At 37.2% G+C, this 57,671-nt stretch carries 55 protein-coding genes, 2 tRNA genes, 1 other RNA gene and 1 pseudogene (2 of these 59 cut by a window edge); 45 read left to right on the top strand and 14 right to left on the bottom strand.

Translation table 11 applies throughout. The features are described from left to right. From ppk1 to CA2559_RS11750, 3 genes are all read left to right on the top strand, one after another. A protein-coding gene (gene ppk1, locus CA2559_RS11760) for a polyphosphate kinase 1 (protein WP_013188122.1) crosses the window boundary here: on the top strand, nucleotides 1-208 show its 3' end. It extends 1,895 nt beyond the left edge of the window; the window shows 208 of its 2,103 coding nt (coding positions 1,896-2,103); its start codon lies off the left edge, out of view; its stop codon occupies nucleotides 206-208. Beyond that, complete coding sequence (locus tag CA2559_RS11755; protein WP_041241015.1) at nucleotides 208-1,107, top strand: Ppx/GppA phosphatase family protein; 900 nt, start codon at nucleotides 208-210, stop codon at nucleotides 1,105-1,107. Before ppk1 ends, CA2559_RS11755 begins: the two co-directional genes overlap by 1 nt. Nucleotides 1,108-1,275: 168 nt before the next feature. Then, nucleotides 1,276-1,842: a porin family protein gene (locus tag CA2559_RS11750; RefSeq protein ID WP_013188120.1), complete on the top strand. Its 567-nt coding sequence runs from the start codon at nucleotides 1,276-1,278 to the stop codon at nucleotides 1,840-1,842. Nucleotides 1,843-1,902: 60 nt separating this feature from the next. On the opposite strand, the gene miaE is transcribed toward CA2559_RS11750, so the two are convergent. Beyond that, entirely contained in the window at nucleotides 1,903-2,484 is a 582-nt protein-coding gene (gene miaE / locus CA2559_RS11745; protein ID WP_013188119.1) for a tRNA-(ms[2]io[6]A)-hydroxylase, read from the bottom strand. Nucleotide 2,485: 1 nt separating this feature from the next. Further along, a complete protein-coding gene (locus CA2559_RS11740; protein WP_013188118.1) occupies nucleotides 2,486-4,288 on the bottom strand; it encodes a DNA polymerase III subunit gamma/tau in 1,803 nt (600 codons plus the stop codon). Between the two features lie 83 nt (nucleotides 4,289-4,371). Between CA2559_RS11740 and CA2559_RS13610 the strand changes: the two genes are divergently transcribed. Together CA2559_RS13610 and rnpB are read left to right on the top strand one after the other, a co-directional pair. After that, nucleotides 4,372-5,205 carry a M23 family metallopeptidase gene (locus CA2559_RS13610; protein ID WP_013188117.1) on the top strand — a complete coding sequence of 278 codons (834 nt, stop codon included), beginning with the start codon at nucleotides 4,372-4,374 and terminating at the stop codon, nucleotides 5,203-5,205. A gap of 16 nt (nucleotides 5,206-5,221) precedes the next feature. After that, an RNA gene (rnpB, locus tag CA2559_RS13630) (RNase P RNA component class A) lies at nucleotides 5,222-5,531 on the top strand. 8 nt (nucleotides 5,532-5,539) lie between these two features. Here rnpB and CA2559_RS11730 read toward each other — a convergent pair. Continuing rightward, nucleotides 5,540-6,190: pseudogene (locus tag CA2559_RS11730) on the bottom strand (TrmH family RNA methyltransferase); the annotation flags it as partial. Between the two features lie 92 nt (nucleotides 6,191-6,282). Further along, nucleotides 6,283-6,864 (bottom strand): fasciclin domain-containing protein, encoded by a 582-nt coding sequence (locus CA2559_RS11725; protein WP_013188115.1) that lies wholly within the window; start codon nucleotides 6,862-6,864, stop codon nucleotides 6,283-6,285. 181 nt (nucleotides 6,865-7,045) lie between these two features. Here CA2559_RS11725 and CA2559_RS11720 point away from each other — a divergent pair, with 181 nt between their 5' ends. Further along, nucleotides 7,046-7,759 (top strand): hypothetical protein, encoded by a 714-nt coding sequence (locus CA2559_RS11720; protein ID WP_013188114.1) that lies wholly within the window; start codon nucleotides 7,046-7,048, stop codon nucleotides 7,757-7,759. Here the strand turns inward: CA2559_RS11720 and CA2559_RS11715 are convergent. The 4 genes from CA2559_RS11715 to CA2559_RS11700 form a co-directional block, all read right to left on the bottom strand. Beyond that, nucleotides 7,756-8,280 (bottom strand): hypothetical protein, encoded by a 525-nt coding sequence (locus CA2559_RS11715; protein WP_013188113.1) that lies wholly within the window; start codon nucleotides 8,278-8,280, stop codon nucleotides 7,756-7,758. The genes CA2559_RS11720 and CA2559_RS11715 overlap by 4 nt on opposite strands. Then, entirely contained in the window at nucleotides 8,277-9,518 is a 1,242-nt protein-coding gene (locus CA2559_RS11710; RefSeq protein WP_013188112.1) for a DUF6638 family protein, read from the bottom strand. Before CA2559_RS11710 ends, CA2559_RS11715 begins: the two co-directional genes overlap by 4 nt. 80 nt (nucleotides 9,519-9,598) lie before the next feature. Continuing rightward, nucleotides 9,599-10,348: a C40 family peptidase gene (locus tag CA2559_RS11705; RefSeq protein ID WP_013188111.1), complete on the bottom strand. Its 750-nt coding sequence runs from the start codon at nucleotides 10,346-10,348 to the stop codon at nucleotides 9,599-9,601. A 9-nt stretch (nucleotides 10,349-10,357) separates the two neighbouring features. Further along, the gene (locus CA2559_RS11700) at nucleotides 10,358-11,536 is read right to left on the bottom strand and encodes an acetyl-CoA C-acyltransferase (RefSeq protein WP_013188110.1); all 1,179 of its coding nucleotides are present in this window, start codon (nucleotides 11,534-11,536) and stop codon (nucleotides 10,358-10,360) included. 109 nt (nucleotides 11,537-11,645) lie between these two features. Here CA2559_RS11700 and CA2559_RS11695 point away from each other — a divergent pair, with 109 nt between their 5' ends. The 10 genes from CA2559_RS11695 to CA2559_RS11650 all read left to right on the top strand — a co-directional run bounded on the left by CA2559_RS11695 (nucleotide 11,646) and on the right by CA2559_RS11650 (nucleotide 20,290). Beyond that, the gene (locus CA2559_RS11695) at nucleotides 11,646-13,691 is read left to right on the top strand and encodes an HD family phosphohydrolase (RefSeq protein ID WP_013188109.1); all 2,046 of its coding nucleotides are present in this window, start codon (nucleotides 11,646-11,648) and stop codon (nucleotides 13,689-13,691) included. A 126-nt stretch (nucleotides 13,692-13,817) separates the two neighbouring features. After that, a tRNA-Ser gene (locus CA2559_RS11690) sits at nucleotides 13,818-13,901 on the top strand. A gap of 36 nt (nucleotides 13,902-13,937) precedes the next feature. Beyond that, nucleotides 13,938-14,012, top strand: a tRNA-Pro gene (locus tag CA2559_RS11685). 194 nt (nucleotides 14,013-14,206) lie between these two features. Beyond that, complete coding sequence (locus CA2559_RS11680; RefSeq protein WP_013188108.1) at nucleotides 14,207-15,457, top strand: site-specific integrase; 1,251 nt, start codon at nucleotides 14,207-14,209, stop codon at nucleotides 15,455-15,457. Between the two features lie 134 nt (nucleotides 15,458-15,591). Next, nucleotides 15,592-15,795, top strand: a complete 204-nt coding sequence (locus CA2559_RS13960; protein WP_238524712.1) for a hypothetical protein — start codon at nucleotides 15,592-15,594, stop codon at nucleotides 15,793-15,795. 76 nt (nucleotides 15,796-15,871) lie between these two features. Continuing rightward, nucleotides 15,872-16,498 (top strand): Crp/Fnr family transcriptional regulator, encoded by a 627-nt coding sequence (locus CA2559_RS11670; protein WP_013188106.1) that lies wholly within the window; start codon nucleotides 15,872-15,874, stop codon nucleotides 16,496-16,498. A 58-nt stretch (nucleotides 16,499-16,556) separates the two neighbouring features. Next, the gene (locus CA2559_RS11665; protein ID WP_013188105.1) at nucleotides 16,557-17,357 is read left to right on the top strand and encodes a sulfite exporter TauE/SafE family protein; all 801 of its coding nucleotides are present in this window, start codon (nucleotides 16,557-16,559) and stop codon (nucleotides 17,355-17,357) included. Between the two features lie 9 nt (nucleotides 17,358-17,366). Then, the gene (locus tag CA2559_RS11660; protein ID WP_013188104.1) at nucleotides 17,367-18,242 is read left to right on the top strand and encodes a sterol desaturase family protein; all 876 of its coding nucleotides are present in this window, start codon (nucleotides 17,367-17,369) and stop codon (nucleotides 18,240-18,242) included. 65 nt (nucleotides 18,243-18,307) lie between these two features. Beyond that, on the top strand, nucleotides 18,308-18,685 hold the full coding sequence (locus tag CA2559_RS11655) for a rhodanese-like domain-containing protein (protein ID WP_013188103.1): 378 nt from the start codon (nucleotides 18,308-18,310) through the stop codon (nucleotides 18,683-18,685). 276 nt (nucleotides 18,686-18,961) lie between these two features. Then, the gene (locus tag CA2559_RS11650) at nucleotides 18,962-20,290 is read left to right on the top strand and encodes an MBL fold metallo-hydrolase (RefSeq protein ID WP_013188102.1); all 1,329 of its coding nucleotides are present in this window, start codon (nucleotides 18,962-18,964) and stop codon (nucleotides 20,288-20,290) included. Nucleotides 20,291-20,351: 61 nt separating this feature from the next. On the opposite strand, the gene CA2559_RS11645 is transcribed toward CA2559_RS11650, so the two are convergent. From CA2559_RS11645 to CA2559_RS13895, 6 genes are all read right to left on the bottom strand, one after another. Then, the gene (locus tag CA2559_RS11645; protein ID WP_013188101.1) at nucleotides 20,352-20,987 is read right to left on the bottom strand and encodes a TlpA family protein disulfide reductase; all 636 of its coding nucleotides are present in this window, start codon (nucleotides 20,985-20,987) and stop codon (nucleotides 20,352-20,354) included. 11 nt (nucleotides 20,988-20,998) lie between these two features. Further along, nucleotides 20,999-22,657: a bifunctional metallophosphatase/5'-nucleotidase gene (locus CA2559_RS11640; RefSeq protein ID WP_013188100.1), complete on the bottom strand. Its 1,659-nt coding sequence runs from the start codon at nucleotides 22,655-22,657 to the stop codon at nucleotides 20,999-21,001. Between the two features lie 2 nt (nucleotides 22,658-22,659). Continuing rightward, entirely contained in the window at nucleotides 22,660-23,085 is a 426-nt protein-coding gene (locus CA2559_RS11635) for a sulfur reduction protein DsrE (RefSeq protein WP_013188099.1), read from the bottom strand. Between the two features lie 6 nt (nucleotides 23,086-23,091). After that, nucleotides 23,092-23,490, bottom strand: a complete 399-nt coding sequence (locus CA2559_RS11630) for a DoxX family protein (RefSeq protein ID WP_013188098.1) — start codon at nucleotides 23,488-23,490, stop codon at nucleotides 23,092-23,094. Nucleotides 23,491-23,615: 125 nt separating this feature from the next. After that, complete coding sequence (locus CA2559_RS11625) at nucleotides 23,616-23,933, bottom strand: hypothetical protein (RefSeq protein ID WP_013188097.1); 318 nt, start codon at nucleotides 23,931-23,933, stop codon at nucleotides 23,616-23,618. A gap of 169 nt (nucleotides 23,934-24,102) precedes the next feature. Next, a complete protein-coding gene (locus CA2559_RS13895; protein ID WP_013188096.1) occupies nucleotides 24,103-24,258 on the bottom strand; it encodes a hypothetical protein in 156 nt (51 codons plus the stop codon). 106 nt (nucleotides 24,259-24,364) lie between these two features. On the opposite strand from CA2559_RS13895, the gene CA2559_RS11620 reads away from it, so the two are divergent. The 29 genes from CA2559_RS11620 to CA2559_RS11490 all read left to right on the top strand — a co-directional run. Beyond that, nucleotides 24,365-24,922, top strand: a complete 558-nt coding sequence (locus CA2559_RS11620; protein WP_013188095.1) for a YeeE/YedE family protein — start codon at nucleotides 24,365-24,367, stop codon at nucleotides 24,920-24,922. A 2-nt stretch (nucleotides 24,923-24,924) separates the two neighbouring features. Then, on the top strand, nucleotides 24,925-25,338 hold the full coding sequence (locus CA2559_RS11615; protein WP_013188094.1) for a DUF6691 family protein: 414 nt from the start codon (nucleotides 24,925-24,927) through the stop codon (nucleotides 25,336-25,338). 113 nt (nucleotides 25,339-25,451) lie between these two features. Beyond that, nucleotides 25,452-26,303, top strand: a complete 852-nt coding sequence (locus CA2559_RS11610; protein ID WP_013188093.1) for an RteC domain-containing protein — start codon at nucleotides 25,452-25,454, stop codon at nucleotides 26,301-26,303. A gap of 575 nt (nucleotides 26,304-26,878) precedes the next feature. Further along, nucleotides 26,879-27,298: an HYC_CC_PP family protein gene (locus CA2559_RS11605; RefSeq protein WP_041241013.1), complete on the top strand. Its 420-nt coding sequence runs from the start codon at nucleotides 26,879-26,881 to the stop codon at nucleotides 27,296-27,298. Between the two features lie 108 nt (nucleotides 27,299-27,406). Continuing rightward, on the top strand, nucleotides 27,407-31,159 hold the full coding sequence (locus tag CA2559_RS11600) for an efflux RND transporter permease subunit (protein WP_013188091.1): 3,753 nt from the start codon (nucleotides 27,407-27,409) through the stop codon (nucleotides 31,157-31,159). Beyond that, nucleotides 31,156-32,373: a TolC family protein gene (locus CA2559_RS11595; protein WP_013188090.1), complete on the top strand. Its 1,218-nt coding sequence runs from the start codon at nucleotides 31,156-31,158 to the stop codon at nucleotides 32,371-32,373. Before CA2559_RS11600 ends, CA2559_RS11595 begins: the two co-directional genes overlap by 4 nt. A gap of 2 nt (nucleotides 32,374-32,375) precedes the next feature. Then, nucleotides 32,376-32,942: a helix-turn-helix domain-containing protein gene (locus tag CA2559_RS11590; protein ID WP_013188089.1), complete on the top strand. Its 567-nt coding sequence runs from the start codon at nucleotides 32,376-32,378 to the stop codon at nucleotides 32,940-32,942. A 70-nt stretch (nucleotides 32,943-33,012) separates the two neighbouring features. Continuing rightward, nucleotides 33,013-35,442: a multicopper oxidase domain-containing protein gene (locus tag CA2559_RS11585; protein ID WP_013188088.1), complete on the top strand. Its 2,430-nt coding sequence runs from the start codon at nucleotides 33,013-33,015 to the stop codon at nucleotides 35,440-35,442. Between the two features lie 30 nt (nucleotides 35,443-35,472). Beyond that, nucleotides 35,473-36,063, top strand: coding sequence for a DUF3347 domain-containing protein (locus tag CA2559_RS11580; protein WP_013188087.1), 591 nt, complete (start codon nucleotides 35,473-35,475; stop codon nucleotides 36,061-36,063). Continuing rightward, nucleotides 36,064-36,519 (top strand): heme-binding domain-containing protein, encoded by a 456-nt coding sequence (locus CA2559_RS11575; protein WP_013188086.1) that lies wholly within the window; start codon nucleotides 36,064-36,066, stop codon nucleotides 36,517-36,519. 80 nt (nucleotides 36,520-36,599) lie between these two features. Then, nucleotides 36,600-37,826, top strand: a complete 1,227-nt coding sequence (locus CA2559_RS11570) for a permease (RefSeq protein WP_013188085.1) — start codon at nucleotides 36,600-36,602, stop codon at nucleotides 37,824-37,826. A gap of 2 nt (nucleotides 37,827-37,828) precedes the next feature. Then, nucleotides 37,829-40,330 carry a heavy metal translocating P-type ATPase gene (locus CA2559_RS11565; RefSeq protein ID WP_041241224.1) on the top strand — a complete coding sequence of 834 codons (2,502 nt, stop codon included), beginning with the start codon at nucleotides 37,829-37,831 and terminating at the stop codon, nucleotides 40,328-40,330. Nucleotides 40,331-40,349: 19 nt separating this feature from the next. Next, a complete protein-coding gene (locus CA2559_RS11560) occupies nucleotides 40,350-40,934 on the top strand; it encodes a DUF2911 domain-containing protein (RefSeq protein WP_013188083.1) in 585 nt (194 codons plus the stop codon). 1 nt (nucleotide 40,935) lies between these two features. Continuing rightward, the gene (locus CA2559_RS11555; RefSeq protein WP_013188082.1) at nucleotides 40,936-41,643 is read left to right on the top strand and encodes a PepSY domain-containing protein; all 708 of its coding nucleotides are present in this window, start codon (nucleotides 40,936-40,938) and stop codon (nucleotides 41,641-41,643) included. A gap of 24 nt (nucleotides 41,644-41,667) precedes the next feature. Next, nucleotides 41,668-42,159, top strand: a complete 492-nt coding sequence (locus CA2559_RS11550) for a DUF305 domain-containing protein (RefSeq protein WP_013188081.1) — start codon at nucleotides 41,668-41,670, stop codon at nucleotides 42,157-42,159. A gap of 4 nt (nucleotides 42,160-42,163) precedes the next feature. Beyond that, the gene (locus CA2559_RS11545; RefSeq protein WP_013188080.1) at nucleotides 42,164-43,900 is read left to right on the top strand and encodes an efflux RND transporter periplasmic adaptor subunit; all 1,737 of its coding nucleotides are present in this window, start codon (nucleotides 42,164-42,166) and stop codon (nucleotides 43,898-43,900) included. Nucleotides 43,901-43,949: 49 nt separating this feature from the next. Next, nucleotides 43,950-44,261, top strand: a complete 312-nt coding sequence (locus tag CA2559_RS14010) for a DUF6660 family protein (protein WP_083798877.1) — start codon at nucleotides 43,950-43,952, stop codon at nucleotides 44,259-44,261. A gap of 125 nt (nucleotides 44,262-44,386) precedes the next feature. Then, nucleotides 44,387-48,832, top strand: coding sequence for a CusA/CzcA family heavy metal efflux RND transporter (locus tag CA2559_RS11540; RefSeq protein ID WP_013188078.1), 4,446 nt, complete (start codon nucleotides 44,387-44,389; stop codon nucleotides 48,830-48,832). Between the two features lie 5 nt (nucleotides 48,833-48,837). Next, nucleotides 48,838-50,061: an efflux RND transporter periplasmic adaptor subunit gene (locus CA2559_RS11535; RefSeq protein WP_041241012.1), complete on the top strand. Its 1,224-nt coding sequence runs from the start codon at nucleotides 48,838-48,840 to the stop codon at nucleotides 50,059-50,061. Nucleotides 50,062-50,066: 5 nt separating this feature from the next. Then, nucleotides 50,067-50,708, top strand: a complete 642-nt coding sequence (locus CA2559_RS11530) for a cation diffusion facilitator family transporter (protein ID WP_013188076.1) — start codon at nucleotides 50,067-50,069, stop codon at nucleotides 50,706-50,708. Then, on the top strand, nucleotides 50,701-51,114 hold the full coding sequence (locus tag CA2559_RS11525) for a Fur family transcriptional regulator (protein ID WP_013188075.1): 414 nt from the start codon (nucleotides 50,701-50,703) through the stop codon (nucleotides 51,112-51,114). Before CA2559_RS11530 ends, CA2559_RS11525 begins: the two co-directional genes overlap by 8 nt. Nucleotides 51,115-51,173: 59 nt before the next feature. After that, nucleotides 51,174-51,761: a mercuric transport protein MerTP gene (gene merTP / locus CA2559_RS11520; RefSeq protein ID WP_013188074.1), complete on the top strand. Its 588-nt coding sequence runs from the start codon at nucleotides 51,174-51,176 to the stop codon at nucleotides 51,759-51,761. Nucleotides 51,762-51,766: 5 nt separating this feature from the next. Then, entirely contained in the window at nucleotides 51,767-51,973 is a 207-nt protein-coding gene (locus tag CA2559_RS13955) for a GDCCVxC domain-containing (seleno)protein (RefSeq protein ID WP_083798876.1), read from the top strand. Nucleotides 51,974-51,984: 11 nt separating this feature from the next. Further along, on the top strand, nucleotides 51,985-53,949 hold the full coding sequence (locus CA2559_RS11515; RefSeq protein WP_013188073.1) for a heavy metal translocating P-type ATPase: 1,965 nt from the start codon (nucleotides 51,985-51,987) through the stop codon (nucleotides 53,947-53,949). A gap of 115 nt (nucleotides 53,950-54,064) precedes the next feature. After that, the gene (locus tag CA2559_RS11510; RefSeq protein WP_013188072.1) at nucleotides 54,065-54,922 is read left to right on the top strand and encodes an RteC domain-containing protein; all 858 of its coding nucleotides are present in this window, start codon (nucleotides 54,065-54,067) and stop codon (nucleotides 54,920-54,922) included. A 216-nt stretch (nucleotides 54,923-55,138) separates the two neighbouring features. Further along, nucleotides 55,139-55,417: a helix-turn-helix domain-containing protein gene (locus tag CA2559_RS11505; RefSeq protein ID WP_013188071.1), complete on the top strand. Its 279-nt coding sequence runs from the start codon at nucleotides 55,139-55,141 to the stop codon at nucleotides 55,415-55,417. 44 nt (nucleotides 55,418-55,461) lie between these two features. Next, nucleotides 55,462-56,181 carry a hypothetical protein gene (locus CA2559_RS11500; protein WP_013188070.1) on the top strand — a complete coding sequence of 240 codons (720 nt, stop codon included), beginning with the start codon at nucleotides 55,462-55,464 and terminating at the stop codon, nucleotides 56,179-56,181. A 73-nt stretch (nucleotides 56,182-56,254) separates the two neighbouring features. Further along, nucleotides 56,255-56,959: an ATPase gene (locus CA2559_RS11495; protein WP_148232813.1), complete on the top strand. Its 705-nt coding sequence runs from the start codon at nucleotides 56,255-56,257 to the stop codon at nucleotides 56,957-56,959. A gap of 265 nt (nucleotides 56,960-57,224) precedes the next feature. Beyond that, a protein-coding gene (locus tag CA2559_RS11490) for an ApeA N-terminal domain 1-containing protein (RefSeq protein ID WP_013188068.1) crosses the window boundary here: on the top strand, nucleotides 57,225-57,671 show its start. It continues 789 nt past the right edge of the window; only the first 447 of its 1,236 coding nucleotides appear in the window; it begins with the start codon at nucleotides 57,225-57,227; the stop codon falls past the right edge of the window.

Raw genomic sequence — 57,671 nt, 5'->3', positions numbered from 1 at the left:
AGTCGAGATTTCTTGTCCTATTTATGACGAAGATATTAAACAAGAGCTGTTAGATACTTTCGATATATGTTGGAGTGACAATGTAAAAGCACGCGTGTTTTCAGCAAAAGAAGACAACGCCTATAAAAAAGCAATAGGTCCTAAAATTAGAAGTCAGTTCAAGACTTACGAGTATTATCTTAATAAAAATAAAAGCTTAAATATATAGTGTTAAATATAAGAACATATGCTGCCATAGATATTGGCTCGAATGCGGTAAGATTGTTAGTGATGACAATAATAGAGCAACCAGATAAAGAACCAATTTTTAAAAAAAGGAGTCTGGTAAGAGTACCAATTAGGTTAGGTGCAGATGTGTTTTTAGGTGGCGAAATATCTAAGGAGAATATAGATAGAATGATTGATACTATGACGGCCTTTAAGCTGCTCATGACTTCTCATAAAATCGAAACTTATAGAGCTTGTGCCACGTCTGCAATGAGAGAAGCCAAAAATGGTGAAGAAGTTGCAAATACTATTCTTAAAAAAACCGGGATTAATATTGAAATTATAGATGGTAATGATGAAGCTGCAATTATTGCAGCAACAGATTTACATAACCTTATACAGTCTGATAAAAATTACCTGTATGTAGATGTTGGTGGTGGTAGTACAGAGTTTACTTTTTACGCAAGTGGGAAAACAATTGCTTCAAAATCATTTAAACTAGGAACAGTAAGACTGCTAGATGATACAGTGGTAAACTCGATGTGGGAAGATGTTGAAAAATGGATTAAAACAACCACTAAGCCTTATACAAAGATTGAGTTAATAGGTTCTGGAGGTAACATTAACCACGTGTACAAGTATAGTGGTAAAACTATTGGCAAGCCATTATCTTACTTTTACTTGAGTTCTTACTATCAAATGCTTAACTCATTAACCTATGAGGAGCGCATTACACAACTTAACATGAATACAGATAGAGCAGATGTGGTAATACCAGCTATGCGTATTTATTTAAGTGCTATGAAATGGAGTAGAAGCAGCAAAATTTTTGTCCCTAAAATAGGATTGGCAGATGGTATTGTGAAATCTCTTTATAATGATCGCTTAAAACAATCATAAGTAGAATAGATCTCAATTGTTAATGTTATCTTAAAATGAATATATTTATGCTTATCTTTAGCCTATAAATAGACATTAAGAAGAAAAATGGGATTGTTATAAAGTTTATTAAATAATACCATTAAATTAGTCATAACTTAGATAATCAATATTTTAACTTGTTTTCTTATGAAAAGATTTTTCCTTTTAACGGCAATGTTTACGTTGCTTTCTGTATTCTCTATCCACGCACAACGTGTTACAGGCGTACTTTCTGGATTTAAAGCTGGAATAAACGTGTCTAGTTTAAATAGTGATGCTACAGAAATAGATGAGATAGATGCTAGAGTTGGATTTCAAGCAGCATTTTTTGTTGAAATTCCTTTTAGTAGATCTTTCTCATTTCAACCAGAGCTGCAATACTCTGCACAAGGTGGCAAACTAGAGGAGTTTAGAGTTAACTACATACATTTACCGTTAATGCTTAAATATAATGTTACAGATTATCTAAACATTCATTTAGGTCCACAGGTTGGTTTAAAAATTTGGGAATGGGAACAAGACCAAAACGATAACTTTAATAACTTAAATTATGCTGTATCGGGTGGTTTAGGAGCTAACCTTTCTGATAACTTTTTTATTGAAGCACGCTATGTATATGGTCTATCTAACATTACAGAAGATGTAAATGAACTTAATGTAGATCAAGATATAAAGAATAGCTACGTACAGGTATCTTTAGGGTACAGGTTATAAGAGACTATTTTTAAATATTAAAAAACGTCTGGCAATCTGTTGTCAGACGTTTTTTTTTTGTTATCCGTGTATAGTTTCAGACTTGCTGAGGTTTTTCATAATCTCTGCTTCATAATCAAGTAAAGATTGCCACTTCTCATTTACTTCATTTGTTTCGCCATACTGTCTTGCAAAACTTAGAAACATTGTATAATGATTGGCTTCACTAACCATAAGTTTTCTGTAAAACTCTCTTAGCGTTTCATCTTTTAAAGTTTCAGAAAGTAATCTAAAACGCTCACAACTTCTTGCTTCAATTAAAGCAGCATATAAAAGCCTGTGTACTAATTGTGTGGTACGACTTCCGCCTTTAGGAAAAAACTTTAATAACTGTAAAACATAATCGTCTCTTCTGTCTCTGCCAAGTGTATATCCTCTTTCAATTAGTTTATCATGAACCATTTTAAAATGGCTAATTTCTTCTTTTACTAGAGCAGTCATTTCCTGTACTAAATCTGTGTATTCAGGAAAGCTTACAATTAAGCTAATGGCGGTCGAGGCTGCTTTTTGTTCGCAAAAAGCGTGATCTGTTAAAATGTCTTCAATATTCTTTTCAACAATATTAACCCATCTAGGATCTGTAGGAAGTTTTAAACCAAGCATATTATATATCTAAATCAAAAGTTTGTCTAAGCTCATCAATTAATGGATTTTTCTCTCTAAGCTTGTTGTATTTTTCCATTGGTGTAAACGCATACTTTTTGGCAGCTTCTTCATTTACATCAATAAAAAGTTGAATGTCATAATTCTGAAGTTCCTTTTTTAAGAACGTCATAAGATGGTAGGAGTGTCTTTCAACTTCTGTTTTCATGGTAACGTTGGGAAGTTGAATATATAAATTTGTTCCTTCTACTCTTGGGATATCTGTAGCTAGGATAGATGCCATTATTTTTCCGCCTTTGGTCTTAATCTTATCTATATATGCTTTCCAAACGTCGTGCAGCTGTTCTTCTGTAAAATCTTCCTTAGGCATATCCTTACCAATGGCATCTGCTTCTTGTTTCTTTTCTAAGATTTCTTTTTTGCGCTTTAAGCCTTTCATAGAAAGCGCCGAAGTTTTTTTACGCGCTACGCCAAGGTCTATGTTTGGAGCGCTATTGACTTTATTACCAGTAGTTACATCTTCTTTTACTAAAGTATTAGTAGAAGTGTCTTTAGTTGTAGGTTGCAAGCGTTCTGAAACCTCTGAAGCTTGTGAGGCTATAGGATGCTCTTCTTGTTGTATGATAGTTTTTTGCTCTTCAGCAATTTTCACCTTACTGTTTCCTAAGGTTTGTTTTGGAGGCGTTTCTCTGTTAGCAAAATGACTTGCAGGTATTATGAAACTATTGCGGTTTTTTTTTTCTCCATCAAAAGTGATAGAGGCAAGCTGCATTAAACAAAGTTCGACAAGTAAACGTTGGTTCCTACTTGTTTTATATTTTAGATCGCAAGAATTGGCGAGCTCAATACCTTCAATTAAAAAGGCTTTAGAAGCTTCTTGAGACTGCTTAACATAGCGTTGTTTGGTTTGGTCGCCAACTTCTAATAATTGTATGGTTTCTTGATTTTTGCACACTAACAAATCTCTAAAATGTGAGGCCATTCCTGCAATAAAATGATGACCATCAAAACCTTTACTTAGTATGGTATTAAACTGAACTAATGCTTCAGGAATATTATTATTTAAAATATGATCTGTCATTTCAAAATACGTATCGTAATCTAATACGTTTAAATTTTCTGTAACAGCTTGTCTTGTAAGATTGTTACCACTAAAACTTACAACTCTATCATAAATAGAAAGTGCATCTCGCATTGCACCATCTGCCTTTTGTGCAATAATATGTAATGCATCATCTTCTGCATTCACACCTTCTTTCTCTGCAATATTTGCAAGGTATTGCTTAGCATCTGTAACAGTAATACGTTTAAAATCAAAAATCTGACAACGTGAAAGAATAGTAGGTATAATCTTATGTTTCTCTGTGGTTGCTAAAATAAAGATTGCGTGTTTAGGTGGCTCTTCTAATGTTTTTAAGAACGCATTAAAAGCAGCTTGAGATAACATATGTACCTCATCTATAATATAAACTTTATAATGACCAACTTGTGGTGGTATACGCACTTGGTCTATAAGGTTTCTTATGTCATCTACAGAGTTATTAGATGCAGCATCTAACTCAAAAATATTAAAGGCAAAATCTTCATCTTCTGCTACATCTGTACCATCTTGATTAATCTTCTTTGCCAAAATCCTTGCGCAAGTAGTTTTACCTACACCTCGAGGTCCTGTAAACAATAAAGCTTGTGCTAAATGATTGTTTTCAATAGCATTTACTAGCGTATTTGTAATCGCTTGTTGGCCTACAACATCTGCAAAGGTTGTGGGTCTATATTTTCTAGCCGATACAATAAAATGCTCCATAAAATTAAGCTTATAAGCAAATATAAAAATAGAAACCCTAAGTTTGTGTTTCCAAATCGCAATTATTTATAAGGTTATTCACAATGAGAACTACACTACTTTTAGCTTTTATCTGTTTTTCTCTTTTTGCTCAAGCACAAGAGACCTCTACATCATTACTATTTAAGAAAGTACCTATACCTGGTTATGCTTTTGATATTCTTGTAAAAAACACCAAACCTTATGTAATGTCTTATAAAGTTAAATTTGATGTCTATGGCTATAAGACAGATAATAGATATGAGTTTACAGATACTATTGGGCCAGGTGTTGAAAAGAAAATTATGCACTTGGAAGCTAAACGTAGAATTAAGAATAGAGATTTTACATATTCTTGGGTAGAGAGTATTGGTAATTTTAATACAAAACACGATTTAAACTTAAAGTATTACTTGCCCTATGAAGAAGGCAAAGCTTTTAAAGTTATACAAGCTTATGATGAAGGTAACACCCATAAAACTATTGAAGCTATAGATTTTGCAATGCCTACAGGTACTAAGGTTACAGTAGCAAGACGTGGTTTAGTGGTATATATTAAGCAAGATAGTACAAATGGTTGTCCAGATGAAAGCTGCGCTAGTGATGCTAATTTTGTACAGGTATTACATTATGATGGTACTTTTGCTAAATACCAACACCTGCAAGCCGAGAGTGTACTTGTAAAAGTTGGACAGTATGTTAATATAGGAGACGTTTTGGCGCTAAGTGGTGCAACAGGACAGGTATCTGAACCTCAATTACATTTTGAGGTGCAGCGTTTACATCCTAATTTAGACAGGTATGTTACTGTGCCTGTAAAGTTTACTATAAACGATGAAAATAAGTCTAAGATTTTAGAGGTTGGAGATACCTTTACACGTCCTAAGAACATACAATAATATATATTTGCAAGCTAAAGCAGATCGCCTTATCGCTGTATGAATTTTCATAGAGAGGAAAGTCCGGACACCATAGCACATTGTAGCGGCTAACAGCCGTCCGTTTTTAAGACGAGGACAAGTGCAACAGAAAGAATGTACAGGTTAAGCTGTAGTGAAACCAGGTAAACTCTACAAGGTGCAATGTCATGTAAATCAACGTTTGAGGGTTGTGCGCCCAATGTTGAAGGGTAGGCAGCTAGAGATTATTGGCAACAATAATTCAAGATAAATGATAAGGGCTTCTTTTAGGAGTACAGAATCCGGCTTATAGATCTGCTTTTTTTATATCTTCCTTTTCGTAATACCTCTCAATAATTTTATCTGAACTTTTAATGGTATTCTTTGTCCAAAGTAGTTGTGTGTCAAAAAACTCCTCATCTGTTAGTTTCCAATCAACTTCAGACTGTTTTAACTCGTTAGTGATATGCTGAAGTATAATAGCTGCTGAGACTGAAATATTTAAACTTTCTGTAAAACCAACCATAGGTATTTTTATATAGCTATCTGCCTGATTTAATACCTCTTCACTTAGACCATCTTTTTCGGTTCCAAAGAAGATAGCAGACGGTTTAGTAACATCAAAATCTCTTAAATTATGAGACTCTATATGAGGAGATGTTGCTACAATTTGATAGCCCTTTTCTTTAAGTGATTTAATAGAGTCTTGTACGCTATGATACCTGTTAATAGTTACCCATTTTTGAGCGCCCATAGCTATTTCTCTGTCAATTTTCTTTGCATTTTGTTCTTCAATAATATGCACATTTTGAACACCAAATACATCACAACTTCTTATAACGGCACTTGTATTGTGTAATTGGTACACATCTTCTGTAGCAACAGTAAAATGATTGGTGCGTTGCGATAGTACCTTTTTAAAAAGCTCTTGGCGTCTTGGCGTAAGGTAAGATTGTAGGTAGTCTAATAATTTCTGGTCTCTCATTACTGCAAAATAAAGAATAATAACCTTATTACAAGGCATAAAAAAACCCGAAGCCTAAGCTTCGGGTTAATTATATGCTAAGATGTGGTCTTTTATTTTGTGCTTGGTAATAATACAGTGTCTATTACATGAATTACACCATTACTTTGGTTAACATCTGCAATAGTTACAGTTGCTGCATTTCCTGAAGCATCCATTACTTTAACTTGAGCACCATCTAACATTGCAGTTAAAGTACCACCTTGTACAGTTTTCATTGTATGTTTTCCACCATCTTTCTTAATCATTTTTACTAAATCACTAGCATTTACTTTACCAGCTACAACGTGGTAAGTTAAAACACCTTGTAATTGAGCTTTATTTTCTTCCATAAGTAAAGTTTCAACAGTTCCTTCTGGTAACTTGTCAAAAGCTGCATTTACTGGAGCAAAAACTGTAAAAGGACCTTCACTAGCTAAAGTCTCAACCAAACCTGCAGCTTTTACAGCAGCAACTAAAGTTGTGTGATCTTTAGAGTTTACAGCATTCTCTACAATGTTCTTGCTTGGGTACATTGCTGCACCACCAACCATTTTAGTTTCTTCTTTCATCATTTTGTCTTGAGCAAAAGATGTTGTTCCTACAAACATTGCAGCCATTAGTACTGCTACACTTAATACATTTGAAATTTTCATTATTTTAATTTTTAGTTGTTATATATCTAATAAACGTCTGTATGTCTTACTAGGTTTTTTGAAAGTATTGGTTTGTGAAGAATTTAACAATAGTTAAAATGTCTTATAAGTGCACAAAACTTGCTCATATACTGCTCAAAATTGAAGCCTTTTCTTTAATTTTAAAATAAAATATGTCGTTATGTTGAAAAGGGTTAATATTGAAAAACAGCTAGTTAAAGAAAGAAATAACCGGAATGAATTCATATCTAATGTAGTTTCTGAGATTTTTGAAAATGTTACAGCAGAAGATGATAAAATATTGAATAAGCTTACAGAGCAACCATTAAACTCTCAAAATAATTTTAATCCAGAATTGCTTTTAACCAAGAATATTTATCACATTAACACGATAAAGAAGATATGTGTAGATTATAGATTACGGTTTTTAGACAGTAACTATTTTAAAAGCGATATACCATATGAAGCCATATTGAAAATTAAAACTCTTGAAAAAGAACATAATATAGCGCTAAGCGGCTTTAAGATTATGGCACCATCTAAACTCTTTAGATTAAAGAATGCAGATGATCCTTTGTTGTTTGCGCCAATTGGAAATGGTTATTACTATTTAATACATAAATGGGGAAATGACTTGAGCCCTTTTAGAAAACTGGCTATGTGGCCATTTAAAACGTTTGAAAATCTTTTAGTATTAATAGTTGTAACAAGCATTTTGGCAACATATTTATTTCCAATGTCATTATTAACTAAGCAGGAAGAGACTTTACAAGAGTATATTCTTTTGTTTTTCTTTATGTTTAAAGCTGTTGCAGCTATTGTATTATATTATGGTTTTGCAAAAGGTAAAAACTTTAATACAGCAATTTGGAACAGTGCATATAGTAATGCTTAATCTAAATAGCCTTTATCTCTAAGGCGTTCTCTAGCACTTTTTTTGGGAGTTATTTCTTCCTGTTTTACTGTCTCTTTAGGTTGTGGTGTAGGTTTGTGTTCTCCTCTTAAATCATTTACAAATGTTTTTCCTTTGTCGAAAGTGTCTTCTAAGGTATCTTCAACAATATCTGAGTTTTCTGTAATTTTTTTATTAGCAAACAATACTGCAGAGGCAACATAGCTACCTATTAAAGTTCCTACAATACAAGCTACAAACAATTGCACACTCGCAATTGATATTGGAGTTAATGCCATTACAGCCAATGCCGCTGCCAAAAATAAAAGTGAAATGTAAACAAGACGAAGTAAAAAGTTTTGTTGATGTAAAAAACCTTTACTGTCATCTGGTTTCATCTGTAAATGCTTGGCGTGTGTAATTTTATTTAGCATTCTAAATGTACGGTTGCTTCTAGATTCTCTCCAATACCAAAGAATCCCAAATAAGATAGCAGAAATAAATACAATAATCTCTAAAGTCATAAGCTATGGCTTTTAAGGTCTTCTTTAATTGTTGCAATAGCCCAATCTTTTAATGAAGCATCCCAGTTTTTATAATGGTCGTAAAACAATTCCTTTTCAAAATAATAAAGGTTTACAATATCTAATGGTGCAATCTTTAATAATAACTTCCAAATTAAAGTAAGGTGTTCATCTTGTAAAGAGCTGTGAGGTTTTGCCAAAGCTTTAAAAAATTGCTTTTGGTCTTTTGTGGTTTCTGTTACAGATGCAGATTTGGCCACAAACTTATCTACACAAAGCACGGTGTTCCTGTCCAACTCATTAATTTTGTGTAAGTAACTTTTAAAAAGAATATGATCTTCTAAAATGTCTTTTATAGAGTGATCTGTATGTGTTAAGTATCTTGAAAGCACAAACTTTTTAATACGCGCATAACGTTCTGTTTTTGCTTCATCTTCAATATCACTTGTAATTATGCTGTGATCTATGAGTTTATCGAGTAACTCATCATCTGTAATTTTATAAATTAGAACATCTTGTTCTGTATCTTTTATAGCTTCTTTATAATTTTTATCATCTTCGAAAATAAGAATGGTCTGTATAAAATCTCTTAGCACAAATACACCTCCAAATGCTTTAGTATAAAATGAAGTTGTTTGATATGTTAAAGGAGTAAGCTTAAGTTTTCTTTGTCTTAAATCGCCGTGTTTTATTGCTGAAGCTAATAACTTGATGTGCATTTGATCATCTATAAAGTTGTTACCTTCATAAAATGTCTCTATAAGCTCAAGTTGTTCTTCTTGCTTTTTGTCTAAGTCATTTAAAATCCTAAAACCAGTAGAAATAGTTTTATATTTTAAAAGATCTAAAGGATGATAAAAGGCATCAATAAATTGATCTAAATCTACACAAATAGCACCATCTCTTGTTATATCTGTAATTGCTTTTTTATGTGCAGCAAAGATGCCGTACATAATATCTTTGTCAAAACTATGAAACGGAAAATAAACAGGTTTGCGGTGTTGTTCTGGAGAGATGATAATTGCATTTGTATTTGCTTCTCCTATATTTAAGTAATAAAGATTACCTTTTTCTTCAGCTACTTCTGGTGACCAGCCAATACCATCGACAGATATTTGTGTTAATGCTGTTGGCGCTATACCAATAAGTTTTAAACATTGGTTGTAACGGTTTACCAATGGTGTGTTAAGTGAAACAAGTTCACCTTTATAAAGTTTAGCGTCTTTAAGTTTTTGCATTTTAATAAATAGAGATTAAATGTAGGTAATCTACTATTTATAAGTTGTGGAGAAAGAGAAAAAGTTACAGTTGACTATAATTAAACAATGGACTTTATAACTCTTAGTTTATGCGTATGTTCATTCTTTTCAACATTATAAATACCTGAATGGTCTATACGGTCTATACGTACTTTACCATGTGCGTGTATTATATAATGGTCTTTCATCATAATGCCAACGTGTGTAATTTGTCCTTCTGCATTATCAAAAAATGCTAAATCACCAGGCTCAGATTCTTCAATAAAACTTAATGGCTCACCTTGAGTTGCTTGTTGTGATGCGTCTCTTAAAAGTTTAAAGCCATTAAGTTTGTATACCATTTGTGTAAAACCGCTACAATCTATACCAAAAGGTGTTTTGCCACCCCAAAGGTATGGTGCATTAAGGTACATAAATGCAGTATCTACTATTTTAGATTTGTCTTGTTCATGCGTTGTGGTTATACCCTCAAAAATATGCTCTAACAAAGCAGATTGGGAAACAGCTGAACCAATAGGAATTGGAAATATAAGCTGTTGAGATGTTGTAATATAATCCATTACATCTGCAGATAATTTAGGGTCTGCAAGATTAATAGTGGTATACATCTCTTCAGATATTTCAAACAACTGTTTGTTATCTATCCAACCTTCATAGCTATCATAGCCAAACCTAATTCTGCTCCAAGATTTACGCATTTCTAATATTTTGAAGTGATCTCCATATAAGGCCTGCGTAACCATCTCGCTTGAATCTTCTGGAAACAGACGTACTGGTACAGTGCTAAGAGGACAAATTCCGTAACGCATTAAAAAGTATTAAGGACGTTCAACTACAATTGCAGAAGCACCGCCACCACCATTACAAATACCAGCAGCTCCAATTTTTGCATTGTTTTGCTCTAAAACACTTAATAGGGTGATTAAAATTCTTACACCAGAACATCCTAGTGGGTGCCCTAATGATACTGCACCACCATTTACATTGGTCTTAGTATCATCTATTCCTAAAATCTTCATGTTAGCTAGACCTACAACAGAGAATGCTTCATTTAATTCAAAATAATCTACATCATCAATAGTTATTCCTGCTTTATCTAATGCCTTAGGTAATGCTTTTGCTGGAGCAGTTGTAAACCACTTAGGCTCTTGCGCTGCATCTGCATAACTCTTAATAGTTGCTAAAGGTGTTAAGCCTAATTCTTCTGCTTTTTCTGCACTCATTAAAACTACAGCTCCTGCGCCATCATTAATTGTAGATGCATTTGCTGCGGTAACAGTACCGTCTTTAGTAAATGCTGGACGTAAAGAAGGAATTTTCTCCATTCTTACGTTTTTATATTCTTCATCTTCACTAACTACAACAGGTTCTCCACGACGTTGTGGCACCTCTACAGGAACAACTTCATTTGCAAATTTACCTTCGCTCCAAGCTTTTGCAGAACGCTTATAAGATTGAATTGCATAAGCATCTTGATCTTCTCTTGAAAATTCATATTCAGTAGCACAAAGATCTGCACATGTTCCCATTGCATTTTGATCGTAGGCATCTACCAAACCATCTTTTTGCATTCCGTCTTCCATTTTTGCAGGTCCAAATTTTTGACCATTACGCATATGTACATAATGAGGTATTAAGCTCATATTCTCCATACCACCAGCAACAACGATATCTGCATCGCCCAAAGCAATAGCTTGCGCTCCATTTATTACAGCTTTCATACCACTAGCACAAACTTTATTAACCGTTGTACAAGGTACAGATTCTGGAATACCAGCACCTAATGCAGCCTGTCTTGCAGGAGCTTGTCCTACACCAGCTTGCACTACGTTACCCATATATACTTCCTGAACTTTTGAAGCATCTAATTTAATTTTATCTAAAGCACCCTTAATAGCAACACTACCAAGTTTAGTGGCTGTTACAGTAGATAAGCTTCCTAAAAAGCTTCCAATTGGTGTTCTTGCTGCACTTACAATGACTACAGATTTACTCATAATATATGTCTTGTTTTTTGTGTTGCGAATTTAGTGATTTTAAAAGGAAATCTAAACTATTCTGTACACTGCGCAATATTTTACTACTTTTGAGTATCAGCATAAGACTATGGCTAAATTTGTAGACAACCTGTATAAGAATCAGGCATTGTTTTTTAAGATTATGTTATGGGCACTGAGTACAGTGTTCATAGTTTATCTTTTTCCAAAAGGAGGAAAATTTAAATATGAGATTACTAAAGGGAAACCTTGGCAGTATGAAAACTTGTATGCACCTTTTAATTTTGCTATTCTCAAGACAGATGAAGAGATAGCTTCAGAAAAAGAGGATATAAGACAAAAGCAAATACCGTACTATAACTATGATAATAAAGTTGTAGAAGAGGTTTCAGATAATATTGCAAAAGTTTTTTCAGCTACATTTAATGATAGCATTAAAAGAACAGAAGGCAATCAACTTCTAAAATTTACCAACACTACATTTCAGGATATATATGAAAAAGGTATTCTACAAGAAATAGACGGTTTGGCAGAAGACCGCTTAGTGTTCTTAAAAAAAGGTAATGCTGCTGTTGAAGTAGAGTACGGAAGTCTTATTAAACAAAGCGAATTAAGAGCCTACATTAAAAATAAAGTTAAGCGAGCCAATCTCTCTAGATATGAAACAGAATTTGTAGAACTGTTTTTTGATTTAGTTAAACCAAACGTTATTGCTAATGAAACGCTTACACGTAAAGAAATTGAGAGTAAACTACAGGATATAAGTTATACACGTGGTAGTGTAACCAAAGGTAGTAGGATTATTGCTCGTGGCGAGGTTGTTGAAGGCGATAAATATAAAATATTAAATTCCCTAAAAGCAGAATTTGAGTCTCAAGTATGGAGCCAATCTAGTTACTATTGGGTTATTTTTGGTTATACCATTTTAGTATCTCTAGCTTTACTTATGTTACTTCTATTTATTAAAAAGTATAGAATTGAGATTTTTGAGAATAACACACAGATAACATTTATATTCTTTAATGTCTTAGTTATGGTATTGCTTACAACGCTGGTTGTAAAGTATAACCCAGAATTTGTGTACTTAGTTCCCTTGTGTATATTACCATTAACCTTAAAAGCATTTTTCGATGCGAGATTAGGTTTGTTTACACATGTTATAACAGTATTATTATTAGGCTTTATAGTACCTAATAGTTATGAATATATGTTTTTGCAAATTTTAGCTGGAATAGTAACCATACTTACAGTATCTGAACTTTATAAACGAGCTAATTTATTTATCTCTGTAGCACAAATAACTCTAGTATATATCTTGGCATATTTTGCCTTTACTATAACAAGAGAAGGTACAGTAACAGCTATGAACTGGGAAACTATATTGTATTTTGTTACTTGTGGTTTAGCAACCTTGTTTGTACAACCTTTAATTTATGCTTTTGAAAAAGTATTTGGAATGGTTAGCGATATGAGTTTGTTGGAGTTGTCTGATACAAACTCAAAGCTTCTCAAAAAAATGTCTAATACTGCTCCAGGAACATTTCACCATTCATTAAATGTTGCCAATCTAGCTGAAGCTGCTGCTAATGAAATTGGAGCAAATGCTATGTTAGTTAGGGTAGGAGCGTTATATCATGATATAGGTAAAATGAAAAACCCAACCTATTTTACAGAAAACCAAACCACATCTGTAAACCCTCATAACGATTTAGAACCACAAGAAAGCGCCAATGTTATTATTGATCATGTATTAGATGGTATTGAGATAGCAAAGAAGAATAAGCTACCAGACCGTATTATAGATTTTATAAGAACACATCACGGTACAAGCTCTGTATATTACTTTTACATGCAAGAAAAGAAAACAAACGAAGATGCAGATGTAAGTGATTTTAGTTATCCTGGACCTATACCATTTAGCAAGGAGACAGCTATATTAATGATGAGTGATAGTGTAGAGGCAGCAAGTAAAAGTCTTAAAGAACCTACTAGTACGTTAATTGATAATTTTGTTGAAAAAATAATTAACAAGCAGATGGATGAAGGCCAATTTTTAAATGCCAATATAACGTTTAAGGAAATACAGACCATCAAGAAGGTTTTAAAACGAAAACTAAACAATATCTATCATTTAAGAATAGAGTACCCTGAGTAGAAAGTTCATTTTTAGGTCATTATAAATTTGCATAAAAAAAACTAAAAAAAGGTTTGGTAAGAATGAAAGCATCTCTTACATTTGCATCCGCTTAATGAAACAAGCGCAAGTTCTTAGAAAAACATTGGAGAGGTGCCAGAGTGGTAATGGAGCAGATTGCTAATCTGTCGACCTGCAAGGGTCGCCAGGGTTCGAGTCCCTGTCTCTCCGCTGAAATTTATAATTACCGGCACACAACATATTTTTCGGGGTGTAGCGTAGCCCGGTTATCGCGCCTCGTTTGGGACGAGGAGGCCGCAGGTTCGAATCCTGCCACCCCGACTAAAAGCCATTACAAATGGCATTAAAAACCTGTTAATCGTATGATTAACAGGTTTTTGTAGTTTTTAGGGTATCATAGAATTTGATACAATATCATATAAAATGTTACTAAAAAGGCTACCAATTTTTTAGCTTTAATCTAAAGAGCAATTACTGACTTGACATTCGTATAAGTTTAACTTAATACGACAGCTATGCGCTCAAAAGCCACATTAGGACTGCATTTCCTGCCAAAACTCAATCAGGAAAAAAATGGTCTTGCACCATTATATGTCCGTATCACAGTCAATAAAAAACGAGTTTACTTAAGTCTAAAACGTAAAGTCGAGGCTACCAAATGGGATACCTCGCAATCTAAAGTAAAAGGACACTCTGCAGATGCTCGACAACTCAACGATTATATCAATCAAGTAAACCGCCGTCTTCTTGAAGTTCATAAACAATTGGAAGATGAACAGCGAGTTATAACCGCACAAGCTATAAAGGCGAGATATCTAGGAGTAGATGATACATTCAAGAAATTATCAGACATCCTCACTTACCACGAGGATAAAATGAGAACAATTCTCAAGCCGGGAACTTTGAAAAATTACAAAACGACTTCCAAGTATCTTAAGAAGTTCCTCAAAACAAAAATGAAAACTGACGATGTATTTCTTAAGCATATAAACTATAGCTTCATAACCGAATTTGAGCATTTCCTGCGCACATTTAAAAGTAAAACTCACAGACCAACTCCCAGCAACAATGGTGTGATGAAACACCTCGAGCGACTAAAAAAGCTAATGAATTTAGCACAGAAATTAGAATGGGTTGCCAAAGAACCTTTCGCGAAGTTTTCTTTAAAATTTACCAAAGTGGAGCGCGAATTCCTAGACGAAGTTGAAGTTCAGGAGCTTATCAAATTCACTTCGCATAGAACAGCTTTAACTCAAACACGAGATGTCTTCATTTTCGCCTGTTACACAGGTTTGTCTTGGATAGATGTTAAAAACCTCAGCCAAGATCATATCGTGAGAGGTATTGATGGCAGTAATTGGATTTATACGGCACGTGAGAAAACAGATACGCCAGTTAAGATTCCGCTTCTGCCAATTCCTGAGAAACTCCTATCGAGGTATGCCGAAAAAATGATGGATTCCGAATTACTGTTACCAGTGTATTCAAACCAAAAAACAAACAAATACTTAAAGGAAATTGCAATAGAGCTTGGCATAAGAAAGAAACTAACGTTTCACGTCGCTCGACACACCTTTGCGACGACGGTAACTTTGTCTAACGGCGTGCCGATTGAAACAGTCTCAAAATTACTAGGACATACTAAGCTATCTACAACTCAGATTTATGCACGTGTTATTGAAAGTAAAGTAAGTAATGATATGAATAAACTTCGTGATGAATTGAGAGATAAAATAGATATTAATAATAAGAAACAAGTTATGTAACATCGGTTACACTTTTTAGTTGACAATATTAATACCTTTAAAAAAAAACGATAATCTATAGCGTCTTGTATTTAAAGTGCCCACAATCTCGACAAGGAAAGTTTTTAGAAGTAAACTCTTACAAATTTTCTAATATGAACAAAGTTACAGTTAAGCATCCAAAATTTGGGCTTAAACACAGTATTGAACCAACGTTTTATACGGGATCTAGGTATGTGTCTTATGGTACAGAAATTGCAATTACCACCTATGTACTTACACTCATATTTGGATTGGATTTTGGCTCGTTAGGGCATCTTTTAAGTATTGTAGAAGCGTTGCTATTTACAATGTCCTAGATAGGTGCAGTATCGAATTCTATTTGGGCTTATTTCTATTTTAAATATAATTCTATTATCGCTAAACAAGTAAAACATGATTCAAGAACTTAAAGAATATTACGGTGGTCAGTTCGAACCTGAACTTATAAGTGAAATTAACCAGGTGGCAACATTTGTTGAAGTTCCTGAAGGTAAAGATTTGATACGACCTGGTCAATACATTAAAACTATGCCTTTGTTACTATCTGGAAGTATAAAAATAATGCGACCAGACTCTAACGGCGATGAACTATTACTTTACCATTTAGAGAAAGGTGATACTTGTGCAATGTCTATGACTTGTTGTATGGGTAACACTAAAAGTGAAATACATGCGGTAACAGAAACACCTGCAAAACTTCTAATGATACCAATTGAAAAAATGGAAGAATGGTCAAGTAAATATAGTACTTGGCGCAATTTTGTATTTACAAGTTATCACAACAGAATGATGGAACTTCTTGAAAGTGTCGATAATATAGCATTTAACAATATGGATGAACGCTTAGGGAATTACATTTTTGATAAAGTTAAAATTTTAAATAGTAAACATATATACACAACTCATAAAGAAATTGCATATGATCTTCATACTAGTAGAGTTGTAATTTCAAGGCTCCTAAAAAAAATGGAAAACAACCATTTAGTCAAATTACATAGGAGTTTTATTGAAGTCTTGTAACATCAGTTACATAGTTTAAATTATTCTAGTCTTACATTTGTTTATAATCAAAATACAAATGGAACTTCTAGAAATTTTAGGATTTATCGGAGCACTTTTTATAGGACTCGTATTAGGTTTAATAGGTGGTGGTGGTTCAATTTTAACTGTACCAATTTTAGTTTATGCACTCACGCTTAACCCCGTAATTGCAACAGCTTATTCCCTTTTTGTAGTAGGCACAACATCCTTGGTAGGAGCTATAAAAAATATAACTAAAGGAATGGTCGATTTCAAAACGGCCATTATTTTTGCCATTCCAGCCTTTATTGCTGTTTATATCACACGTGCTTTTTTAATTCCTGCAATTCCAGATGAATTATTTCAGATAGGAAATATTATGGTCACAAAGAACTTGGCCATAATGCTTTTTTTTGCATTTATAATGTTACTTGCTTCAGTATCTATGATACGTAATAAGCGCAAAGAAACCGATGAAGAAGCCGAAATTACATACAACTATCCACTTATCATTGCCGAAGGTATAATCGTAGGAGCCATAACGGGTATCGTAGGTGCCGGTGGTGGTTTTTTGATAATTCCGGCCTTGGTGTTATTGGCAAAATTGCCAATGAAAAAAGCAGTAGCTACTTCTTTGTTCATTATCGCAATTAAATCGCTAATTGGATTTTTAGGCGATGTACAGAATTTGGATATTGACTGGCCATTCTTGCTCATTTTTACAGGGCTTTCAATTATCGGAATATTTATTGGAATCTGGCTGAACAAATTCATCGACGGAAAGAAATTAAAAAAAGCCTTTGGGTGGTTTGTTCTCATTATGGGTATCTACATTATATACAAAGAACTAACTGCATAACTGAAACTATTGAATAAATACGTTGAAATAATAAAAGAATCTTTTCTAGGGTATTACAATTACCTTATCCAAGAAATTTCAAATCCATCTTGGACCAATTATCTTTATTGGTTATTAGGGGTGTCTCTAGTCGTGTTTCTGTTGGAAATTATTGTGCCTTGGCGAAAGAAACAGCCTGTAATTAGAAATGGATTCTGGCTCGATGCTTTTTATATACTATTCAACTTTTTCTTGTTTTCACTCATCGGTTACAATGCACTATCTAATGTAGGAGTAGAATTATTTGCCGATATAATCGGAATTTGGGGGTGGGAAAATATTGTAGCAATTAATGTAGATACACTTCCAGTTTGGACACAATTGTTGATAATGTTTTTCATTGCAGACTTTGTTCAATGGAACGTCCATAGAATGTTGCATAGAATACCTTGGTTGTGGAAGTTTCATAAAGTACACCACAGCGTTAAACAAATGGGGTTTGCTGCTCAATTTCGCTTCCATTTTATGGAAACAATTGTCTACAAAACAATTCAATATTTACCACTTGCGATGATAGGATTTGGTATCGAGCAATTCTTCGTGGTCCATATGTTTACCGTTTTTATTGGTCATTTAAATCACGCAAATCTTGATTGGAGTTATGGAAAATTAGGCTACGTTTTCAATAATCCTCGTATGCATATTTGGCATCATTCAAAAGCATTGCCAAAAGAACACCCTTACGGTATGAATTATGGTCTAAGATTGAGCCTTTGGGACTACCTGTTTGGGACAGCTTATGTGCCAAAAAGTGGTCGGGATATAGAGATAGGCTTTCATAATGACAACGATTTTCCCAAGACGTTTTCTAGCCAAATTATTTATCCATTTAAAAAGCAACAATAGTAACATAAGTTACAAATTACCAGTACAATGTAATATGACTTTACACTGAAAATAAATTTCTATTAATGAAAAAATATATTATAATTATGACACTATTAAGCACACTATTTGGCGCCAACGGGCAATCTAATAAAGCGATAAAAATCCTAACAGCAACAGAATATTATAATGCTATTTCAAATAATGATGTTCAATTAGTCGATGTTCGTACAGAAAAAGAGTACAATGAAGGCGCAATTGAAAACGCTTTAAATATTGATTTTTTTCAGCAAGAAAATTTCAATTCAAAGTTTAATAAGTTAGATAAAGAGAAGCCTGTTTATCTCTATTGTCGTTCAGGCAATCGTAGCCTACAAGCCGCTAAAAAATTAGATTTATTAGGGTTTAAAAAAATCTATGATTTAAAAGGAGGCTATATGGGATGGCCTTATAAAAAATATTGAGTAAATATGAATTGTAGTATTGTATAACAAAAAGTGAATTTTTTCCATACATTATTTTAGGAGTTTATTGAGATCAAAGTTTCGATAATTAATACCTCTAACTATTTTTCTACACATATACTTATATGGTAATCAAAAGGATTAAAAGTTATTTACTTTATAGAGGCTGGTAAACATTTACAAAAAAGATTCTTTTTTTTAAATTTAAGGTTATGTATCAAAGGTTACTGCAATTTGGTATAATCTTTTTTAATTTTATATAAAAAATAATTTATTATGATAATTAAACAATTTGAATATAAGCCACTTGCCCATTATTCTTATGCAGTTATAAGTGATGGAAAAATGGCGGTTATTGATCCAGAACGTAATCCCGAGCAATATTACGCTTTCGCAAAAGCTAACAATGCAGAAATTGAAGCGATAATTGAAACTCATCCCCATGCAGACTTTGTAAGTTCACATCTAGAAATTCACAAAAAAACAAGAGCAATTATTTACAACAGTGAGAAGCTGGGAGCAGATTACCCACACAACACATTTGATCAAGGCGATAGTATCCAATTGGGTAGTGTGAAACTAAAAGCGATTAACACACCAGGGCACTCGCCAGACAGTATTACTATCGTAGCAACTGAAGACCAAGAAACTGCTCTGTTTACAGGAGATACCCTATTTATAGGCGATGTTGGTCGGCCAGATTTGCGTGAAAAGTCCGGAAATACGAAGGCAAAACGTAAAGAACTTGCCGAAATGATGTATGAAACTATCACCAATAAATTTAATGATTTACCAGATGATGCACTTGTATATCCAGCACATGGTGCAGGATCGCTTTGCGGAAAAAACATGAGTGATGCCTCCAGCAGTACTTTAGGTAATGAACGAATGAGTAATTGGGCTTTTAAAAAGCAATCCAAAGAAGAGTTTATGAATACCATCCTCGATGGGCAGCCATTTATTCCTCACTATTTTGGGTTTGATGTTGATACCAATAAAGTAGGTGCAGATGATTTAAAGCCATCCATTGATAAAATCCCTTTTTCTGAAAATGCTATAAGTGAAGGCCTTATTGTCGATATGCGAGATGAAGAGACCTTTAAAAAAGGACATCTTGAAGGCAGTTTTAACATTCAGGCAGTTTCAGATAATGCAAAATTTGAAACATGGTTAGGTTCTATTATCAAACCAGAAGATACATTTACGCTGGTTATTGATAGCAAAGAAAACAAAGATGCGATGTTACACCGTGTAGCAAAAATTGGCTATGAAAAACTACTTAACAAAGTAATTACAATTTCAGACGAAAATTTGGAAACAACCGAAAAACTGAATTTGGAAGATTTCAAAAACAATTCTGACAAGTACACGATTGTAGATATCCGTAATAATAGTGAAGTGGAAGAAGGCAAATTCTTTGATAGTGCTATCTCACATCCTTTAAACGAACTGCGAGACACAGCAAATGAAATTCCGACGGACAAACCTATTGTTGTACATTGTGCTGGTGGCTATCGCAGTGCTGCAGGAAGTAGTATTCTTCAAAAAAAACTGAACGGTGTAACCGTTTATGATTTAAGTGATAACATCAAAGAGTTTAAATAAAACCCTAAAATACTATTAAGATAACGGCATCAACTTTTAAGTTGATGCCGTTTTTAGTTATTTACTTTTTTAAATCCAATATAAAATCTTTGAATTTCGGATCACTGTAATCGGCCATACCTTTATGTGTTAATGCCATATTTCCATCGGCATCAATTACATAAGTTGTAGGTAGGGCAGATGACTGAAACATAGCTGGCAGATTACTTGCTGGAGCGTAAATTGGTAAGTCATATCCCTTGCGTTTATTAAAAGCTTTAGCCTTTTCAAAATCATCATCGAATGATAATAATATGAAAGCAACTTCATCACCCATTTCCTCGTGTAATTTATCGATGGTCGGCATTTCGGCAATACAAGGCGGACACCAAGTTGCCCAAAAATTCAAAAATATGACCTTGTCCTTAAATTCTTTTAATGACCTTTTTTTGCCTTCAGCGTCAATCAATTTTAGGTTTAAATCTGCTTTGGTAAGATTTGGCATTGATGCCTCATCATTGTTCTTGTCATTCTTTCTTACCTGCGCAATCTCTTCTATATCAGGATTCATCAAGCCTGTAGCGAGTAATCCGCGTTGAGCGAAACCTATAACTTCAGTATGTAAACCAGTTGTGTAAAGTGAAATGGCCACTATGGCAAAAATTCCGTATTGAATCCACGGTTTCTTTTTATTCTTATTTTCTTTCTTAGTATTCATAACTTAAATTTTTATTGAAATTTATAGTTTGTTTTGGGTACGGTTGAAAAGGAATAAGTGCCTAGATAGTCACAATAGGCTCTTCCATCTATAGTGGGCGATACAGGCGATTTCTTTTTGAGATATTCCTCAACAACCTCATGAATCGTATAATCCATTACTTCCACATCTTTCACATTAGCCATCCTGCAAAGATTATCTATAGGGTCGCCTGGTCTAACACAAGCAGAAATAGTGTAGAATTCGTCATCTTCCATAGGCTCGCCGTTAACCGTTATTGCTGTGATACGGTTTCCACGTTCGTTTTGGCTATTGAAATTGACTTTCATACCTGAAAACCGTACCAACCAACCACCAAATCGCTCAGTCGGTTTTTGTGAAAAGGCATTGTGCATTTCTTTTTCTAACCACTCTTTTATTTGGTTACCAGTGGCTTTTCCTGTTTTCACTTTTTCATTTACAGGTAGTAAATTCCAAAGATTTGCACGAGTAATAGGTGCAGGCTTCCCGTTTTTTGGAACAATAGGGTTGCCAAAACGAAAACCATTTGAGATAGATATATCAGCACCAGTTTTCCATCGGGCCGCATCGGTAATCATATTATCCATTGGGTTTTCAACAGTAAGATAGCGATAAATAGGTGTCTTTGTGTACCCAATCACTGTTTCCAAATGCTCTTCGTAGGGCGCTTTTGCCTTATCAACAAGCGCCTGTACTTTCGTATCAGCTGGGAATACCTTTGGATCAACATCAATAAGTTCATATTCATCACTCACCAATGTGCCATCCACAAAATGCAAGGTAAGCTTACCAACAAAAGAACCAAAAGCACCTGGTTCGGTAACCTTTGCGAATTTGCCTTGTATAGGTTTGCGCACGCGCTCGTGTGTGTCATTCCCTAATATGTAATCTACACTTTCTGAAATGGTATTGTTGGCGAGTTCTACCTGTTTAAAAACACCAAGATGCGTTACTAAAAAAAGTACATCCAGGTCTTCATTGGCCTTTAAATCATCCACTTGCTTTTTCAATTCATTGGTAAGACTACTAAAGGCAATCCCTTTACTAAAAATCGGATTTTGCCTAACGGGAACATCAGGATCGTTTATGCCCATAAAGCCAACCCGAACACCTTCTATTTCTTTAACGGAATAAGCGGGAAACAAAAGTTCCTCGCTTTTTTCGTGGTACATATTCTGTGCAATAACATCCGTGTCATATCCCTGCATCACATCTATCATTACGTCCTTGCCATACACCACTTCCCAGTTACCAGGGATGATGACGTCATAGCCCATATTTTTGATGAGTTCTGGCATTACCTTACCTTCAGACAGAGCCGTGTAACCACTACCTTGTATGAGGTCGCCACCATCAACTATAATTGTTCTATTGGGATTTTTTTGTCGTTCCCGGGCAAAAAGGGTCTTAATATTGGCAAGGCCGCCACGAGTTTTAAATACCACGTTTTCATCTTCCCAAAACAATTCGGGATGTGTATCAAGCTGTCCGTGTATATCGGCAGTTTGCAATACAGTAATGCTCAAGGTGTCTCGTTTAGTTTTATTACTTGCCATTACATTCGATTTCTCCGTTTTACACGAGACCAAAACCAATAGTATTCCAATTATCGAAAGTGGTGTAATAAATATTTCCTTAAATATTTTCATAATTATAGACTTAAACTATTATATCCTTTTTTCTGAAGTTGAAGGTTGTATAGAATACCGTTTTCGACAGTTTTCATTTCATCGGGCACTTTGGTTGTATCAACTTTAAATTTATTGAGCGAAAAACCACAGGCTACTAATTTTACACCAACATTTTCAGCACGCACTATAAAGCCATTCATTTTAGAACTATCAGTAATATCGCCAATTTCCTTGCCGCAAATGATAACTTCAAATTGACCAAAATTGCTGCCATCTTCTTCTTTTAAGGCTTCCGCGGTTAAAATTATGGGCTCTAATTGTGGCACCTTTTTAGTCAGTACCACATAATTATTTTTGTTTGTATCTACAGTGTTTTGCGCTAAGGAACCACAACTCGTAAAAAGAGTCATCACGATTACTACTGTACTATAAAAAATTGTTTTCATTTTAATTTATTTTAAATGGTTATTAGTGTCATTCAGTATAAAAAAAAGAAGTCCACCAAGAATTGCTATATTTTTAAAGAGTGGTCCAAGGGTTGTAATTTGCCCTACTTGAACCGTTAAAGTGATGGGTATTAAAACCGCCATCAAAACTATTGCTGCCCATTTGGTTTTATATCCTATCAAGAATATAAAACCTGCTGATATCATTACGATACCAGAAATAATGATTAGCCATTGAGGTTCGCCAAAGAAATAGGCAATACCCTTAAAACTGGCTTTTTCAATACGTTGGGCAGTTTTCTCTATGTTAAGCAAGTGATTAAAACCTGCAACGAGAAATATGCCGCTCACCAATATGCGTAATAGTTGTATGGAACGACGGCTTATTAAAATTTTTGTCGTCATTATAAGTGATGTGAAAAATGATTGAATTTGCGTGGTGTTTATCCATAATGGTTTAACAGACCATAATGATGATGTGTGAAAGAGCAGTACGGAAGCACCAATTTTAAAATTTTATAAAAAAGTGATTACACCAATCGTGGTGGCGGAGAATCGTTATCTAAATAGCGATAACTTAGTACTGAAGAAAAATGTTCGTCGAAAAGTGCTGTAGGTCTTGAAATATTTGTTTCCCAAGAGTAAAGTTCAAATTGAAACTGCGAGGTACAAATACCATTTAGCATAACAACTTGTAAAGTGCTAAGGTCAACTTGCGAAAAATCGATTGTCTTGTTGGCCTGTTTTGGTGAGTTTTTCTTTTTACAATTAAGTTTTACAAAAGATATGTCATTTCCGCTAAACAAAGCCTTCAGTCCATTAGCATCAATGACGATAAATTTCGCCATAAAAATGAAGGTAAGAAATAACGCTATGTAAGTTTTAGATTTCACGATTGAAGCAAAAATAGAATATTTACAAGTTTACGTGAGTAACCTTTGTTACCTAAGTTGAAAATAATTGAGTTTGCTTAAAATAGAAATTTTAAAAGCCCAAGCCAATATAAGTAAGAGTAAACTATTTTAATACTTGAATTGCCCAAACTATTAAAAGAAAGCCAATACCAGTAATGGCAGGTGCTGGAATTTTCATTACTATACCCACCACAATCATTGCAATAGCGGTTAGTGCAAGTAATACTGAGATTAAGTTTAATTTTTTATTACGTGTCATAACGTTTCGTTTTATATAAAATTAATAAAAATTAATTGAAGTTACTGTAACCTTTGTTACTGTACCAAAGTATTGAAAACTTCATCTTTGCATTAAAAATTAATATATGTATTGGATTTACCAACCCTGGCCTTGGTATGTGGCGGGACCACTTATTGCCCTTGTAATGTTTGTTTTACTGCTTGTTGGAAAACAATTTGGGATGTCTTCAAACCTACGTACAGCATGTGCTGCTGTGGGTGCAGGAAAGGCAGCAGATTTTTTTAAATTTGATTGGAAAGCAGAACGCTGGAATTTAATGGTCGTACTGGGTGCGATTATCGGTGGTTTTATAGCATCTAATTATATGAGCGACAATACAGTTGAAATTAATCCTGAAATCGCACAACAACTTTCAAATGATTATCAAATAGAGAGCGCGGGTGAGGCTTATTTACCACCTGAAATTTTTTCGACAGACGCGCTTGGTGACCCTTTTATAATTGCCATATTATTAATAGGTGGTTTATTAGTCGGTTTTGGAGCACGTTATGCAGGTGGTTGTACATCAGGTCACGCCATTTCTGGATTAAGTAATTTGCAATTACCATCGTTGATTGCCGTGATAGGCTTCTTTATCGGAGGCCTAGTAATGATTCATTTAATATATCCTTTAATATTTTAATAATGAGATACATCACATATTTAGTAATTGGTATTTTTTTCGGTATCATAATGTTTAAATCTGAAGCGGCTTCGTGGTTCCGCATATATGAAATGTTTCAGTTTGGAAGTTTTCATATGTACGGAATTATAGGTTCAGCCTTGGTTCTTGGAATTATTGGGATTCAAGTAATTAAACGTAAGAATATAAAGCCGCTAAACGGAAGCGAAATGAGCTTAAAACCTAAAAATAAAAGCATAATACGCTATTTAGTAGGTGGTATAATTTTCGGTCTGGGCTGGGCTTTGGCAGGTGCTTGTCCTGGTCCTATGTATGTACTTGCAGGCGCGGGTTATGCTTCAATTCTTGTAGTAATATTTGGTGCAATTGCTGGCACTTTTTTATATGGTCTAATAAAGGAGAAGTTACCACATTAATGACCTCTATAAAACTTATAAGCAAAACCAACTATTTATAGTTGGTTTTTTTATATATCATATTTTTGTATGTATCAATAGCCCCCAAAATGTTTAATTTAAATCGATAAACAATGGAGGCAGCTCTAAATAAACTACTTAATCAATTTATAAATATTATAGAAGAACACTATAGTATAAATCAAATTAACCTACCTATAATATCAATAGCAATTGATTGTTGTGAAAAACATATCATAGATATAAGAAAAGTTTTTGGCACTTATAATTTTGATTCAACTAATGCTGAAGTTAAGTTTTTTAAATATCAAAAACCAGTCATATATGGGCATTTAAAATATTACCTACATATTCAAAGCTATCTTATTTATAAAGGCTCTGGTTCTATTACTCAACAACGGCAACTTGTAGATAATAATATTAAAAAGCTAAAAAAGGGATTAAAACCATTTGCAGAATTTGTGACCTATTGCAAACAAGGTAGAAGCGAATTAGACGAATACTATTACTTAAGAAAAAATAAAAGCCTCTGGCCAATTACGTATCGGTCAGCTTGTATTTATGATCCTGATTTTTCAACAAGTCACGACGAACTTAGAGCTGAAATTGTAGCGTATGATTTAATAATGAAGTTCTATGAGAAAGAACTGGAAACCTTAAGAATCAAAGAACTAAATGCCTATGTAGTAGATTCAAGCAATGAAAACAAATTTAACCTTGAGTGGACGTCCAATAAAATAGATTTAGTGGAGCTCATTTATGCTCTTCAAACATCTAGAGCTATTCAGAATGGTAAAATAAGTATAACCACATTGGCAAACGTTTTTGGGACAGTATTCAACACAGATTTATCTAATATTCATAGAACGTATGTCGAATTAAAATCAAGAAAAAAGGATAGATGTAAATTTATGAAATATTTAATGGTAGCTCTTGAAAATAGAGTCATTACAGAAGAATCTTAACCATTTTTAAAATGTTAAACTTTCACCCAACTTGGGTAAAGGTTGTGAACAAACTATTCCAAAACAAAGCATATTTGTAAAACGAATGTCAAATTAACTTAAGTGCCACCAATGAGAGCTTTGCTGGATTTGGTGGTACATATGTTATCCCGCAGGCGTCGTGGGATTTTTTTTAATAACCTTAAAAGTTTTACAAATGCCAACACAAATTATCACCACAGACGACCTAAGAGAATTCAAACTCGAACTAAACTAAACGACAAATTAGACTCAAATCCAGAATTTGGGGAGCTTAATGATGAACCTAGCGAATTAAGCCTTCTTCGTGAAACCTTAATAAAACCACATCGCCGAAGTAAAATTTAAAACCACATCTTTAATGAATATAATGATCGGTCACAAAGCAGATGAAAATTGCATTAATTCAATCACAAGAATTGTAAAATTCGAATACCCGAGATTCAATATTTTTAAGGCAATTCCTTCAATTTCAATTGATAAATCCTCTTACAAAGCTTTACTATTTGGAAAATAATTCATATCAAATTGATATAATTTATATATTTTTGTGTTATATGAAACAATTCATTCACAAATCAATGGCAATCTTAATGGCTTGCGTGGTACTCTTTACTACGATGTCGTTTACTGTAGATATGCACTATTGTGGTGATACATTAGTAGATTTTTCATTTTTCCAATCAGCAGAAACCTGTGGAATGGAAAAAGAGCAGTCAAGTATAGGTTGTGAAAATCCGATGCTTACCAAAAATTCCTGTTGCTCGGATGAGCAATTAATTATTGAAGGACAGGATAATTTAAAGCAAGACTTTACTAAGTTAACCTTTGAGCAGCAAACGTTCATCGCTGCTTTTACATATTCTTATATAAACCTTTTTGAAGGAACAGAATCTAAAGAAGTTCCTTTCAACGATTACCCGCGACCCTTTGTCAAACGGAATGTGCAAGTGCTGCACCAGACTTTCTTAATTTGATTTGTTAGATTTTTAGAATGAAGCCCAACAGCTACGCTGTCGTGGGCTAAAACTCGTGTTTGCCATTTTCCGCAACACGTAATTCCAAAACTCTAATAATCAAATGCTATGCTGAATAAGAGCATTAAATTTCTCATAGAAAACAAACTTGTTGCCGTTCTACTACTCGCCCTATTTGTGGGTTGGGGCGTGGTCAACGCACCCTTTAATTGGGAAACGGGCTTTTTGCCTACAGACCCAGTTGCCGTTGATGCCATACCTGATATTGGCGAGAACCAGCAAATTGTTTTTACCAAGTGGCAAGGGCGTTCGCCACAGGATATTGAAGACCAAATCACATATCCGCTTACCACTTCCCTTCTTGGTATTCCAGGCGTAAAAACTATTCGTAGTTCTTCTATGTTTGGATTTTCCAGCATCTATATCATTTTTGAAGAAGACATCGAGTTCTACTGGTCACGTAGTCGCATACTCGAAAAACTGAACTCACTTCCTGCAAACCTCTTACCTGATGGTGTCAATCCATCTCTTGGGCCAGATGCCACAGGTCTCGGACAGATATTTTGGTACACGCTGGAAGGTCGTGATAAAGACGGCAACGTAACTGGCGGATGGGATTTACAGGAATTGCGTAGCATACAGGATTACTATGTGAAATATGGATTGTCATCGGCAAGTGGTGTTTCTGAAGTAGCTTCCATAGGTGGCTATGTTCAGGAATACCAAGTGGACATTGATCCAGAAAAAATGCGCCAGTACAATGTGAGTATGGGCGATGTGGTTAAAGCCGTCAAACAGAGCAATCAAGATATAGGCGCACAAACGCTCGAAATCAATCAAGCCGAATACCTCGTACGCGGATTGGGTTACGTCAAGTCCATCGCAGATATCGAAGATGCGGTGGTAGATTCTGAAAATTTCACTTCCATCCGCATCAAAGATGTGGCTAATGTTCATTTAGGGCCAGCGACAAGACGTGGTATTCTCGATAAGGAAGGCGCCGAAGTCGTAGGTGGTGTCGTGGTCGCTCGCTACGGTGCAAATCCGCTGGAAGTCATCAATAATGTCAAGGCTCAAATTGCCGAAATAAGCTCTGGACTTCCCACAAAAACTTTATCAGATGGACGCACTTCGCAACTAACCATCGTGCCGTTTTACGACCGTACCGAACTCATTCAGGAAACGTTGGGCACGCTCAATGAAGCCCTGACTTTGGAAATCCTGATTACCATTCTGGTCATCATCATAATGGTATTCAACCTACGTGCATCTATCCTCATATCTGGGTTGTTGCCGGTTGCCGTCCTTATGGTTTTTATCACGATGAAGCTCTTTAATGTAGATGCAAATATCGTCGCCCTTTCAGGTATTGCCATTGCCATCGGTACAATGGTGGACGTGGGCGTAATACTCGCCGAAAATATGATTAGGCACTTGGAAGATGAGAAATTACGCTTTCGAGAAAACGGAATAGAATACACCACCAACGAAATCATCTACAACGCAACTGCCGAAGTTTCTGGTGCTATACTAACAGCTGTACTAACGACCATAATTAGTTTCCTGCCCGTATTTACAATGATAGGTGCCGAAGGAAAACTGTTTCGCCCGCTGGCCTTTACCAAAACAATGGCACTCACGGCATCGCTCATTATTGCGCTGTTTCTCATTCCACCCATTGCGGCATTCCTTTTCCGTAAGACGAATTTGCGTGAACGGACACAGTACGTCATCAATGGCGCACTTGTTTTATTGGGAATTCTCGCCATCGTTTACGGCTTTTGGTTAGGACTAATTCTAATCGCCTTTGCCATCACATCATTTTTAAAGATGCGCGGTACGCTTTCGCAAAAGCGCAAAAACCTGCTTGACATCATCATTTCATCGGTTGCCATAGTGTTCTTGCTCGCTACGTATTGGCGACCATTGGGCTTTGACCGAAGCGTAGTAATGAACCTAATATTTGTTTCCATTATCTGTTTTGGACTGCTCGGTGTATTCTCAATTTTCAGGATATACTACGAGCGTATTTTGCGATGGGCACTTCAAAACCGATATCTATTCTTAATAGTTCCGGCTACGGTGCTCACGCTCGGTATTCTCATAATGCGAAATACGGGCAAAGAGTTTATGCCAGCGCTTAATGAAGGCTCGTTCCTGCTGATGCCTACATCCTTGCCACACGCAGGTGTTGAAGAAAACAAGCGTGTACTACAACAGCTCGATATGGCGGTGGCAAGCATCCCTGAAATCGAAACTGTAGTAGGAAAAGCGGGAAGAACCGAAAGCGCACTCGACCCAGCACCGCTCTCGATGTATGAGAATGTCATTCAGTATAAATCTGAATATATGCGAAATACATCTGGCGAGCGACAACGTTACAAGGTCAATGACGATGGATTGTTTGTACTGAAAAACGATAAATTCATTATCAATCCGAATAATGAAATAGATGATAATGTCAACTATGCCGAAACATCGCTAAAAACGACTGCTACACGCGAAGAGTTGATTGAAGATGACGATGGCGAGTACTACCGAAACTGGCGACCGGACATTGAAAGTCCTGATGATATTTGGAACGAGATTGTACGAGTGACCAAATTACCAGGCGTGACATCGGCACCCAAGTTGCAACCCATCGAAACGAGATTGGTAATGCTACAAACGGGAATGCGTGCGCCTATGGGCATCAAGGTAAAAGGTCCCGATTTAAAGTCCATAGAAAACTTTGGACTGGAATTGGAAGACATTCTCAAACAAGCCGAAGGCGTTAAGGAACAAGCTGTTTTTGCAGACCGTATCGTGGGCAAGCCGTACCTACTCATAGATATTAAGCGAGACCAATTGGCTCGATATGGCATATCCATAATGGATGTTCAGGAAATTCTTCAAGTGGCAGTTGGTGGTATGCCACTCACACAAACCGTGGAAGGTCGTGAACGCTATGCCGTGCGCGTGCGCTATCCAAGAGAGTTACGGGCAAATCCGGACGACCTTAAAAACATCTATGTTCCTGTTGAAAAAGGAAGTCCTGTACCGCTGGGCGAATTGGTAGATATTCGCTACGAGCAAGGACCACAGGTCATTAAAAGTGAAGACACTTTTCTTATTGGCTACGTGCTATTTGACAAACTCGACGGCTATGCCGAAGTGGATGTGGTAGAAAATGCCCAAGCGCTGATTCAAGAAAATATTGATAACGGTTCGCTGGTCGTACCACAAGGCGTGAGCTATCGCTTTACGGGAACCTATGAAAATCAGTTACGAGCAGAAAAAACGCTATCGGTTGTCGTACCGCTTTGTTTGCTGGTTATTTTCTTGATTTTGTATTTCCAATTCAGGTCGGTTTCCACATCGCTTATGGTGTTTACCGCAATCGCCGTGGCCTTTGCTGGTGGCTTTATAATGATATGGCTATACGGACAAGATTGGTTTTTCAATTTCGGCTTTTTTGGCGAAAATCTGCGGGATTTGTTCAATATGAAAACCATCAATTTAAGTGTAGCCGTTTGGGTAGGTTTTATCGCCCTATTTGGTATTGCTACGGATGATGGCGTGGTAATGGCCACCTATTTAGACCAATCTTTCAAAAGCAACGAACCAGACAATAAAAAGGGCATTCGTCTCGCCACTTTGGAAGCCGCAGGTAAACGTATTCGTCCGTGTTTGATGACTACTGTAACTACGGTACTGGCACTACTTCCCGTACTTACATCCACAGGCAAGGGAAGCGATATAATGATACCGATGGCGATACCCATTTTTGGCGGAATGATAATCGATGTTACGTCCTATTTCCTACTGCCAGTCCTATATAGCTGGAAAAAGGAATACCAACTTAAAAAAGCAAACAGATGAAGAAATTAAAATATATACTGGTGTTCTTGTTTGTTTCCGCTTTCGCGAAAGCGCAACAATTACAATCCTACATTAAGGAAGCCGAAGCGAACAATCCAGAAATTCAAGCCTTTGAACTGCGCTATAATATTGCCGAAGAAAAGGTAAATGAAGCCAACTGGATTCCAAATACCGAAGTGAGTGCCGGCTATTTTGTGAGTGAGCCTGAAACCAGAGTCGGTGCGCAACGTGCACGAATAGGCGTAAAACAGATGTTGCCGTGGTTCGGTACTATTACAGCTCGTGAAAATTATGCCACCGCAATGGCAGATGCTGAATATGTGGACATCACGATTGCAAAGCGCAAGCTCGCACTTTCGGTCGCACAATCCTATTATAGCCTGTATTCTATACGTGCCAAGCAAGCTGTGCTGGATGAAAATATACAGCTATTGCAAACCTATGAGCAACTTGCACTCACGTCTGTAGAAGTAGGTAAAGCGAGTGCCGTAGATGTGTTGCGACTTCAAATACGGCAAAATGAGTTACAGCAACAAAAGGAAGTTTTGGAAGAAGAATTTACGGCAGAACAAACAGCTTTTAACAATTTGCTCAACCGTGAATCAATGATGACTGTTGACGTAGTTCCAGAAATGGAAATTCCGCAGGAAGACCCTTTTTATGACAATGAAGCGCTGGCGCTCAATCCTGAACTGCTCAAATACGATAAACTTTATGAATCTGTGGCACAATCTGAACTACTCAACCAGCGTGAAAGCTTACCTATGATTGGTTTTGGTGTGGATTACTTGCCCGTAACCGAACGTAGCGATGTTAACTTCAGCGATAATGGGAAAGATGTATTGATGCCAATGGTGTCGATTTCTATACCCATTTTCAATAGCCGCTACAAATCCATTTCAAAACAAAATGAACTGCGACAGCAAGAAATAGAGACCCAAAGGGAACAGCGATTGAATGTGCTGGAATCCGCTTTCGCGAAAGCGCAATCACAACGCAACCAAGCTCGCATTGCTTACTACACACAAGAACGCAATCTAAAACAAGCCCAAGATGCCGAAGAAATTCTGGTAAAAAATTATGAAACTGGCACTATCGATTTTAACGATGTGCTGGACATTCAGGAATTGCAGTTGAAGTTTCAGATGAATCAAATCGAGTCGGTGCAAATGTACTATGTACAATCGGCCATTATTAACTATCTAATCAATTAATTATGGTCAAGGATTTTTACATAAAAAATATGGTATGTGATAGATGCATCAAGGTTTTAAGGGATGTACTGGATAAACAAACTATCGAATTGTTACAAATCGAATTGGGTCGTTTGCGCCTAAACATCGAGAGCGATGATGAAATCGAAAAATTGAAAACTTTACTTGAAAGTAATGGATTTTCCCTAATTGGCAGTACCGAAGAAAAACTCACAGAGCAGGTTAAGGTAGAACTGATTAAAGCATTACAAAAATTGCCTTTGGAACTCGATAAGAAATTATCCGCTCACTTAGCCGATGCATTGGGTCACGAGTATTCTAAAATCAGTAAGGTCTTTTCAATTACCGAAGGCATTACCATTGAGAAGTACTTCATCAAATTGAAAATAGAAAAGGTAAAGGAACTGGTACAGGCCAAGGAACTCAACTTTACAGAAATGGCACAGCTGCTCGATTATAGCCATATCAACCATTTGAGTGGCCAGTTTAAAAGCGAAACGGGTATGAGCCTGACCGAGTATAAATCACAACAGAAAAACTTTAGGAATTCATTGGACAAAATTGTATAGATAACAACCATAATTATGACACAAGCTGTTGATTTACAGCAGTAATTTTATCCAAATAAAATTAAGAACTATGAAATATAAAATCACATTACTTCTAACAATGCTTATCACTTTTGGTGCAAAAGCCCAATTGGTAGCGAATGAAACTGAAGAAAATGTTGACAACTGGCCAGAACGGATTTATGACCTTACTATAGATTATAAAACCGTAAACTTTACGGGCAAGGATGTACAGGCAATGACCATTAATGGTGGCATACCTGGTCCCAATCTCGAGTTCAACGAAGGCGAGTTTGCCATTATCAACGTTACCAATAAAATGGATGTGGAAACATCTGTCCATTGGCACGGGATGATATTACCTAATTTCCACGATGGCGTACCGTATTTGACCACACCACCTATCCGTCCAGGGGAAACCTTTCAATACAAGTTTGCATTGAAACAATCTGGAACCTATTGGTATCATTCCCATACTGGGTTACAGGAACAACGTGGGGTGTATGGTTCATTACAGATAAATCCAAAGGAAACCGATTTAGAATATGACAAAGATTTGGTCTTAGTGCTTTCGGATTGGGTAGATGAAAATCCACAATCTCAACTTAAAAATTTGAAGCGTGGCAATGAGTGGTATTTAATTAAAAAAGGTCAGGTTCAAAGTCTGGATAAATTAATTGCCCAAGGCGCAGTAGGTGCCAAGTTAAAGATGGCGTGGCAACGTATGCCAGATATGGCTATTTCAGATAATTATTTTGACAAGTTTTTTATCAATGGTGGTACTTCACAGGAATATCCAGATTTTCAGCCCGGCGAGCGCGTGAGGCTTCGATTTGTAAACGCAGCCGCAGCGTCTTATTTCTGGCTCACATTTGGTGGCGAAGACCCAATGCTCGTATCTGCCGATGGACTTGATGTGGTTCCAGTAGAACATAACAAAACTTTGATTGGCGTTGCCGAAACCTATGATTTTATAGTGACGATTCCAGAAAGTGGAAAACTTCAAGTAAGAGCTACGGCACAGGATGGTTCTGGCGAAGCTTCGGCATTTATAGGAACTGGAAATGTACTGGAAGCACCTGTAGTTCCAGAACCTAATCTTATAAAGAATATGAAGCAAATGATGTCTATGGGTATGAAGATGGGCGCACCTGCTTCAAAATTTAATCCTTCAAAAAACGATTCCATTCAAGTAATGGAAAAGTACAAAATGGATATGGGCGGAATGCAGATGAATAGTATGTCTATGATGGATGATAATATGAAAAAGGGTGAAATGGAAATGGATTCTACCAAGATGGCTCACACTAAAATGGACCATTCTAAAATGGATATGAAGGATGATAAAATGAAAATGTCCAAGTCAGAAATGAAGATGAACAAAGGCAAGGCCAATATGAAAATGGATGGCGGTATGGATATGGGCGAAATGAAAATGGGATATATGGTGCCAAAAGATAAAGTGGTAGGCGATAATATGAAAACGGGTGGTAATCCCGAGTTCAATTACAACTACTTAAGGGCTAAAGAACCTACCGAATTTGAAAACGATAAGCCCGTAAAGGAAATGCTTTTCAACCTTACAGGAAATATGAACCGCTACGTCTGGTCTATCAACGGTGTGCCCCTTTCAGAAACAGATAAGATAAAAATCGAGCAAGGCGAAGTCGTGCGTATCACACTTAACAATCTCACGATGATGCACCACCCTATGCACTTGCACGGCCACTTCTTTAGAGTATTGAACGAGAACGGTGAGTATTCACCACTAAAGCATACTGTTAACGTGGCACCAATGCAAAAAGTCGTATTTGAGTTTGCCGCTGATGAAACTGGTGATTGGTTTTTCCATTGTCACATCCTTTATCATATGATGAGCGGTATGGCAAGGGTTTTCAGTTACGATACACCTCGTGACGAACGATTAGAAGGCTACCCACTTACTAACCTTACCAACGAAGCAGACCACATATTCACTTGGGGCGAAATCACGGCTGCAAGTCATATGACCGAGCTTTACGCTACTGCAACAAATATCAGAAATCAATTTGCGCTAAGGGGCGAATATGGATGGAACAAAAATCTGGAAGCCGAGTTTACCTACGAGCGCTATCTCAATGATTACTTCCGAGTTTTTGGTGGTGTAAATGTAGAGAATGAAGGTGAGGACAGCCTTGAAGAAATAAACACAACCGCTATTGCTGGTGTACGATGGTTAATGCCATTGCTCATTAATTCAGATTTCAGAATTGACAGCAAACTGCGTCCACAGATAAGTTTTAGTACGGGCTTTATGATTTTTCCCCACCTTGGAATTTATGGCGAGTATGAATACCAGATGGACTTTGGCTGGGACGGCAAATTACCCGAAGGTCAGGACTTTGAAGAAGAAACCACGTGGCAAGTTGGACTTGAATACGTATTGAGCCGTGACTTCTCATTAATGGGAAGCTATGACAACCGCTTTGGCGCTGGTGGTGGACTCTCATTAAGATTTTAGAACAATTATTAACTTAAATAAATAACAAAAATGAAAACAGTAAAAAGAACAATAGGTACAATGGCACTTGCTGCTATAATGGTGTTAACGGTTTCCTGCAAGGATGGAAACAAAAATGAACCTGCTGCACCTATGAGCAACGAGATGCACCAAGAATCTATGGATGACAAAGACAATATGGCAATGAATAACAACCAAGATGCAAAAGCAGTCCTACAAGACTACTTTAAACTAAAAGATGCACTTGTCGAGACGAATAATGACAAAGCAAAACAATTGGGTGCCACGCTGGCAAGCACTTTAGGCAGTTTTGATGCATCGAGCTATTCAGATAACGAGCAACAAGAACTCAAGGATATTTTGGAAGACGCAATTGAACACGCAGAACACATTTCAGAAAGTGATATGGCACACCAACGTGAGCACTTTAAGATATTAAGCAAGGATGTTACCGATATGGTTGCCATTACCGGAACTGAGATGAAGATATACGAGCAATTCTGCCCTATGTATAATAATAATGAGGGTGGTGCTTGGCTTAGTATGAACGAAGAAATAAGAAACCCTTATTTCGGTGACAAAATGTTGAAATGCGGTAAAGTACAGCGAGAAATCAACTAATTGAAGTTTTTAAAAATCATAGCGTGGCTTGCCCTTGTGGCATTTATTGTGATTCAGTTCTTTCCAACAACCCTGAACGAGAGAGATACTGTACCGCAAAGTGATTTTATGGTCGAAAATCAAGTGCCTGCAACGATAAAAAATAGGTTGCAGGTTTCTTGCTACGATTGCCACAGCAATAATACAGATTATCCGTGGTATAGTAAGATACAGCCTTCGGCTTGGTATCTGGAAGACCACATACAAGAAGGTAAGGACGAACTTAATTTTAATGAATGGGCAGAGTATTCAGACAGGCGAAAGAATAGTAAACTTCGGTCTATCATAAGCCAAATTGAAGAAGATGAAATGCCCTTGGATTCTTATACACTCATTCACAGGGATGCAATTCTTTCAGATGAAGATAAGACGTTGATAGTAGATTTTATAACAGCGTTAAAAGACAGTTTGGAATAAAGTCCTGATATGGGAAGGGAACGTTGATGGTTGGTTAGTTAGTAGCCCTTCCCTTGTCAGGCACAATAAAATAAAGATGTATGAATGATTTTTTGAAACAATGGGGCGAAGCCGCCTATACCACCACCGGATTTTTCTGGATGGCGCTTTGGGCATTCATATTGGGTTACATCATCAGTAGTATGATACAAGTTTTCGTGACCGAAAAACGGATGCAGAAAACAATGGGCGAGAACGAGAAGAAAAGTGTACTTCTTGGGACATTTTTTGGTTTTATAAGCAGTTCGTGCAGCTTTGCCGCACTCGCTTCTACCAAGTCCATTTTTAAGAAAGGTGCAAGCTTTGTATCATCCATTGCATTTTTACTTGCATCTACAAACCTTGTCATTGAGCTTGGTATAATCATTTCCATTTTCTTGGGATGGCAGTTTGTAGTGGGCGAATATGTGGGTGGTATTTTACTCATACTCATTTGTTGGGTTCTCATTCGCATTATCAATCCCAAAAAGCTCATCGAAAAAGCACGGAAAAATCTTGAAGGGCAGGATGATGATGAAATGGAAGATTCCAAAGACTGGAAAAAACAGATTCAACAGGAAGATAGCTGGGCAAGGGTCGCCAAGAAATATAAGATGGAATGGCAAATGGTCTGGAAGGATGTAACCGTAGGCTTTACCATTGCAGGTATCGTTGCCGCCTTCGTCCCAGATTCGTTTTTCCAAACGCTGTTTATAAATAGTGGTCAAGGTAAAACCGATTTTACCTTTCTCGAAGTTATGGAACATATTGTTGTGGGTCCGGTTGCGGCATTTTTAACTTTTATCGGCTCGATGGGAAACATTCCATTGGCAGCTTTGTTGTTTGGTAAAGGTGTGAGTTTTGCAGGTGTAATGGCATTTATTTTTAGTGATTTGGTAGTTTTTCCCGTACTACGCATCAATGCAAAATACTATGGCTGGAAAATGTCGTTTTTTATCGTATTCCTATTGTTTACAGCATTGATCGGTACGTCTCTTGCGCTTCATTATAGTTTTGATTTGTTGAGCATATTACCAGATCCATCACAGGTAAAAATACAAGACAAAGAACATTTCAAAATTGATTACACCTTCTATTTGAATATTGCTTTCCTCGCAATTTCAGCGTATCTGGTTTATCTCGGATTTTTCAAGAAAAAAGATGTGGAACACTCAATGAGTGAAATGGCACCAAAGAGCCCTTTGCTTGAAAGTGTATTAAAATATGTTGCTATCGCTTGCTATATCTGGCTGGCAGGTGGTTTAATCACTAAATTTTTAATTCTATGACAATGAAACACACCTATCACATACACGGAATGACCTGCAATGGTTGCCGAAACCACGTCGAACAGACGCTTTCCAAAATCGAAGGTGTAACTAATGCATCTGTCGATTTAGAAAAAGCCGAAGCGACCATAGAAATGCAAGCACATATTCCCATCGAAAAATTTCAAGATGCTCTAAAAGCGGACGGTGGGCGATACAGTATCCATCAGAATGGTGAACACCATCATACCCACGATAAGAAGAAAGTTGAACAACCTAAAGCCAAAGGAACGGGAACGTTCTATTGCCCGATGCATTGCGAGGGCGATAAAACCTATGACCAACCAGGCGACTGTCCTGTTTGCGGAATGGATTTAGTTGAAGAAGTTAATCTAAAGGCTACTTCCAACACCCAATATACCTGCCCGATGCATCCCGAAATTGTAAAAGACGAACTGGGAAGCTGTCCAATCTGTGGGATGGATTTAGTGCCTATGGAACCCGACCTTTCCGCAGAGGAAAAGACCTATAAAAATCTACTGAAAAAGTTCTGGATAGCGGTCGCTTTCACATTGCCCATTTTTATCATTGCAATGTCCGAAATGCTGCCCAACAATCCGTTATATGATGTTTTAGAATTAAAATATTGGAATTGGATTCAATTTGCACTTTCCATTCCTGTGGTATTCTACGCCACTTGGATGTTTTTTGAACGTGCCTATCGAAGTATTAAAACGTGGAACCTAAATATGTTTACGCTTATCGGTATCGGTGCAGGCGTTGCTTGGCTATTTAGTGTGTTCGGAATGCTCGTGCCTGATTTTTTCCCAAACCAATTTAAGACCGAAGCAGGTACGGTTCACGTCTATTTTGAGGCGGCAACGGTCATTTTAACTTTGGTATTGCTTGGGCAGGTTCTTGAAGCCCGTGCTCATAGCAAGACAAATTCCGCAGTCAAAGAACTTTTAAAATTGGCACCGAATAAGGCTGTAAAAGTAGTTGATGGCGAAGAACAGGAAGTAGCCATCGATGAAATCGAATTGGGTGATATTCTGCGTGTGAAGCCGGGCGATAAGATTCCCGTAGATGGTGTAATTACCGAAGGCGAAACTTCCATCGATGAATCGATGATTACAGGCGAACCCATTCCCGTAAACAAATCTACCGATGATAAAGTAAGTAGTGGCACAATCAACGGTAATCAATCCTTTTTGATGAAAGCTGAAAAGGTTGGATCTGACACCTTGTTATCACAGATTATACAGATGGTCAATGATGCCAGTCGTAGCCGTGCGCCAATTCAGAAATTAGCAGATACCGTTTCAGGATATTTCGTGCCAATCGTGGTCATTATCGCTGCTGTGACATTCGGCGTTTGGGCAATTTGGGGCCCAGAACCAGCCTATGTATATGCCTTGGTCAATGCCATTGCCGTATTGATTATTGCCTGTCCGTGTGCTTTGGGGCTTGCGACACCAATGTCCGTAATGGTCGGTGTTGGTAAAGGGGCACAGAATGGGGTGCTTATCAAAAATGCCGAAGCCCTTGAAAAAATGGATAAGGTAGATACCTTAATTGTTGACAAAACAGGAACGATAACCGAAGGCAAACCAACGGTCGAGACGGTAGGTTCTTTTGATAGTAAAATAACTGAAAACGAAGTGCTACAATTTATTGCTTCCCTTAACAGTCAAAGTGAACATCCGCTGGCAGAAGCCACCGTAAAATATGGAAAAGAACAAAACGCAGAGTTTTTAAAAGCAGATGGATTCAACGCAGTTACCGGAAAGGGTGTTGAAGGTAAAGTGAACGGCAATGAAGTGGCTTTGGGCAACGCCAAAATGATGGAACAGGCAAATGCCACGCTTACCGAAGCTATGGAAAATGAGGCACAATCCTATCAAAAACAAGGAAAGACCGTTTCCTATCTCGCCATTGATGCTAACATCGTTGGTTATGTGGTCATAGGTGACAAAATAAAGGAAACGAGCGCAAAAGCTATCAAGGATTTGCAGAATAAGGGAATTGCGGTCATTATGCTTACTGGTGATAATCACGACACCGCCAAAGCTGTCGCAGATGAACTTAACCTTGCAGATTTTCAAGCAAGTATGCTACCGGAAAACAAATTACAGGAAGTCGAGAAATTACAAGAGCAAGGCAAGGTGGTTGCAATGGCAGGCGACGGCATCAACGACGCACCTGCATTAGCTAAAAGTGATGTAGGTATCGCTATGGGAACAGGTACGGATGTTGCCATTGAGAGTGCAGCCATTACCTTGGTGAAAGGCGATTTACACGGTATCGTAAAGGCAAGAAACCTAAGTGATGCAGTAATGCGAAATATCAAACAAAACCTCTTTTTTGCAATGATTTATAACACGCTGGGTATCCCGATTGCGGCAGGACTATTGTACCCGTTTTTCGGAATACTCTTATCGCCAATGATTGCGGCTTTAGCGATGAGCTTTAGTTCGGTTTCGGTAATCGCCAACTCATTACGTTTAAAAAGTAAAAACATATAATCTAACTAATTGAATACTTATGAAATATAAAATTTTGATAATCCTATTGGTAGTTGCTGTCAGCGGATGTAAAAACGAAGAAAAGAACAATCCCAAAATAGAGACAGAACACAATCATACTCGAAGTGAGCCTAAATCCGAGAACAAAAAAACTTTAAGCCCACATACATCGGCAATGGCGATGATAGGTGATGCACATATTCATATAGATTATTCGTCGCCAGGCGTGAGGAATAGAATTATTTTCGGTGGTTTATTGGCATACGACCAAGTCTGGCAGGCTGGTGCCCATATGGCTACTTGGCTGGAAACAAATAAGGATTTAGAAATTGACGGTAAAGAATTGAAAGCCGGGAAATATGGGTTTTTTGTAATTCCGAATCAGGAAGAATGGACTGTCATTTTCAACAGGAATTGGAACCAACACGGTAAGGACGACTATACTGAAAATGATGATGTATTACGATTTAAAGTGACACCTCAAATTTCCGAAGACATCAAGGAACATTTAGAGTATAAAGTTAACAAAACAACTGAGACTTCAGGAACAATCTCAATGAGTTGGGAAAAAGTCACGATTGAATTTCCTTTTGAAATAAAGTAAAATGGTGAACAGAAAAACAGCGAAATGGATTAGAAAAGCGCACCGCTATTTGGGTATCTTTTTAGGTATTCAGTTTCTGATGTGGACGATTAGCGGGATGTATTTCAGTTGGACGAACATTGACGAGATACACGGCGACCATTTTAAGAAAGCTGCACCTGTGCAGACCTCATTTAATGATTTGCTCGGCACAGCCCAACTTGCTGTAATAGAACCTGTACAATCCTTGGAACTACTGGAAATAGCAAATGAACCTTACTATTGGATTAATGAAGCACAGCTTTACAATGCAAGAACGGGACAAATGAAAAATGGAATTTCTAAAGAAGAGGCACAACAAGTTGCAAGTAGGTATATGTTGAACGATTTAGAAATAGTAAAAATTCAATTAGTCGATTCTGTTGGGCCACATCACGAATATCGCGGTCGCCCACTTCCAGCTTATGAAATCTCGTATGAGACACCACAAAATTTAAAAGCCTATGTGGCGGTTGAGAATGGCGCTTTTCAAACGGTGAGACACAGGGATTGGCGCTGGTTTGATTTTCTATGGATGACCCATACAATGGATTATCAGGGAAGGGATAATTTCAACACGTTGTTGTTAAGGGCATTTTCACTTTTGGGATTGATAACTGTCTTAAGCGGTTTCGTTTTGTGGTATATCAGTTCCCCATCAATCAGAAAACTAAAAAAGAAGATTAAATAATTAGTGACAAAAAAACCAAAAATTATGAATTCAAATGAACACACAAATTCAGGAAAATCTAAAAATCACTATACACGTTTTGTAGCGATGTTGGCTTGCTCTTTTGTAGCAATGTACATTACGATGTATTTAAACACCTATGAATGGGACCACGTTTGGTTTAGCCTAACGAGATTTTATATGGTCTGCCTTGGTATCGCAGCTATGGCCATCATTATGTTTGTGGCAATGCGTGGAATGTATCAAAATAAAAAAAAGAATATCGCCATAGTCTTGGGAAGTATCGTTCTCTTTGTAGGTGCATTGGGACTGGTACGCGACCAAAAATCCACCGTAGGCGATATTCTTTGGATGAAAGCAATGATACCACACCATTCCATTGCAATTCTAACAAGTGAACGAGCTGATATTGAAGACCCAGAAGTCAAAAAATTGGCTGAAGAAATCATAAAAGCACAACGTAGGGAAATTGCCGAAATGAAAGAAATGATTGAACGTTTAGAAAACGAAAAATAAGATTATGAACAAGAACATTTTATATATAGCAATAGCCGTAATAATAGGTTTGGGCGCAGGCTGGCTCATTTTTGGAAACGGGTCAAGTGATACTATGGCAAATAAGGATATATCCGATATGTCCGATCAACACGACCACTCTGGCGAGAGTGCAGACCAGATGTGGACGTGCTCAATGCATCCACAGATTATGCAACCAGAAGCTGGCGATTGTCCTATATGTGGAATGGACTTAATTCCTGCTGAAGCTGGTGCTGAAGGTCTCGCTGCAAACGAGATAAAAATGACTGAAAACGCAATGGCGTTGGCAAATATCCAAACCACCATTGTAGGTAATGCAGAAACAAGCGATGATGATGGGATGATATCCCTTTCGGGAAAAATAGCTGCAAACGAAGAAAACAATACCGTACAATCCAGTTATTTTAAAGGCAGAATAGAACGACTTAACGTCAACTATGAAGGTCAGCAAGTAAACCGTGGTCAGTTACTGGCAACCATTTACGCACCAGACCTTGTAGCGGCACAGCAGGAATTGATTACCGCAGCATCGTTGAAAGCATCGCAACCTGCTTTATACAAAGCCGTTCGCAACAAGCTCAAAAACTGGAAACTTTCAGATACACAAATCAATGCCATAGAAGAAAGTGGAACGGTACGTGAGAATTTCCCGATTTATGCGACGGTTTCCGGAACGGTTTCAGAAGTAATGGCAGCACAGGGCGATTACGTAAATCAAGGGGAACCTATTGTAAAGTTGAGCAACCTAAATTCTGTCTGGGCAGAATTCGATGCTTATGAAAATCAGATAGCACAGTTCAATGTTGGGCAAAAAATCAACATTACGACCAATGCCTATCCAAACAAAGAATTTGAAGGCACTATTTCTTTTATTGACCCTATTTTAAATAATACAACACGTACAGTAACGGTGCGAGCAACACTTCAAAATAGAGACGACCTATTTAAGCCAGGAATGTTTGTGACGGGCAAGGTTAAAGGCGCAACGCAAACTATGGAAAATACACTTTCCGTGCCTGCAAGTGCTGTGTTATGGACGGGCGAGCGCTCATTGGTATATGTGAAAACCAATCCTAATGAACCTGTATTTGAAATGCGTGAAGTAACCTTGGGCAATCGCTCTGGCGACAATTACCAAGTATCGGCTGGACTGAATAATGGCGATGAAATCGTTACCAATGGAACATTTACAGTAGATGCAGCTGCGCAACTACAAGGTAAAAAATCAATGATGAATCAGCAGATGATGCAGGATGAATCAGCTATGATGGGCGATATGGAAATGAGTTTCGACGAAGGGTTTAGTTCTGATTTTAATGAAGCATTACCATCATATCTCAAAATGAAAGATGCATTGGTAGAAAGCGATGCTGGTCAGGTTTCCAATTTCGCGAAAGCGACATCAAAAAAATTAAAGGAAATTTCTACATCGGATTTAGGCAAAATGGAAAAGCAACATCTTACCAAAAGTATCGAGATGCTGGATGCCATTGCAACCAATGAAAATCTGGAAAACCAGCGAGCACATTTTGTGATACTTAATGAGAATATCGTGCCTATTGCTATGAACATAGAAAACTCAACAAATTATTATGTCCAAAAATGCCCAATGGCAAACAACAATAAGGGTGCAGTTTGGTTGAGTACAGAAGAAGAAATAAGAAATCCATATTACGGTGATGCAATGTTGACTTGTGGCAGTGTGATTGATTCATTGTGATATTAATTTTTGCAACACAGTTGCGCCATAAACTTTCTATATTTGTAACGTGAAAATATTTACAGTCATACTATCTATTTATTTCTTGGCGCTCAACTTTGCGCCTTGTAGTGATACCACTTCTGATAGTGATGATACTCAAATAGAATTTTCACAAACAACAGATGCAAACCACGACCACAGCGATAGCGATCTATGCTCGCCTTTCTGCAATTGTCATTGTTGTCACGTCCATACGATTAACTTCGGTTTAGTGGCTTTTGAACCTTTTCAAGGTCCAATTTCAAATGAAATCCTTACTTCTTTTCAACATCACGGCAAGGATTTCCATACTTCCCTTTTTCAACCACCAAGGGCATAATTCAGTTTTCATAGGATAACTATATCCTGTTTTGAAGTTTCCATTTTTTGGATTCGTCAACAAAGTGCATTGCATTTAATTCAATGTGCTAAACAAGAATTTCAACTGAATTAACACCATTATCTATGATTAACAAAATCATTGATTTTTCAATCAATAACAAATTCATTATTGGCCTATTTACCTTGACTCTTATAGGAGTTGGTATTTGGTCAATGGCAACCGTAAACCTTGGTTCGGTGCCAGATATTACCAATAATCAGGTGCAGGTCATCACGCAATCGCCTAATCTGGGAACAGAAGATATTGAACAGTTCGTAACCTATCCCGTAGAACTATCTATGGGTAATTTACCAGGCGTCACAGAAATAAGATCTATCTCACGCTTTGGCCTTTCCGTAGTTACTATCGTTTTTGAAGACGATATGGGAACCTATCTTCCTCGACAGCTGGTTCAGGAAAAACTCAACGACCTGGGTGAATCCATTCCTGAAAAATTTGGAAGCCCATCAATGGGTCCCATTTCTACTGGATTAGGTCAAATTTATGAATACACTATAAAGCCACAAGAAGGTTTTGAAACCAAGTATTCACCTATGGAACTGCGCACAGTACAAGACTGGGTCATAAAACGACAACTTACACTATTGGAAGGCGTAGTAGAGGTTAATTCTTTTGGTGGTAGTATCAAGCAGTACGAAGTTGCTGTCAATCCAGAGAAGTTAAACAGTATGGGCATCAGCATTTCACAAGTGTATGACGCTCTTGCTATGAACAATGTGAATACAGGTGGTGCCTATATTGAGAAAAATAAAATGTCAAACTTCATAAGAGGCGAAGGTCTTATTCGCTCTTTGGAAGACATCAAGAATATCTCGATTATCAACGAAGGCAACATTCCCATAACAATTGGAGATGTAGCAACGCGTGTCCATTTTGGGAGTCAGGTACGTTATGGTGCATTTACCCAAGACGGTAAGGAAGCCGTGGGCGGTATGATTATGATGCTCAAGGGTTCTAATCCTAATGCAGTGATTCAAAATGTAAAGGATCGTATGGCAGAAATTGAAAAGTCTTTGCCAGAAGGTCTAACTATCGCCCCAATAATTGATCGTAGTGAGCTAATTGCCAGAACGACCGATACCGTTAAAACCAATTTGCTAGAAGGTGCCCTTATCGTAATTTTTGCCCTGGTTTTTTTGCTAGGGAGTTTAAGAGGTGGAATCATAACAGCCACGACCATACCGTTGTCCTTACTTTTTGCTTTTATCTTAATGAAGCAATTTAATGTTTGGGCAAACTTAATGAGCTTGGGAGCTATTGATTTTGGAATCATCATAGATGGTGCTGTGATTATTATAGAAGGAACAGTATATGAGATCCAAAAACGGATTAGGTCTGGCAAGCTAAAATTCAATCAAGGAGTGATGGATAAAGTAGCTTATGATGCAGGTAGCACGATGATGGGTTCCGCTTTTTTTGGACAGATAATTATCCTCATCGTTTTTACGCCTATACTTTTTCTAACTGGTGTAGAAGGTAAAATGTTTAAACCTATGGCATACACCTTTGGGTTTGCAATGATAGGTGCCATCATCTTGTGTCTCACGTATGTGCCTATGATGGCAGCGCTTTTTATGAAACCAGTACAAAATACCAAAAACTGGTTCGGCAGGTTTGAGCGCTGGCTCGAAAAAATAAGTGATAAAATTATAGGTGCTATTCATAGTGCATATATGCCATTATTAAAGGGAGCCCTTAAACTAAAACTTATTGTTTTATCAGCTGCTGCCGTATTACTTCTTATTGCTGGTTTTATCTTTTCTAATATGGGTGGAGAATTTGTGCCCCAGCTTGATGAAGGAGATCTAGCAATGCAAGCACTCATTAGACCAGGAAGTTCATTATCCGAATCTATTGAAGTTTCCAAGAAAATAGAAACTATCCTATTAGAAAATTTCCCTGAAATTAAAACAGTAACTGCTCGTATAGGTGTTGCAGATATTCCTACCGATCCTATGCCTATGGATATTGCAGATATGTACATCATCCTAAACAAGGATATGGACGAGTGGACAACAGCTTCTACTAAAGAAGGTTTGATAGATGCTATAAGAGATAAACTGGATGATGAACTCGTGGGTGTAAATTTAGTTTTTACCCAACCAGTAGAGTTACGATTTAACGAGCTGTTAGAAGGCGTAAGAGAAGATATTGCTGTAAAGCTGTATGGCGAAGATTTAGAGGTGTTATCACAAAAGGTTCAGGAAATGGCAGCGATTATACAGACCGTTCCTGGCGCTGGTGATGTGAGTGCAGAACGAACTGCAGGATTACCACAGATGACCGTAAAATATAAGCGTGATAAAATGGCGCAATATGGACTGGATATTCAAAAAGTAAATGATTACATAAGTACCGCATTCGCTGGCGGAACCGCAGGAGTAATTTTTGAAGGCGAGAAACGATTTGATCTCGTGGTACGATTTGATGAAAGCCATAGAAAAAGTATCGATGACCTACGCAATATGTATATCGATCTTAAGGATGGCAATCAGATACCCATTATCGAAATAGCCGAAATTGAATACGTCCCTGGACCTATGCAAATTTCACGTGACAATACGTATAGAAGAACCTACGTAGGTGTAAATGCAAGAGGCAGGGATGTGGAGTCTGTAGTAAAAGATATTCAGCAAAAATTAGATGAAGAACTGGACTTGCCATCAGGCTATTATATTACCTATGGTGGCGAGTTTGAAAATCTACAAAGCGCAAAGGATCGTTTGATAATCGTTGTGCCCATCGCCCTTTTTTTAATATTTATACTGCTGTACTTTGCCTTAAAATCCTTTTCACAATCGCTAATGATTTACATAGCGATTCCCTTGGCGGCCATCGGTGGTGTGTTAGCCCTATGGTTGCGGGATATGCCATTTAGTATTTCGGCAGGTGTCGGCTTTATTGTGCTATTTGGTGTTGCAGTTCTTAACGGACTGGTACTTATAAACCGATTTAATTCCTTAAAAGAAGAAGGTGTGATAAGTATAAAGGATAGAATATTTCAAGGGACTAAAGAACGTATTCGTCCCATTATGCTCACGGCCACCACTGATATTTTCGGCTTTTTACCTATGGCATTTTCCACATCGGCCGGTGCAGAAGTCCAACAGCCGCTCGCTACGGTAGTTATCGGTGGAATGCTTACAGCTACGCTGCTCACGTTGGTCGTGCTTCCCGTACTATATACCTTTATAGAAAAGAGACGCGAGCGCAAAGAGCAGAATAAGATTGGTTCGTTTAATCCGCAAGGCTTGACTACGATTTTGATAGTTGGTTTTATGTTAGGTGGCACCGCTTTCGCGCCTGCCCAGAGCGCAGTCGAAGGGAGAGCGCAACAATCACAAGCACCTGTGCAAGATCTCATTGCTAAGGACAGCATCACGCCCATCACATTATCACGAGCTGTAGAAATTGCCAAAGAAAATTATCCTGTACTCAAAGCAAGCCAACTCGAAATCGAAAGACAGAATGCACTCTCAGGCAATGCCTACGACTTCGGTAGTACACAGATCTTTACGGGTGGCGAAGAAGTGGCAGATGGTCAAGGTATTTATACCTTGATAGGTATCGGTCAACAAAATATTGATCTACTGGGAATAGGTGCTAAAAAACGTTTGCAACAACAACGCATCCAGTTAGCCGAAACAGCTCTTGACCTTTCGGAAATCCAGATAGAACGGGAAGTCAAAAAGGCCTGGTCAGAAGCTTTTCAGGCAAAGAAGAAGTTTGTTTTGTACCGAGAACTGGACAGCATTTATGATCAGTTTGCACAATCTGTAGAACTCAATTATGAAGTGGAAGCCATTTCAAGACTGGAATATGCTGCTGCGCGCAATCAAGCACTACAAATTAAGAATAAGTTTCAGCAGGCAGAAACAGACTATTTCATCGCCTTGCAAAAGCTCAACCTTTGGTTGACACCAGATGCTATGTACGGCGTTTCTGATGAATTTGGAGCTAGTGAAATTTCAATTTTAGAGTCTAATAATACATTGAATGATCATCCTGAGTTATCGCTTTCGCGAAAGCGTATAGACGAAGCACAAGCAAGCTATGACGCAGCAAGGGCAAATTTACTGCCCCAGTTTAATCTGCAAGGTGGCCTACAACGTGTCAATGGCGATAGTGGTTTTTATACCTATCAAGCTGGGATTTCCATACCACTGTTTTCTGGACCTGTCCGTAGTCGTGCAAAGGCTGCTAAACTCGATGCACAGATTGCAGAAACCAATGCAGCCTTTAAACAGCGTGAGCTACAATCGCAATTCATACAGGCACAACAAAATTATGCACGATGGCGGGATACCTGGTTTTTCTATAAAACCGAAGCTTTGCCACTTGCCATAGACCAGCGCAAAGGTGCATTGCTGGCATACAAAGAAGGAGCGCTGGATTATGCAGCATTCACGCAAATAATACGTGATGCCATACAGACCGAAATGGACGCGCTGGATGCACTTGATAAATATTTAGAAGCCCTGTTTGATTTACAATATTTCCAAAACTAAAAAAGATGAAAACGATAAAATATATACCGATTACCGCAATGCTTTTTGCATTGACATTACTCAGCTGTGGCGACACAAAATCTGAAGATGGCCACGATGAAGCCACCCATTCTGAAACAGAAGAAAATCACTCTGAAGGGGAAGATGAAGAAGATAATATGGAAGGCGAAGCTAAGGAAGTAATGCTCACGGCACAGCAGTTTGAAGCCTTACAGATGGAAATTGACACGCTCTCACAACGTTATATGAGCGGTTATGTAGAAGCAAATGGCACGCTGGAAGTACCACCCCAAAACGAAGCATCCATTACCGCCATAACAGGAGCAAATGTGGCATCCATAGAAGTAATAGAAGGTGATGAAGTTAAAAAAAATCAAGCGGTTGCCTATCTCTCACATCCCAGCATCATACAGATACAGAGCGATTACTTAAATGCACACAGCAACAGTCGGTTTTTAAAACAAGAATACGAACGTCAAAAAAGGCTTTATGAAGCTGGTGTAGCATCTGGAATGAACTTCCAAAAAGCAACGGCAGACTATCAGTCATCTACCGCAATGGTGAGTGGATTGGAAGCGCAGTTGCGACAATATAACATTAATGTGAGTGGCGTGCGCAATGGTACTATTTACCAGCGTGTTGCATTGCGCAGTCCCATAGCAGGTGTTGTAGAAAAAGTATTTATAAAGACTGGGCAATATGTGGAGCCACAGACCAACTTAATGCAAATAGTAGATACAGACCACGTGCACGCAGATTTAATGGTTTTTGAAAAAGATGTGGACAAAGTGAAGAAAGGCCAAAAAGTACGTTTCAGTATTCAATCGAGGCCAGGAAAAGAGTTGGAAGCCGAAATTTATTCGGTTAGTCAAACTTTTGAGCAAGATCCAAAAGCGGTTCACGTACACGCTGAAATTGAGAATAAAGAAGGTGGTCTTATCCCTGGTATGTATATAAAAGGTAAAATTGAAGTTGATAACCAACAGGCTACTGCACTACCTGAAAGTGCCATAGTTACTGAAGCTGGAAAGAATTATGTATTTAGAGCGCAAAGGGAAGGCGATGCCTGGAGTTTTAAACCAGTAGAGGTTACAACAGGCGAGAAAGATGGCGACTGGATAGCCATACGCTTTTTTGAAAACCCAGATCCTAACACACGTTTTGCATTCAACAATGCCTATTACCTGATGGGAGAAATGAAAAAGGGAGAAACTGAACACGAACATTAAAAGATATGAAAGAAGCAAGAAAACAAAATTTAAAAGAAGCCAGGACACTACAGATTTGGAATGTTATTTATGATGTTATTGAAGTAGTGGTCTCGCTTATAGCAGGATTTACGGCCAATAGTTCGGCATTGATTGGTTGGGGATTAGACAGCACAATTGAAGTCGTAAGTGCGGGAACATTAGGCTGGCGACTACACGGCGAGATTAAAGGTATTGATGAAGAAAAAGTAAAACGAAGACAAAAAATCACGTTAAACGTAATAGCAATTTCATTTACGCTCATCTGTGTTTTCATTTCGTATGACTCCATTACAAAGCTTATAAATCAAGAAACTGCAAACTGGAGCACTTTGGGACTTATTATATTATTGGTTTCCCTCGCTGTAAATCCAATTCTAATATATTTCAAAAGAAAATATGGAAAGAAACTGGACAGTCCAGCCTTGCTTGCTGATGCTAAAGATACCTTTATTTGCTTATATCAAACCATAGTCGTACTTATAGGATTGCTATTGGTCAACTGGTTAGGCTGGTGGTGGGCAGACCCTGTGGCAGCATTGCTTATCGTGCCCTATGCGGCAAAAGAAGGCTGGGAAGCCTACAACAAAGCCAGAAACATCAATTATAACATCGCGAAAAATGACTGAAATAGAAAAAACATTGAGCGATCATAAGGTGCGTCCTACCGCAATGCGCATTTTGATCTACAAATATCTGGCTCAACAAAAGATTGCACTGGCTTTGCTTGATATAGAGACCGCTTTCGCGAAAGCGGAACGATCTACCATCTTTAGAACATTAAAAACTTTTGAAGAGAACGGTATTGTACACCAAATAGAAGATGGTACCGGAATCACTAAGTACGCACTTTGTGAGCCAGGTTGCAATTGCGAGATAGATCAAGATTTACACTTGCATTTTCATTGCAGTAATTGTGATGAAACTGTTTGCTTGACAGAACATAAAATACCACACATCAACCTTCCAGATGGCTACGTAGCCGAAGATGTAAATCTTGTTGTGACAGGTGTTTGTGAAAAGTGCAGTAGTTGACATTGCACAACAGTTGCGCAACTATTTTTTGCATTTTTGTACTTAACGAATTAACTAAAATGAAAAATAAACTAGCGGTTACAAGTATCCTAACAGCAATCACAGCTTCATTGTGTTGTATCACACCTGTTCTGGCATTAATTGCAGGAACAACTGGTGTAGCCTCAACATTTTCTTGGATAGAACCATTTAGACCTTACTTAATAGGGCTAACAATATTAATTCTTCTGTTTGCTTGGTATCAAAAATTGAAACCAGAAAAAGAAATAGACTGCGAATGTGAAACGGATGAAAAACCAAAATTTATGTATTCAAAAACCTTTTTAGGTATTGTAACGGCATTTGCAATTGTGATGTTGGCTTTCCCATACTACTCAAGTATGTTATATCCAAAAACCGAAAAACAAATCATAATAGTTAATAACTCAAATATCAAAACAACAGAGTATAAAATAAGCGGTATGACCTGTGCCAGTTGTGAAGCACACGTAAACCGCGAAGTAAATAAACTCAACGGAATTGTAAATTCAAAAACATCATACGAAAATGCTAACGCAATTATTGAGTATGATAAAACTAAAACGAACGAAACGGAAATTGAGAAAGCAATTAATGCTACAGGTTATAAAGTAACTGATAAAAAATAAAATTGATGCAAACCATATTAAAATCGGAAATCACTTGCCCAGCCTGTGGTTATAAAAAAGAAGAAAATATGCCAACAAATGCCTGTCAATTCTTTTATGAATGTAAGGATTGTAAAATAGTTCTCAAACCAAAGGAAGGAGATTGCTGCGTGTATTGCTCATACGGAACCGTTCCTTGTCCACCAATTCAACAAAACAAAAGTTGTTGCTAACACAAAATTAGATGAAAAAGAAAAAAGTAAACTTACGTGACATAGACCCAAAAGAACATCAAGGCGAACATTCTCACGATGATGGTCACAATCACGATCACGGAGATGGAAGTGCATTTAAAACGTACATCCCTGCGATAGTAAGCTTTGTAATGCTTATTCTAGGCATAGCTGTTGATTATTTTGATGCCATTCCAGCCTTTAAAGGTTGGGTACGGATTGTTTGGTACACCATTGCTTATTTACCTGTAGGTTTTCCAGTTATTAAAGAAGGTTGGAAAAGTATTATGCGTGGCGATGTCTTCACAGAATTTTTATTAATGTCTATTGCCACCTTGGGTGCATTTGCGATAGGAGAATATCCAGAAGGGGTAGCCGTAATGCTGTTTTATGCTGTGGGCGAACTCTTCCAAAATGCGGCTGTTAACCGTGCAAAAGGAAATATAAAAGCCCTACTCGATGTAAGACCCAATGAGGCATTAGTTTATCGTGATGGCGATTATGTTTCAGTAAATCCCGAGACAGTTGAAATTGGCGAAAAGATACAAGTGCGTGTGGGCGAAAAAGTCCCACTAGATGGTATTCTGCTTTCTGAAAAGGGATCTTTTAATACTGCGGCCTTGACAGGTGAAAGCAAGCCTGATACAATTGCTAAAGGCGATAGTGTTTTTGCTGGAAGTATTAATCTCGATGGAGTTATTGAAGTTGAAACAACAAAAGAATTTAAGGACAGTTCCATTGCACGTATTCTCGATATGGTGCAAAACGCAACTGCTAGAAAATCAAAAACGGAATTGTTTATTAGAAAATTTGCGCGGATTTATACGCCTATCGTTGTATTCCTTGCCATCGGCCTGACGTTTCTTCCTTACTTTTTTGTAGATGATTATGTGTTTAGAGATTGGTTATATCGTGCATTGATATTCCTCGTGATTTCGTGTCCTTGTGCTTTGGTTATCTCGATACCGCTAGGTTATTTCGGTGGTTTGGGAGCTGCTTCACGTAATGGTATTCTTTTTAAGGGTGCGTCCTTTCTCGATGCAATGACTCAAGTTAATACCGTAGTGATGGATAAGACGGGAACGGTCACTAAAGCAGTATTTAAGATTAAAGAAATTGTTACTGGTTCCGCTTTCGCGAAAGCAGAATTTATGAAATACCTAATGGCAATGGAAGAGCAATCCACGCATCCAATAGCAATAGCCATTATGGAATATAAAGCTGAAGGAGCAGATTATAATGCTACAGACGTTTCTGAAATTGCAGGTAAAGGTTTGAAAGGTAGTGTAAATGGAAAAACAGTCTTAGTTGGGAACAAAGCATTGATGACAGCACATCAGATAGAGGTACCAGCAGAAACAGACAACATTGTTGAGTCTATAGTTATGGTAGGCATTGATGGCGCATTTGCAGGTTATGTAACAATTGCCGATGAATTGAAAGACGATGCGCATCAAGCGATCAAAGAAATAAGGGCAGCAGGAATCGATAAGATTATTATGCTTTCTGGAGATAAGGATTCTATCACTCAAGAAGTAGCAAAAGAATTAGGCATCGACTGGGCAAAAGGTGGAATGCTTCCAGAAGACAAACTCAACGAGGTGGAAAAATTAAAACAGCAACCAGATACTAAGGTGGCTTTTATAGGTGATGGTATTAATGATGCGCCTGTACTTGCGGCTAGTGATGTAGGAATCGCGATGGGCGGTCTTGGTAGCGATGTGGCTATTGAAACCGCAGATGTTATTATACAAACAGATCAACCCAGTAAAATCTCAAGAGCGATAAAAATAGGCCGTTCTACACGTCGGGTTGTTTGGCAAAATATCATACTTGCCTTTGGCGTGAAAGTTATTGTATTAATATTAGGCGCTGGAGGTCTCGCCACAATGTGGGAAGCAGTCTTTGCAGATGTGGGCGTCGCATTGCTGGCTATTCTCAATGCTGTGCGATTACAGAAAATGAAGTGGGAATAGAATTGTAGAATTCAATAAGTCAACTGGATGATTCACTTACTCAAAAGTTGCATTTACGGTTTTCTGTTATGAAAGGAATTGTTTTTAAATTAATTTTCTTGGCAAACATCAACCAATGGAAAAAAATTTACTCGCTACACTTTCAAATTACAAAACAGAAATTGAACCCATCATTACATCTGACCTATCAGATATAGCAATCATAAGCAATGGCATTGCAAAGTCAAGAATGTGTATTCATAGTTTCAGAACTACTCTTAGATCATCAAAATTTAGAAGTAGAAAAGCTGAGGTACATTTCTTCAAATACACAAAACCTTATGTATATGGACGACTAAAGTTTTTTGTAAAACTTCATAAATATTTACTGCTCAAACCTCAAGGAAGTATAGCAAAACAACGGGCTCACATTGATGAAGCCGTATTGAAGTTGGAGGCACATAATTCTAAAAACATTGATTTTGTAGGTTACTATCGAAGGGATGAAAAAAATTTAGACAAATACTATTTTGTACGTGGCAAAGACGAGATAGGCTTAGCGTCTGACTCTTCACACTTTTATACAGATCCAGAATTTAGCACCAGTCACGATAATTTGGCAGCTCAGATAATAGCCTATGATTTGTTGATTGAACATTATAATGAAGAATTGGATAGACTACGTAAAAAAGAGCTCAACTTATCAATTGAGCCAGACAGCCCAGCAATTCTCAATAATTTATCCTGGACCGCTTCCAAGACTGATTTAGTTGAGATTATATATGCACTGCAAGCGTCTGGTGCGATTAGAAATGGTCAGGCAGAAATCAATAAGATGGCATTGGTCTGTGAAAAATTATTTGATTTAGAATTAGGAAATTTCTATCGTACCTACTTGGAAATTAAAGAGCGTAAGAATGATAGAACAAGATTTTTGACTAAGCTTAAAAGAGATCTTGAACAAAAAATGAAAAATGATGACGAAAAATATTAGACACTAATAATGAACAACTTAACATTTTAAAAATGTTAAAAGTGTTCCCAACCCATTCCCAACTTGGGAATAAATCTCACTAAACAACCACACATTTGTAAGACGAATGTCAAGTTAATGCAAGGACTGTCAATCAAGTTTAGTTGTTGGCAGTCCTAAATTAATCCTGCAGGCGTTGCGGGATCTTTTTTTTTAATAACCTTAAATGTTTTACAAATGCCGACACAAATTATCACCACAGACGACCTAAGAGAATTCAAACTCGAACTCTTCGAAGAACTCAAAGACCTCATCAAAAACCCAGTACCTAATAAGCAGAAAAAATACCTCAAATCTGCTGAGGTGCTGGAAATGCTTCAAATTAGTCCAGGCACACTTCAGAATCTTAGAATTAACGGTACACTGCCATACTCCAAAATAGGCGGTGTTATCCTATACGATGCAGAGGAAATCAACCAGGTACTTTTAGAAAACAGAATCGACAATTCAATTTAATTGTCATCCCGTGCTACGACACGGGAACTCTTTAAGCTTTCTAAATGGCCAATGTCAACTACATCCAACACCTCAACGCAGTATTAGAACAATTCCGCAAAGACAATCGGTTAAATCCAACGCATATTAGCTTGTATTTAGCATTGTTTCAGTTCTGGAACCATCATAGGTTTCCAGAATTAATTCAAGTTTCTAGAGATGAGATTATGGGTATAGCTAAGATTGGATCTACCACCACCTACCATAAATGCATTCGGGAACTGGATAAGGGTGGTTACTTGAAATATATGCCCTCTCGAAATCCTTTTAAAGGCTCAAAAGTTAAGATGACCATATTTTGGACAAGTGGTAAACAAGCTCTAATCAACTCTGTACCAAAAAATGGACAAGCGCTGGTACCTATATATAAACATATACAAACTAATAAAAACAGTTATAAACTACCCAAGCCAAAAAATGAAAAAGAAGTTTTAGAATTTTTTAAAAAAGAAAAGTGGCCAGTTATCGAAGCGCAAAAGTTTTATAACCATTATCAAACTATCGGTTGGAAAATTGGCGGTAAGATAAAAATTGAGAACTGGCAGGCCTGCGCAAAAAATTGGATGATAAAACATCACGAGCTGTCTGTTCGAAAGAGTCACATCGAGCGCAGTCGAGATGCGAAGACAAACAACAACCAACTGTCCCAAAATCAAGACAAGTTCATTTCTGGAGCAGGAAATCTGCACACAAAAAGAAATAAAAACTACAATGAACCCCTTTAGTTCCCGCGCAGGCGGGAATCTCGTAAAACCTGTCATTCCGTGCTTGACACGGAATCGCATTAACGCTACCGATATGAGTATTGAAACCACATACAACCCAAAAAATCCAGGCACACTTATTCTTGGTGCCAACGAGTTTCAAGTTGCAATTCTTAGGGATGAGGTTCTGCAATATGATTTCAAAGCCTCAATACGGTTTTTGGAAGCAAAGGGAAAAATACTTTTTGGTAGGCATTTCAAAATACACGAAGAAGACTACGAACTCCTGTACAAGCTTGTGACATACTTCATCGAAGACCAAAGAGTAGGCAACAAACTAGAGATTGACCTCAACAAAGGCATTTTACTTTCAGGACCAGTAGGCTGTGGAAAAACCACGTTGATGAGATTGCTACCTCATCTTGTACCGCACAAACGGCACTATCAATCAACCTTGATGCCGTGTCGAAACATCGTCTTTGGGTTCAATAACTTGGGTTATAAAATCATAGAAGACTACGCCGATACTAAAGCCTATTGCTTTGATGATTTAGGTGTAGAGTCAATAGGTAGGCACTATGGCAAAGACTGTAATGTAATGGGCGAGATACTAATCACTAGATATGAAGTGATAATGAATCAAAAGTTGTCACATCGAGCGCAGTTGAGATGCCATATCACCACAAACCTCAATTCCCTTGAAATTGAAGAGCGTTACGGTGAAAGAGTAAGGTCAAGAATGAGGGAAATGTTTAATCTTATTTCATTTGATGAGAATAGTTCAGATAAAAGACATTAAATATTTTAAAATAAATGCATTTACCATATTTAGAGCTAATAGATAATTTATAATAATGTTTATAAAATAATGAATAGTCTATCAATAAAAATCACTCTATATCAAATACTATAATTAATTTAGTCTAATAATTTAGTGAACAATGCATTTATTCCAAACTTCAGAACTAAAATCAATCTTACATTATTAGAGGCAACAGTGGTTGACAAAGCCTAATAAAAAATATCGCATCGCTATTATACAAAATTGGTAAACATCCTGTAGAATGAAAAAGGATCAAAAATATTATGGGGAAGTATGGTTTGCTGGCGAAGAAAGCAACAAGCAATTTGCTGTGCTTTTTTATAAAGATGACGATCTAATGTTGGAAACAAATCTTTGTGCACCAAGAACAGTTTATAAACAACCACAAATTTTAGGAGTTTTTACTGGATTAGGGTACATAACTTTCATTGACTGTCGTATTCAACATTCTTCATCAGGAATGGTCGAGACACGAATATATCGTCCTAAATATACATTTGTAAGTGCAGTTCATTTCGTAAATGTTTTAAATACGAAAGTCTCTGAATTTTCTGTTATTAATGATACAATAGTAAAATGGGTAAATCATTATACGTGGTATGACCATTTGGATGAAAAACTACTCTATAAAAAATTTGACGATCTCTATACAATTGATGAGATAGGATTAGAAATAACAATAAGTCAT

Origin of the sequence: Croceibacter atlanticus HTCC2559 (genome assembly GCF_000196315.1) — a bacterium.
In the GTDB taxonomy this organism is placed as follows: Bacteria; Bacteroidota; Bacteroidia; order Flavobacteriales; family Flavobacteriaceae; genus Croceibacter; species Croceibacter atlanticus.
Note: the sequence above shows the minus strand (reverse complement) of the source record. Positions and strands in the feature narration are given on the sequence as shown.

What these genes read in the sequence shown, in the direction of transcription:
- CA2559_RS11750 (WP_013188120.1), top strand. Translation starts at nt 1,276, where the DNA reads ATGAAAAGATTTTTCCTTTTAACGGCAATGTTTACGTTGCTTTCTGTA.
- miaE (WP_013188119.1), bottom strand. Translation starts at nt 2,484, where the DNA reads ATGCTTGGTTTAAAACTTCCTACAGATCCTAGATGGGTTAATATTGTT.
- CA2559_RS11740 (WP_013188118.1), bottom strand. Translation starts at nt 4,288, where the DNA reads ATGGAGCATTTTATTGTATCGGCTAGAAAATATAGACCCACAACCTTT.
- CA2559_RS13610 (WP_013188117.1), top strand. Translation starts at nt 4,372, where the DNA reads ATGAGAACTACACTACTTTTAGCTTTTATCTGTTTTTCTCTTTTTGCT.
- CA2559_RS11725 (WP_013188115.1), bottom strand. Translation starts at nt 6,864, where the DNA reads ATGAAAATTTCAAATGTATTAAGTGTAGCAGTACTAATGGCTGCAATG.
- CA2559_RS11720 (WP_013188114.1), top strand. Translation starts at nt 7,046, where the DNA reads ATGTTGAAAAGGGTTAATATTGAAAAACAGCTAGTTAAAGAAAGAAAT.
- CA2559_RS11715 (WP_013188113.1), bottom strand. Translation starts at nt 8,280, where the DNA reads ATGACTTTAGAGATTATTGTATTTATTTCTGCTATCTTATTTGGGATT.
- CA2559_RS11710 (WP_013188112.1), bottom strand. Translation starts at nt 9,518, where the DNA reads ATGCAAAAACTTAAAGACGCTAAACTTTATAAAGGTGAACTTGTTTCA.
- CA2559_RS11705 (WP_013188111.1), bottom strand. Translation starts at nt 10,348, where the DNA reads ATGCGTTACGGAATTTGTCCTCTTAGCACTGTACCAGTACGTCTGTTT.
- CA2559_RS11700 (WP_013188110.1), bottom strand. Translation starts at nt 11,536, where the DNA reads ATGAGTAAATCTGTAGTCATTGTAAGTGCAGCAAGAACACCAATTGGA.
- CA2559_RS11695 (WP_013188109.1), top strand. Translation starts at nt 11,646, where the DNA reads ATGGCTAAATTTGTAGACAACCTGTATAAGAATCAGGCATTGTTTTTT.
- CA2559_RS11680 (WP_013188108.1), top strand. Translation starts at nt 14,207, where the DNA reads ATGCGCTCAAAAGCCACATTAGGACTGCATTTCCTGCCAAAACTCAAT.
- CA2559_RS13960 (WP_238524712.1), top strand. Translation starts at nt 15,592, where the DNA reads ATGAACAAAGTTACAGTTAAGCATCCAAAATTTGGGCTTAAACACAGT.
- CA2559_RS11670 (WP_013188106.1), top strand. Translation starts at nt 15,872, where the DNA reads ATGATTCAAGAACTTAAAGAATATTACGGTGGTCAGTTCGAACCTGAA.
- CA2559_RS11665 (WP_013188105.1), top strand. Translation starts at nt 16,557, where the DNA reads ATGGAACTTCTAGAAATTTTAGGATTTATCGGAGCACTTTTTATAGGA.
- CA2559_RS11655 (WP_013188103.1), top strand. Translation starts at nt 18,308, where the DNA reads ATGAAAAAATATATTATAATTATGACACTATTAAGCACACTATTTGGC.
- CA2559_RS11650 (WP_013188102.1), top strand. Translation starts at nt 18,962, where the DNA reads ATGATAATTAAACAATTTGAATATAAGCCACTTGCCCATTATTCTTAT.
- CA2559_RS11645 (WP_013188101.1), bottom strand. Translation starts at nt 20,987, where the DNA reads ATGAATACTAAGAAAGAAAATAAGAATAAAAAGAAACCGTGGATTCAA.
- CA2559_RS11640 (WP_013188100.1), bottom strand. Translation starts at nt 22,657, where the DNA reads ATGAAAATATTTAAGGAAATATTTATTACACCACTTTCGATAATTGGA.
- CA2559_RS11635 (WP_013188099.1), bottom strand. Translation starts at nt 23,085, where the DNA reads ATGAAAACAATTTTTTATAGTACAGTAGTAATCGTGATGACTCTTTTT.
- CA2559_RS11630 (WP_013188098.1), bottom strand. Translation starts at nt 23,490, where the DNA reads ATGACGACAAAAATTTTAATAAGCCGTCGTTCCATACAACTATTACGC.
- CA2559_RS11625 (WP_013188097.1), bottom strand. Translation starts at nt 23,933, where the DNA reads ATGGCGAAATTTATCGTCATTGATGCTAATGGACTGAAGGCTTTGTTT.
- CA2559_RS13895 (WP_013188096.1), bottom strand. Translation starts at nt 24,258, where the DNA reads ATGACACGTAATAAAAAATTAAACTTAATCTCAGTATTACTTGCACTA.
- CA2559_RS11620 (WP_013188095.1), top strand. Translation starts at nt 24,365, where the DNA reads ATGTATTGGATTTACCAACCCTGGCCTTGGTATGTGGCGGGACCACTT.
- CA2559_RS11615 (WP_013188094.1), top strand. Translation starts at nt 24,925, where the DNA reads ATGAGATACATCACATATTTAGTAATTGGTATTTTTTTCGGTATCATA.
- CA2559_RS11610 (WP_013188093.1), top strand. Translation starts at nt 25,452, where the DNA reads ATGGAGGCAGCTCTAAATAAACTACTTAATCAATTTATAAATATTATA.
- CA2559_RS11605 (WP_041241013.1), top strand. Translation starts at nt 26,879, where the DNA reads ATGAAACAATTCATTCACAAATCAATGGCAATCTTAATGGCTTGCGTG.
- CA2559_RS11600 (WP_013188091.1), top strand. Translation starts at nt 27,407, where the DNA reads ATGCTGAATAAGAGCATTAAATTTCTCATAGAAAACAAACTTGTTGCC.
- CA2559_RS11595 (WP_013188090.1), top strand. Translation starts at nt 31,156, where the DNA reads ATGAAGAAATTAAAATATATACTGGTGTTCTTGTTTGTTTCCGCTTTC.
- CA2559_RS11590 (WP_013188089.1), top strand. Translation starts at nt 32,376, where the DNA reads ATGGTCAAGGATTTTTACATAAAAAATATGGTATGTGATAGATGCATC.
- CA2559_RS11585 (WP_013188088.1), top strand. Translation starts at nt 33,013, where the DNA reads ATGAAATATAAAATCACATTACTTCTAACAATGCTTATCACTTTTGGT.
- CA2559_RS11580 (WP_013188087.1), top strand. Translation starts at nt 35,473, where the DNA reads ATGAAAACAGTAAAAAGAACAATAGGTACAATGGCACTTGCTGCTATA.
- CA2559_RS11570 (WP_013188085.1), top strand. Translation starts at nt 36,600, where the DNA reads ATGAATGATTTTTTGAAACAATGGGGCGAAGCCGCCTATACCACCACC.
- CA2559_RS11565 (WP_041241224.1), top strand. Translation starts at nt 37,829, where the DNA reads ATGAAACACACCTATCACATACACGGAATGACCTGCAATGGTTGCCGA.
- CA2559_RS11560 (WP_013188083.1), top strand. Translation starts at nt 40,350, where the DNA reads ATGAAATATAAAATTTTGATAATCCTATTGGTAGTTGCTGTCAGCGGA.
- CA2559_RS11555 (WP_013188082.1), top strand. Translation starts at nt 40,936, where the DNA reads ATGGTGAACAGAAAAACAGCGAAATGGATTAGAAAAGCGCACCGCTAT.
- CA2559_RS11550 (WP_013188081.1), top strand. Translation starts at nt 41,668, where the DNA reads ATGAATTCAAATGAACACACAAATTCAGGAAAATCTAAAAATCACTAT.
- CA2559_RS11545 (WP_013188080.1), top strand. Translation starts at nt 42,164, where the DNA reads ATGAACAAGAACATTTTATATATAGCAATAGCCGTAATAATAGGTTTG.
- CA2559_RS11540 (WP_013188078.1), top strand. Translation starts at nt 44,387, where the DNA reads ATGATTAACAAAATCATTGATTTTTCAATCAATAACAAATTCATTATT.
- CA2559_RS11535 (WP_041241012.1), top strand. Translation starts at nt 48,838, where the DNA reads ATGAAAACGATAAAATATATACCGATTACCGCAATGCTTTTTGCATTG.
- CA2559_RS11530 (WP_013188076.1), top strand. Translation starts at nt 50,067, where the DNA reads ATGAAAGAAGCAAGAAAACAAAATTTAAAAGAAGCCAGGACACTACAG.
- CA2559_RS11525 (WP_013188075.1), top strand. Translation starts at nt 50,701, where the DNA reads ATGACTGAAATAGAAAAAACATTGAGCGATCATAAGGTGCGTCCTACC.
- merTP (WP_013188074.1), top strand. Translation starts at nt 51,174, where the DNA reads ATGAAAAATAAACTAGCGGTTACAAGTATCCTAACAGCAATCACAGCT.
- CA2559_RS13955 (WP_083798876.1), top strand. Translation starts at nt 51,767, where the DNA reads ATGCAAACCATATTAAAATCGGAAATCACTTGCCCAGCCTGTGGTTAT.
- CA2559_RS11515 (WP_013188073.1), top strand. Translation starts at nt 51,985, where the DNA reads ATGAAAAAGAAAAAAGTAAACTTACGTGACATAGACCCAAAAGAACAT.
- CA2559_RS11510 (WP_013188072.1), top strand. Translation starts at nt 54,065, where the DNA reads ATGGAAAAAAATTTACTCGCTACACTTTCAAATTACAAAACAGAAATT.
- CA2559_RS11505 (WP_013188071.1), top strand. Translation starts at nt 55,139, where the DNA reads ATGCCGACACAAATTATCACCACAGACGACCTAAGAGAATTCAAACTC.
- CA2559_RS11500 (WP_013188070.1), top strand. Translation starts at nt 55,462, where the DNA reads ATGGCCAATGTCAACTACATCCAACACCTCAACGCAGTATTAGAACAA.
- CA2559_RS11495 (WP_148232813.1), top strand. Translation starts at nt 56,255, where the DNA reads ATGAGTATTGAAACCACATACAACCCAAAAAATCCAGGCACACTTATT.